The 56,347-nt window shown below is 70.9% G+C and carries 54 protein-coding genes (2 of these 54 running past the window's edge); 21 read left to right on the top strand and 33 right to left on the bottom strand.

The genetic code is table 11. The features are described from left to right. A protein-coding gene (locus Q0Z83_RS52905; RefSeq protein WP_317791146.1) for a hypothetical protein crosses the window boundary here: on the bottom strand, positions 1-634 show its 5' portion. It extends 617 nt beyond the left edge of the window; 634 of the gene's 1,251 nt are visible here — the first part of the coding sequence; its start codon is at positions 632-634; the stop codon falls past the left edge of the window. A 118-nt stretch (positions 635-752) separates the two neighbouring features. Here Q0Z83_RS52905 and Q0Z83_RS52900 point away from each other — a divergent pair, with 118 nt between their 5' ends. Then, positions 753-962: a hypothetical protein gene (locus Q0Z83_RS52900; RefSeq protein WP_317791145.1), complete on the top strand. Its 210-nt coding sequence runs from the start codon at positions 753-755 to the stop codon at positions 960-962. Positions 963-1,041: 79 nt separating this feature from the next. Here Q0Z83_RS52900 and Q0Z83_RS52895 read toward each other — a convergent pair whose 3' ends face one another. Continuing rightward, positions 1,042-1,437 (bottom strand): hypothetical protein, encoded by a 396-nt coding sequence (locus Q0Z83_RS52895; RefSeq protein WP_378079129.1) that lies wholly within the window; start codon positions 1,435-1,437, stop codon positions 1,042-1,044. On the opposite strand from Q0Z83_RS52895, the gene Q0Z83_RS56030 reads away from it, so the two are divergent. Next, positions 1,363-2,145 (top strand): DUF6401 family natural product biosynthesis protein, encoded by a 783-nt coding sequence (locus Q0Z83_RS56030; RefSeq protein ID WP_378079124.1) that lies wholly within the window; start codon positions 1,363-1,365, stop codon positions 2,143-2,145. The two genes, Q0Z83_RS52895 and Q0Z83_RS56030, sit on opposite strands and share 75 nt — an antisense overlap. 159 nt (positions 2,146-2,304) lie before the next feature. Here Q0Z83_RS56030 and Q0Z83_RS52885 read toward each other — a convergent pair whose 3' ends face one another. Both Q0Z83_RS52885 and Q0Z83_RS52880 read right to left on the bottom strand, forming a co-directional pair. Beyond that, on the bottom strand, positions 2,305-5,007 hold the full coding sequence (locus tag Q0Z83_RS52885; protein ID WP_317791143.1) for a mechanosensitive ion channel family protein: 2,703 nt from the start codon (positions 5,005-5,007) through the stop codon (positions 2,305-2,307). A gap of 125 nt (positions 5,008-5,132) precedes the next feature. Beyond that, positions 5,133-5,588, bottom strand: a complete 456-nt coding sequence (locus tag Q0Z83_RS52880; RefSeq protein ID WP_317791142.1) for a hypothetical protein — start codon at positions 5,586-5,588, stop codon at positions 5,133-5,135. Positions 5,589-5,779: 191 nt separating this feature from the next. Here Q0Z83_RS52880 and Q0Z83_RS52875 point away from each other — a divergent pair, with 191 nt between their 5' ends. The 6 genes from Q0Z83_RS52875 to Q0Z83_RS52850 all read left to right on the top strand — a co-directional run bounded on the left by Q0Z83_RS52875 (position 5,780) and on the right by Q0Z83_RS52850 (position 11,365). Further along, positions 5,780-7,939 carry an ATP-binding SpoIIE family protein phosphatase gene (locus Q0Z83_RS52875; protein ID WP_317791141.1) on the top strand — a complete coding sequence of 720 codons (2,160 nt, stop codon included), beginning with the start codon at positions 5,780-5,782 and terminating at the stop codon, positions 7,937-7,939. Next, the gene (locus Q0Z83_RS52870) at positions 7,936-9,195 is read left to right on the top strand and encodes a cation:proton antiporter (protein WP_317791140.1); all 1,260 of its coding nucleotides are present in this window, start codon (positions 7,936-7,938) and stop codon (positions 9,193-9,195) included. The genes Q0Z83_RS52875 and Q0Z83_RS52870 overlap by 4 nt, the downstream gene beginning before the upstream one ends. Positions 9,196-9,339: 144 nt before the next feature. Then, positions 9,340-10,056 (top strand): VOC family protein, encoded by a 717-nt coding sequence (locus tag Q0Z83_RS52865; protein WP_317791139.1) that lies wholly within the window; start codon positions 9,340-9,342, stop codon positions 10,054-10,056. A 150-nt stretch (positions 10,057-10,206) separates the two neighbouring features. Beyond that, the gene (locus Q0Z83_RS52860) at positions 10,207-10,410 is read left to right on the top strand and encodes a DUF3072 domain-containing protein (RefSeq protein WP_317791138.1); all 204 of its coding nucleotides are present in this window, start codon (positions 10,207-10,209) and stop codon (positions 10,408-10,410) included. A 99-nt stretch (positions 10,411-10,509) separates the two neighbouring features. Continuing rightward, complete coding sequence (locus tag Q0Z83_RS52855; protein WP_043525989.1) at positions 10,510-10,746, top strand: hypothetical protein; 237 nt, start codon at positions 10,510-10,512, stop codon at positions 10,744-10,746. Position 10,747: 1 nt separating this feature from the next. Beyond that, positions 10,748-11,365 (top strand): Clp protease N-terminal domain-containing protein, encoded by a 618-nt coding sequence (locus tag Q0Z83_RS52850; protein ID WP_317791137.1) that lies wholly within the window; start codon positions 10,748-10,750, stop codon positions 11,363-11,365. Here the strand turns inward: Q0Z83_RS52850 and Q0Z83_RS52845 are convergent. Then, positions 11,346-11,867: a GNAT family N-acetyltransferase gene (locus tag Q0Z83_RS52845; protein WP_317791136.1), complete on the bottom strand. Its 522-nt coding sequence runs from the start codon at positions 11,865-11,867 to the stop codon at positions 11,346-11,348. The two genes, Q0Z83_RS52850 and Q0Z83_RS52845, sit on opposite strands and share 20 nt — an antisense overlap. A gap of 32 nt (positions 11,868-11,899) precedes the next feature. Next, entirely contained in the window at positions 11,900-12,364 is a 465-nt protein-coding gene (locus Q0Z83_RS52840; protein WP_317791135.1) for a GNAT family N-acetyltransferase, read from the bottom strand. 62 nt (positions 12,365-12,426) lie between these two features. Here Q0Z83_RS52840 and Q0Z83_RS52835 point away from each other — a divergent pair, with 62 nt between their 5' ends. From Q0Z83_RS52835 to Q0Z83_RS52825, 3 genes are read left to right on the top strand one after another with little or no spacing between them, the layout of a single operon-like run. Beyond that, complete coding sequence (locus tag Q0Z83_RS52835; protein WP_317791134.1) at positions 12,427-12,867, top strand: MarR family winged helix-turn-helix transcriptional regulator; 441 nt, start codon at positions 12,427-12,429, stop codon at positions 12,865-12,867. A gap of 5 nt (positions 12,868-12,872) precedes the next feature. Further along, positions 12,873-13,823, top strand: a complete 951-nt coding sequence (locus Q0Z83_RS52830) for a pirin family protein (protein WP_317791133.1) — start codon at positions 12,873-12,875, stop codon at positions 13,821-13,823. Between the two features lie 14 nt (positions 13,824-13,837). Then, on the top strand, positions 13,838-15,034 hold the full coding sequence (locus tag Q0Z83_RS52825) for an aminopeptidase (protein ID WP_317791132.1): 1,197 nt from the start codon (positions 13,838-13,840) through the stop codon (positions 15,032-15,034). 4 nt (positions 15,035-15,038) lie between these two features. Here Q0Z83_RS52825 and Q0Z83_RS52820 read toward each other — a convergent pair whose 3' ends face one another. After that, positions 15,039-16,622: a phospholipase D family protein gene (locus tag Q0Z83_RS52820; protein WP_317791131.1), complete on the bottom strand. Its 1,584-nt coding sequence runs from the start codon at positions 16,620-16,622 to the stop codon at positions 15,039-15,041. Positions 16,623-16,732: 110 nt separating this feature from the next. Between Q0Z83_RS52820 and Q0Z83_RS52815 the strand changes: the two genes are divergently transcribed. Beyond that, on the top strand, positions 16,733-16,858 hold the full coding sequence (locus Q0Z83_RS52815; RefSeq protein WP_317791130.1) for a hypothetical protein: 126 nt from the start codon (positions 16,733-16,735) through the stop codon (positions 16,856-16,858). On the opposite strand, the gene Q0Z83_RS52810 is transcribed toward Q0Z83_RS52815, so the two are convergent. After that, a complete protein-coding gene (locus Q0Z83_RS52810) occupies positions 16,833-17,498 on the bottom strand; it encodes a class I SAM-dependent methyltransferase (protein WP_317791129.1) in 666 nt (221 codons plus the stop codon). The genes Q0Z83_RS52815 and Q0Z83_RS52810 overlap by 26 nt on opposite strands. 84 nt (positions 17,499-17,582) lie before the next feature. On the opposite strand from Q0Z83_RS52810, the gene Q0Z83_RS52805 reads away from it, so the two are divergent. Next, complete coding sequence (locus tag Q0Z83_RS52805; RefSeq protein ID WP_317791128.1) at positions 17,583-18,836, top strand: sensor histidine kinase; 1,254 nt, start codon at positions 17,583-17,585, stop codon at positions 18,834-18,836. Beyond that, complete coding sequence (locus tag Q0Z83_RS52800; protein WP_317791127.1) at positions 18,833-19,474, top strand: response regulator transcription factor; 642 nt, start codon at positions 18,833-18,835, stop codon at positions 19,472-19,474. The genes Q0Z83_RS52805 and Q0Z83_RS52800 overlap by 4 nt, the downstream gene beginning before the upstream one ends. On the opposite strand, the gene Q0Z83_RS52795 is transcribed toward Q0Z83_RS52800, so the two are convergent. The 4 genes from Q0Z83_RS52795 to allB are packed head-to-tail and all read right to left on the bottom strand — an operon-like array spanning position 19,460 to position 24,099. Next, the gene (locus Q0Z83_RS52795) at positions 19,460-20,638 is read right to left on the bottom strand and encodes a protein-L-isoaspartate O-methyltransferase family protein (protein ID WP_317791126.1); all 1,179 of its coding nucleotides are present in this window, start codon (positions 20,636-20,638) and stop codon (positions 19,460-19,462) included. The two genes, Q0Z83_RS52800 and Q0Z83_RS52795, sit on opposite strands and share 15 nt — an antisense overlap. Before the next feature lie 40 nt (positions 20,639-20,678). Continuing rightward, a complete protein-coding gene (locus Q0Z83_RS52790) occupies positions 20,679-21,821 on the bottom strand; it encodes a phosphotransferase family protein (RefSeq protein ID WP_317791125.1) in 1,143 nt (380 codons plus the stop codon). After that, the gene (gene alc, locus Q0Z83_RS52785) at positions 21,818-22,789 is read right to left on the bottom strand and encodes an allantoicase (protein ID WP_317791124.1); all 972 of its coding nucleotides are present in this window, start codon (positions 22,787-22,789) and stop codon (positions 21,818-21,820) included. Before alc ends, Q0Z83_RS52790 begins: the two co-directional genes overlap by 4 nt. Then, entirely contained in the window at positions 22,789-24,099 is a 1,311-nt protein-coding gene (gene allB, locus Q0Z83_RS52780) for an allantoinase AllB (protein ID WP_317791123.1), read from the bottom strand. Before allB ends, alc begins: the two co-directional genes overlap by 1 nt. A 333-nt stretch (positions 24,100-24,432) precedes the next feature. Here allB and Q0Z83_RS52775 point away from each other — a divergent pair, with 333 nt between their 5' ends. Continuing rightward, positions 24,433-24,867 carry a glutaredoxin family protein gene (locus Q0Z83_RS52775; RefSeq protein WP_317791122.1) on the top strand — a complete coding sequence of 145 codons (435 nt, stop codon included), beginning with the start codon at positions 24,433-24,435 and terminating at the stop codon, positions 24,865-24,867. 24 nt (positions 24,868-24,891) lie between these two features. Here Q0Z83_RS52775 and Q0Z83_RS52770 read toward each other — a convergent pair whose 3' ends face one another. Beyond that, the gene (locus tag Q0Z83_RS52770) at positions 24,892-25,014 is read right to left on the bottom strand and encodes a hypothetical protein (RefSeq protein ID WP_275416198.1); all 123 of its coding nucleotides are present in this window, start codon (positions 25,012-25,014) and stop codon (positions 24,892-24,894) included. A 272-nt stretch (positions 25,015-25,286) separates the two neighbouring features. Here Q0Z83_RS52770 and Q0Z83_RS52765 point away from each other — a divergent pair, with 272 nt between their 5' ends. Further along, positions 25,287-25,601, top strand: coding sequence for a hypothetical protein (locus Q0Z83_RS52765; protein ID WP_317791121.1), 315 nt, complete (start codon positions 25,287-25,289; stop codon positions 25,599-25,601). A gap of 98 nt (positions 25,602-25,699) precedes the next feature. Here Q0Z83_RS52765 and Q0Z83_RS52760 read toward each other — a convergent pair whose 3' ends face one another. The 7 genes from Q0Z83_RS52760 to uraD form a co-directional block, all read right to left on the bottom strand. Further along, positions 25,700-26,359 carry a hypothetical protein gene (locus Q0Z83_RS52760; protein WP_317791120.1) on the bottom strand — a complete coding sequence of 220 codons (660 nt, stop codon included), beginning with the start codon at positions 26,357-26,359 and terminating at the stop codon, positions 25,700-25,702. Positions 26,360-26,381: 22 nt separating this feature from the next. Continuing rightward, on the bottom strand, positions 26,382-27,518 hold the full coding sequence (locus Q0Z83_RS52755) for a DUF6986 family protein (protein ID WP_317791119.1): 1,137 nt from the start codon (positions 27,516-27,518) through the stop codon (positions 26,382-26,384). A 61-nt stretch (positions 27,519-27,579) separates the two neighbouring features. Further along, positions 27,580-29,127 carry a malate synthase A gene (gene aceB / locus Q0Z83_RS52750; RefSeq protein ID WP_317791118.1) on the bottom strand — a complete coding sequence of 516 codons (1,548 nt, stop codon included), beginning with the start codon at positions 29,125-29,127 and terminating at the stop codon, positions 27,580-27,582. Positions 29,128-29,203: 76 nt separating this feature from the next. Then, entirely contained in the window at positions 29,204-30,547 is a 1,344-nt protein-coding gene (locus Q0Z83_RS52745) for an 8-oxoguanine deaminase (protein WP_317791117.1), read from the bottom strand. Next, positions 30,544-31,395, bottom strand: coding sequence for a factor-independent urate hydroxylase (gene pucL / locus Q0Z83_RS52740; RefSeq protein WP_317791116.1), 852 nt, complete (start codon positions 31,393-31,395; stop codon positions 30,544-30,546). Before pucL ends, Q0Z83_RS52745 begins: the two co-directional genes overlap by 4 nt. A 14-nt stretch (positions 31,396-31,409) precedes the next feature. After that, entirely contained in the window at positions 31,410-31,769 is a 360-nt protein-coding gene (uraH, locus tag Q0Z83_RS52735; protein WP_317791115.1) for a hydroxyisourate hydrolase, read from the bottom strand. After that, entirely contained in the window at positions 31,759-32,265 is a 507-nt protein-coding gene (gene uraD, locus Q0Z83_RS52730; RefSeq protein ID WP_317791114.1) for a 2-oxo-4-hydroxy-4-carboxy-5-ureidoimidazoline decarboxylase, read from the bottom strand. The genes uraH and uraD overlap by 11 nt, the downstream gene beginning before the upstream one ends. A 339-nt stretch (positions 32,266-32,604) precedes the next feature. Between uraD and hrpB the strand changes: the two genes are divergently transcribed. After that, the gene (gene hrpB, locus Q0Z83_RS52725; protein ID WP_317791113.1) at positions 32,605-35,193 is read left to right on the top strand and encodes an ATP-dependent helicase HrpB; all 2,589 of its coding nucleotides are present in this window, start codon (positions 32,605-32,607) and stop codon (positions 35,191-35,193) included. Positions 35,194-35,203: 10 nt separating this feature from the next. Here the strand turns inward: hrpB and Q0Z83_RS52720 are convergent, their stop codons facing one another. From Q0Z83_RS52720 to yidD, 5 genes are all read right to left on the bottom strand, one after another. Continuing rightward, a complete protein-coding gene (locus Q0Z83_RS52720) occupies positions 35,204-37,933 on the bottom strand; it encodes a putative bifunctional diguanylate cyclase/phosphodiesterase (RefSeq protein ID WP_317791112.1) in 2,730 nt (909 codons plus the stop codon). A 48-nt stretch (positions 37,934-37,981) separates the two neighbouring features. Next, positions 37,982-38,704, bottom strand: a complete 723-nt coding sequence (locus tag Q0Z83_RS52715) for a PP2C family protein-serine/threonine phosphatase (protein ID WP_317791111.1) — start codon at positions 38,702-38,704, stop codon at positions 37,982-37,984. An 81-nt stretch (positions 38,705-38,785) separates the two neighbouring features. Next, positions 38,786-39,835, bottom strand: coding sequence for a hypothetical protein (locus Q0Z83_RS52710; protein WP_317791110.1), 1,050 nt, complete (start codon positions 39,833-39,835; stop codon positions 38,786-38,788). Next, on the bottom strand, positions 39,832-41,040 hold the full coding sequence (locus tag Q0Z83_RS52705) for a transporter substrate-binding domain-containing protein (RefSeq protein ID WP_317791109.1): 1,209 nt from the start codon (positions 41,038-41,040) through the stop codon (positions 39,832-39,834). The genes Q0Z83_RS52710 and Q0Z83_RS52705 overlap by 4 nt, the downstream gene beginning before the upstream one ends. Before the next feature lie 45 nt (positions 41,041-41,085). After that, positions 41,086-41,343: a membrane protein insertion efficiency factor YidD gene (gene yidD / locus Q0Z83_RS52700; RefSeq protein ID WP_317797368.1), complete on the bottom strand. Its 258-nt coding sequence runs from the start codon at positions 41,341-41,343 to the stop codon at positions 41,086-41,088. Here yidD and Q0Z83_RS52695 point away from each other — a divergent pair. Beyond that, complete coding sequence (locus Q0Z83_RS52695; RefSeq protein ID WP_317797413.1) at positions 41,270-41,467, top strand: hypothetical protein; 198 nt, start codon at positions 41,270-41,272, stop codon at positions 41,465-41,467. The two genes, yidD and Q0Z83_RS52695, sit on opposite strands and share 74 nt — an antisense overlap. A 17-nt stretch (positions 41,468-41,484) precedes the next feature. Here Q0Z83_RS52695 and treZ read toward each other — a convergent pair whose 3' ends face one another. From treZ to glgX, 3 genes are read right to left on the bottom strand one after another with little or no spacing between them, the layout of a single operon-like run. Further along, a complete protein-coding gene (gene treZ, locus Q0Z83_RS52690; RefSeq protein ID WP_317791108.1) occupies positions 41,485-43,215 on the bottom strand; it encodes a malto-oligosyltrehalose trehalohydrolase in 1,731 nt (576 codons plus the stop codon). Further along, a complete protein-coding gene (gene treY, locus Q0Z83_RS52685; protein WP_317791107.1) occupies positions 43,212-45,479 on the bottom strand; it encodes a malto-oligosyltrehalose synthase in 2,268 nt (755 codons plus the stop codon). Before treY ends, treZ begins: the two co-directional genes overlap by 4 nt. After that, entirely contained in the window at positions 45,479-47,590 is a 2,112-nt protein-coding gene (glgX, locus tag Q0Z83_RS52680) for a glycogen debranching protein GlgX (protein WP_317791106.1), read from the bottom strand. The genes treY and glgX overlap by 1 nt, the downstream gene beginning before the upstream one ends. 208 nt (positions 47,591-47,798) lie before the next feature. Between glgX and Q0Z83_RS52675 the strand changes: the two genes are divergently transcribed. Together Q0Z83_RS52675 and Q0Z83_RS52670 are read left to right on the top strand one after the other, a co-directional pair. Beyond that, positions 47,799-49,670, top strand: a complete 1,872-nt coding sequence (locus Q0Z83_RS52675) for an amylo-alpha-1,6-glucosidase (protein WP_317791105.1) — start codon at positions 47,799-47,801, stop codon at positions 49,668-49,670. 11 nt (positions 49,671-49,681) lie between these two features. After that, positions 49,682-50,944, top strand: a complete 1,263-nt coding sequence (locus tag Q0Z83_RS52670) for a glycosyltransferase family 4 protein (RefSeq protein ID WP_317797367.1) — start codon at positions 49,682-49,684, stop codon at positions 50,942-50,944. Between the two features lie 151 nt (positions 50,945-51,095). On the opposite strand, the gene Q0Z83_RS52665 is transcribed toward Q0Z83_RS52670, so the two are convergent. Genes Q0Z83_RS52665 through Q0Z83_RS52645 form a run of 5 tightly spaced genes read right to left on the bottom strand, consistent with a single transcriptional unit; the run spans position 51,096 to position 55,218 of the window. Next, positions 51,096-52,100, bottom strand: a complete 1,005-nt coding sequence (locus Q0Z83_RS52665; protein ID WP_317791104.1) for a ketopantoate reductase family protein — start codon at positions 52,098-52,100, stop codon at positions 51,096-51,098. Next, positions 52,097-52,360: a UBP-type zinc finger domain-containing protein gene (locus tag Q0Z83_RS52660; protein WP_317791103.1), complete on the bottom strand. Its 264-nt coding sequence runs from the start codon at positions 52,358-52,360 to the stop codon at positions 52,097-52,099. Before Q0Z83_RS52660 ends, Q0Z83_RS52665 begins: the two co-directional genes overlap by 4 nt. After that, the gene (locus Q0Z83_RS52655; RefSeq protein ID WP_317791102.1) at positions 52,357-53,931 is read right to left on the bottom strand and encodes a Na+/H+ antiporter; all 1,575 of its coding nucleotides are present in this window, start codon (positions 53,929-53,931) and stop codon (positions 52,357-52,359) included. Before Q0Z83_RS52655 ends, Q0Z83_RS52660 begins: the two co-directional genes overlap by 4 nt. Before the next feature lie 44 nt (positions 53,932-53,975). Continuing rightward, positions 53,976-54,581: a fibronectin type III domain-containing protein gene (locus Q0Z83_RS52650; RefSeq protein ID WP_317791101.1), complete on the bottom strand. Its 606-nt coding sequence runs from the start codon at positions 54,579-54,581 to the stop codon at positions 53,976-53,978. A 31-nt stretch (positions 54,582-54,612) separates the two neighbouring features. Further along, positions 54,613-55,218, bottom strand: a complete 606-nt coding sequence (locus Q0Z83_RS52645) for an EcsC family protein (RefSeq protein ID WP_317797366.1) — start codon at positions 55,216-55,218, stop codon at positions 54,613-54,615. 238 nt (positions 55,219-55,456) lie between these two features. On the opposite strand from Q0Z83_RS52645, the gene Q0Z83_RS52640 reads away from it, so the two are divergent. Continuing rightward, positions 55,457-56,347: the 5' portion of a proteasome assembly chaperone family protein gene (locus tag Q0Z83_RS52640; protein WP_317791100.1), read on the top strand. 15 nt of this gene lie beyond the right edge of the window; the window shows 891 of its 906 coding nt (coding positions 1-891); it begins with the start codon at positions 55,457-55,459; its stop codon lies beyond the right edge, outside the window.

Raw genomic sequence — 56,347 nt, 5'->3', positions numbered from 1 at the left:
GGTCCAGGGCCTGCCGGAAATCCGACTCCCGCAGCACGGTGCCCGCGGCGGTGCCGTTGTTGGCGAGCCACGGCGTCTCCACCGATCCGGCGCCCTGCGTGAGATGGATCCGCACCGGGGTGCCATACCGCACCGACACCACGGCCGTACCGATCCCGCCGGTGAAGACGACCGGTACCGTCCCGTCCGGCTCCGGCAGCCACACCTCGGCCAGCCCGGCGGCACCGACCTCGACCCGGCGCACCCGGCCGTCCCGCAGGTTGAGCTGCTGTTCTCCCGCCCCCGCCGGAAGGCGGATGTCCCATCGCACGTTCCGGTTCAGGACGATCCGCACCTCGTCCAGCCCGTCCCCGTCGGCCTCGTTCAAGCGCAGCGTGACCCGGCCGTCCCGGCGGCTCACGACCGGCACGACACCCGCGTCGGAGGCGGTGCTGATCCGGTAGAGCAGGCCCGGCAGGCGCGCGAAACGTACCCGTACCCGCGCCGCGGCATCACCCACAGTGAGCCACGCGGCGGTCCGGCCGTCCAGCGGCCCGGCGACCATCCGCTCGTCCGCCACCGGCGCGACAGCCGCCGGAGGCGGCGCGGTCGGCGCCGGCCAGACCATCGCGACGCCCCCCACAGCCAGCGCCACAACCCCGGAGGCGACGACAATTGAGCGACGGAGACGCAAGTCGGTGGGCACCATCGGACAACGGAGAATCGGCCGAACGGGTGACGGCGATCCGCCCATATCGCGCCAGACTTTCCGGGTGCGATCTGTCGGTTTCCTCTCTGAGCGTCAGCGCCGCCTCGCCTGGGTCGGCTTCCTCCTGGCCGCTTTCCAGGCACCCCTGGCAGCGAAGCTGGTCGATGACGCGTCCTGGTTCTTCGCCGTCGTGGTGGCCCTGGTGGTAGCCACCGTGATCATCGCGGACGACGTCGAGCGCCGCCGCCCGGAAACCGTCGACTACTCCGAGTAGCCTTCGGGTCCGCCGCACCTGGTGGCTTCTCCGATCCCGGCCGCGACTCGTGGCCGGGACGTCCGTGTATCCGTCGCCCTTACGTTGAGCCCGGCCGCGACTCGTGGCCGGGACGTCCGTGTGTGCGCCGCCGTTCCTTGAGCCCGGCCTCGTAGAGATGCCGCCGGCCACCGGCGAGCCGGGTCCGCGCCTCCCGCTCGATCTCCCGAAACTCGGCGTAGTACCCGTCGTCGAACTCCTCGACGACCTGGAACGTCCACCGCCCCGGAAGAACGTTGCGCCCGATCAGCTCCCGCTCGATCCGCTCGGCGGTCTCGGTATGCCCCGCCTGCATGAACAGCGAGACGGCCGCATCCAGCGAGAAGTCCGCCATGCCGACGAGCTGGTGCACGCTGTAGAGGTGCCCGCGCACCCGCTCGACGGTCTCCAGCGCCTCGCTGAGCTTCCCGAGCGCCTCGACGGTGACGTCGTCCAGCCCGTCCGGCGGCCGGTGCGCCGCATCCGGCCCGTCGCCGGATTCGGCATCGCCACCAGGTTCCACACCACCGCGAGGTTCCACACCGCCACCTGGTTCCAAAACGCCACCTGGTTCCACACCGCCACCTGGTTCCATGCCGCCGCGAGGTTCCACACCGCCACCAGGTTCCACGCCGCCGCGAGGTTCCACTCTGCCGCCGGATTCGGCACCGCCACCAGGTTCCACGCCGTCGCCACCCATGACCGCTCCTCCCGCTCCGACACCCCCTTTCCCGGCCTCAGCGAGTTCAACCGGTCTGCAACGGTGATGGACCCGTCGGTCACCCTGGGCTCCCTAACGTTTCTTCTCATGAATGGCCTGTTCAGCAACGCCGCCGCCCGCGCTGCTCAGCGCTCCGCCCACGCTTCGCTCGCCGACCTGACCGCCGCTGTCGGCGTGACCGGTCTCGCCGCCGCCCAGGCGAACCCCGGCCTGATGTCGGTGATCGACCAGCACGCCGCCGGTATCCGGGACAGCCTCAACGCCGACTCCCGCCCGCTGACCGCGATCCTGCTCGCGGCCTACGCCGAGGGTGTCCGCGACGCCGCGTTCCAGCACGGTTGGATCGCCCCCGAGGGCGAGATCGACTGGTCCGAGAACGACTGGGTGCTGCGCCGCCTCCTCGCGGTCTGCATGCTGGCCACCACGCTGCCGGCCGCGAACTGACCAAGAGGAGCCACCGCCGACCGCATCCCGCGGTAGCGGCCGCCCCACCCTGACCGCCCCGCCCTGACTGTCCCGGCCGGCTGATTCGGCCACCCCTGCGACCCGAATCATCTCCCGACCCTGAGGGCCGGCACCGGAAACCCCGGTGCCGGCCCTCCGTCACATTCGCTCCTCCCGCCGGGGACTCCCGGGCCGGGGCCTTTCCACAGTCGGATCGTCATCGGCGGCCACGGACCCGCCAACGCTGAGCGCATCAGTTCCGGCCCCGACCGCTCCCCCCTGTCCGACACCGGGAACAGTGGGTTCCTCAGCACCGACCCCGCCCGACCCTCCAACACCGGGAACAGTGGGTTCCTCAGCACCGACCCCGCCCGACCCTCCAACACCGGGAACGGTGGGTTCCTCGGCCCCGGCTCCCGCCGCACCGGGAACGGTTGGCTGATCGGCGCCGGTGCCCGCATCCTCCAGCGGCACGAGCCGAGTGCGGTCCTCATCGTCTCCGTCGATCACCACCGCCGAATCCGTTCCCGGCTCGTGGACGACGGTCGGTTCGTCGCCGACATCCGCCCCACGAGTGATGACCGATGTCGTCACCTCCTCCGAACCGCCCCGAGAACCCGCCGGCTCGCCACCGAGCGGAAGAGACGTCGTCGGCTCGTCCCCCTCGAGAGAGTCGGCCGGCACCTCACCACCAGGCGAAAGAAAGGTCGTCGGCTCGTCTGCGGTCACGGGTCCGCCCGCCGTCCCGCCGCCGGGCGAAAGAAAAGTCGTCGGCTCGTCTGTGTGGCCGGCTGCCGGTTCGGCGTTGGGCGGCGGGTCCGGAGCGGGCGACCGTGATGGCCGCACCCCGGGGGTGAGCAGCGTGGTTTCGGCGGTTCCGGTGCGCACGTAGACCGTGTCGTCCTCGTCGACGCGACCGGGATCGGTGGGTGGGTCGTCATAGCGGTCGAAACCCGGAATCATGTGCGGCCGATCGTCCACCGGCGCGACGATGACCTGCGTCTCGTCGCTGTCGTGCTCGCGGGTCCGGCGTTCCTCCTCGGCCCAGCGGGTCTCCCACGCCCAGTCGGCGGCCTCTTCCGGATATTCGGCACCGGCGACCGCAGCCCGATCCGACGCGGTCTCATGATCAAAAGGGGCGGTCCGACTCTCCGATCCGGCGGATTCAGCCGCTTCCGCTGGTTCAGCCGGCCGGTTCCCGGTTCCGGCCGGGGAACCACCGACGAACACCTGCGTGGGTGCCTCCTCGGAATCCGGCGACGACCACCCGGAATCCGATCGTTCTCCGGGCCCGGGCTGACGGTCGTCGTCCGGTGCGACCGGCGCGCCGTCTCCCGGAAGGCCACCCGAGGCCACCCCGGCCCCGACTGCACCGGCCGAACCCGCCCGCCGCTCCTCGGCAGCCCGCCGCACCTCAGCGGCCAGATCACCCTCACCGGCAAGGCGCGCTTCCGCCGCCCGCCGCCGATCCTCAGCAAGCCGCCCACCCACAGCCGACGACGACTCACCCGCACCTTGCCCACTCACGGCCGACGATTCACCCGCGCCCCGCCCGGCCGACGATGACTCATCGGCATCTCGCCCGCTCAGGGCCGATGGCGACTCATACCCGTCCTGCCCAGCCACAACCGGCGGCACCCCGGCACCGTGGTGCCCACCCACCACGGGCGGCACCTCAGTACCACCGGGCCCACCGAAACCCACCGGTGAGTCGGCACTGACCGCGCCCACAGCCGTTGCCGGCCCGATACCACTCGCGGCCGGCGACGGCTCATCCCCGCCGTGACCTTCTGCCACGGACGGCGACCCCTTACCGCCCGGCCCACCCGCAGCCGATCCGGCACCAGCCTCCCCCGCCGCACGGCCGGGCACTACAGGCTCGGCATCCGGCGACGAATCTCCGCTCCAGCCAGACCCAGAACCATGTGGTCGAGGTCTGGCTTTACCCCGAGATCCGGCGCCACCGGGCTCCCCCGCCCGGAAATCGCCCGCTGAACCCGAACCGACCGAACCCGAACCCGCCGAACCCGCCGAACCCGAACCGGACCAGCCCGACGCATCCGAACCCAAGCCCGCCGGGGCCGAACCAGACGGGGCCGAACCAGACGGAGCCGACTCGGCCGATGGGCCACCGGCCTGGGACTCCTCGGCCTGCCGGGACCGCTCCTCCGCATAGGCCCGAGCCTGCGAACGAATCACCGCCGACTCCGCCGCCGCACGGTCGAGCCATCCCTCCCAACGCTGCTGCATGGGCCGGATCAACCCGCCACCGACGCCCACGATGATCACGCCGGCGACGGTCGCGAGAATGGTGATCAGGAGTGGTCGGGTCACCGAGGTGGCGATGCCGATCTGGTCCAGCCCGGCGATCACCCCGAGGGTGACGATCACCGCCGCGGCCGCCTTGGCCAGCACCCGCGCGTAGGCCAGCCCACCGAGGACGGCGAGCACAAGATCGTGGGCGGCACGGGCGATGGCCGCGGTGACGACGACGATGACGATGGCGACGAGGACCTGCGGTAGCCAGGAGATGAGGGCGGTGATCAGATCACTGGCCGGGTTGGTCCCCCACACGCCGAACGCCGCCTGCAGCGCGAACAGAAACACCACAAAAAAGACAAGCCGCGCACAGACGTCCGTGACGCTCGGCGTTCCGGGTCTCAGTAGACGCCCGGCCGGACCGCTCTGCACGACCCGGTCGAACCCGGCCCGCCGCAGCGCCTTGGCGGTCAGGGTCCGGGCCAGACGGGCCAGCAGATAGCCGACCACCAGGATCAACAGCGAGACCAGGACGGTCGGCAGGTACAGCACCACGGACCGCCACATGTCGTTCAGGCTTCGGGTCAGCCCGTCTCCGGTCATCCGTCCTCCCTGACTCGGCGAGGCGGACCGTCGGCCACCGCCTCACCGCAGGAGTACCACGCCCCTCCGACATTCGGGCCCGCCCCTGCACAAAGCGGCATACCCCCGCATGCCGGCGGGACGGGCTAGGAAAGCCCGGCGACCAGGACGGCGAGGATTCCGGCGGCGGCGAGAACGGCGAGAAGAAGAGCGACGCGGTTCGCGGGCACGGCATGGCGACGCACTTCCGGTTCCGGGTTCTCCCAAACCTTCCGGGGGTACGCCGACCCGGGTCCCGCCTCGACCGCGGCCATCGTGATCGTCTCGGCCGAGGCCGACCAGGCCGCCAGCGCCGCATACCGCTGGTCCTGGACATCGGGTCCGGCGGGCGGCGCGGCCTGCCGACTGGGCAGCGGCCCCGCCACATGCGACGAGAAGGGCGAGGCACCGGAAGACGGACCATGCGCGGCCCCGAAGGACGGGCCCCGAGACGCGACATACGAGGAGGTCCGGGGCGTGTTCCCGAAGGTGGCACGCGGATGGCCGGCCGGCTGTCCGGGTCCGGCGGTGTCACGTGTCACACCGTGCAGCGGTTCGATCACGGCGGCGACTATAGGTCCGCGACCGTTCCACTGACCAAGTTCTCATCGCGTAGCCGCCGCTCACGCAGGGTGAGGGCAAGCGTGAATCGTCCTCAGCAGTAATCTCGAAGCCGTACCGGAGAACGGTCAATAACCGGACGGACGGCCGGTGGGGCATCGTACAAACGGACCACACGGGATAGGCTTTCCGCATGGTGGGGTCGGGAGGTTTCGGGGCGGGTGGTCGTCATCCGTCGCTGATCACCACGCTGCCCGTGCAGGCGGCCGGTGCGCAGCACACCGGCCTGGGCTGTTCCGCCCTGGTGCACGCTTTCGACTGGTCGGCCACCTCACTCGGCCCGATCACCGGGTGGGATCCGGCGGTCCGCGCCGCGGTCGAGTTGGCCCTCGCCTCCCCCGTTCCGATGCTGCTGACCGTCGGTGACGATGGTGTGGTCATCTACAACGACGCCTACGCCGAGGTCCTCGACGCGCTGCATCCGGCGGCGCTGGGCCGGCCGGCGGCCACGGCGTTCGGCGCCGCGTGGGAGCAGCCGGGTCTGGGTGACGTGATCCAGCAGGTGCACCGGACCGGCCGGTCGATCCTGGAGCCGGAGAGCCAGGTGCAGTTCGCGCCGGGTCGCACCGAGCCGGCCTTCTACACCCGGGGCCACTCGGTGATCCGCACCTCTCGGGGCGCGGTGGCCGGGGTGCTCACGGTGGCGGCCGAGACCACGCACGTGATCCACCGGCTGCAGAGCCTCGGCGAGCTGACCGCTCGACTGGCCGGCGCACTGACCATCGACGATGTCACGCGGGTCGTCCTGACGTACGCCATGGCATCTTTTGATCTTGATCATTGTGTCCTGGCCGTCGACGAAGGCCTGGCCTATCGCTATGTCCGCCGCATTCGCGGCGAGATGCTCGACGAGGTCGACGAGCGGCTGCCACCGGTCTGGCGGCGGATCAGTGCCGATCCGGCGGCGCCCGCGGTGGCGGCGGCGGAGACCGGGCGGGCCACGTTCGTCGCCGATGGTGAGCCGCTCGCGGCGGTCGCCTCGGACCGGCATGAGCGCCGGGTCCGGTCGCTGGCCGCCCTGCCGTTGCGGACGCCGTCGCTGCGGGGCGCGCTGACCGTCGGTTTCCGTCGGGCGCACGCCTGGCTGCCGGCCGAGCGGGCGCTGCTGACGGCCGCGGCCGAGCTGGTGGCGCAGGCGGCCGAGCGCGCCCGGCGGTTCGAGGCCCAACACGGTACGGCGCAGTTGCTGCAGCGCAGCATGCTTCCCGAGCACCTGCCCGAGCTGGACACGTTCCGGATCGCGGCACGTTACGACGTGGGTGTCGACGGCAACGCCGCCGGTGGCGACTTCTACGACGCGTTCCACCTGGTCGACGGTCGGCTGGCGATGGTTCTCGGTGACGTGGCCGGGCACGATGTGCGGGCCGCCGCGGTGATGGGCCAGGTTCGGGCCGCGCTGCGGGCGATGGCGCTGACCGATCCCTCGCCGCCGAGTGTGCTGGCCGGGCTGGACCGGCTGGTCGGCTCGTTGGGCGCGGAGTCGCGTAACGAGGAGATCTTCGTGACCGTGGTGTATGGGGTGCTCGACCCCACCGACGGTTCGATCACGCTGGCCAGTGCGGGTCATCCGCCGCCGGTGCTGCGCCGGGTCGGGCGGTCCGGTGAGCCGGCCACCGCCGAGCTGGTCAAGGTTCCGCCGGGCGCCCCGCTGGGTCTGGGCGGCCGCTGGCAGACCGGCGCGGTGCGACTGGAGCCGGGCGACACGATCCTGATGTTCAGCGACGGCGTGGTGGAGCGCCGTGACCGGCCGCTCAACGACGGGCTGGACGCGCTGGTCGCGGCGGCGGCCGCGTCGCCGAGCGGCGATCCGCGCAACATGTGCTCGCTGGCGACGGCCGCGGTGCCCGGCACCACCGACGACGACGTGGCGGTGCTGGCTGTGGAGCACGCGCTGGCGATGAGCCGGTCGGCGACGTTGCAGGTGGCCGCCGAGCCGACCAGCCCGAGCCGGGTGCGGCAGTGGATGACGACGCGGCTGCGTGAGTGGAGTGTGCCGGAGCCGGTGATCGGCGCGGCGATCCTGTGCACCAGCGAGCTGACCACGAATGCCCTGTTGCACGCCGGGACCCCGGCGCAGGTGCACATCGACCTGAATGCGGAGCGGCTCCTGGTGTCGGTGGCCGACACCGGCACCCGGGGCAGTGTGATCCGGGCGCACGCCGACACGCTGGCCAGCCGGGGCCGTGGTCTCGGGTTGATCGAGGAGCTCAGCGACTCGTGGGGCACCGACCCGACGGTGCGCGGATCGACGGTGTGGTTCGAGATGCTCTTGGCGGGTAAAGCGCGGGCATGATTTTCCCGGGCATACCGGTGTCCGATGTGCTGTTCGCCCTGTTCGGCCTGGGTGCCCTGCTTGCCGGGATCCTCCCCCGGGTGTTGGAGCGCCGGCCGCTGTCCATGCCGATGGCGTTCCTCGGGTTGGGCCTGCTGCTCTTCGGGTTGCCACTGGGCCTGCCGGAGGCCGATCCGCTGGCCCATCCGAAGCTGACCGAGCACCTCACCGAGGTGTGCGTGATCGTGGCGCTGATGGGTGCCGGGCTGAAGATCGACAGGCCGTTCGGGCGGCGCCGGTGGGCGTCGACGATCCGGCTGCTGGTGATCGCGATGCCGGTGACGATCGCGGCGGTGGCCCTGCTCGGCTGGTGGTGGGCCGGGTTGGTGCCGGCGTCGGCGTTGCTGCTGGGCGCGGCGATGGCGCCGACCGATCCGGTGCTGGCGGCGGATGTGCAGGTCGGCGAGCCGACCGACGAGGAGGATTCGGAGGACGAGGTACGGTTCGCGCTCACGTCCGAGGCGGGGCTGAACGACGGGCTGGCGTTCCCGTTCGTGTACGCGGCCATCGCGATCGCGGCGCACGGACTGGATCCGGCCGGCTGGCTCGGCGGGTGGGTGCTGACCGACGTCGTCTACAAGGGTGCGGTCGGGCTGGTCGGCGGCATCGTGATCGGGAAGCTTCTCGGCAGACTGTTCTTCCGGGTCGAACGGGACTCGTTGCGGCTGGCCCGGCATTCCGAGGGTTTTCAGGCCCTGGCGGCGACCTTTCTGGCGTACGGGCTGGTCGAGGTGGCCGGCGGCTACGGTTTCCTGGCCGTGTTCGTGGCGGCGCGGGCGATCCGGGCGGCCGAGCGGTCCCATGAGTACCACCAGGTGTTGCACGATTTCGCCGAGCAGATCGAGCGGCTGTTGACCGTACTCCTGCTGCTTCTTCTGGGTGGCGCCGTGGTCGGCGGCCTGCTGGCGCCGCTCACCCTGCCGGCCGCCCTGGCCGGTCTCGCGCTGATCTTCGTGGTCCGTCCGCTGGCCGCTTTCGCCGCTCTGCGAGGTGCCCCCGGGCGCCCGTCGGAACACTGGGTGATCGCCACGTTCGGTATCCGTGGTGTCGGCACGTTCTATTACCTAGCGTATGCAGTGACACATGCCGATTTCCCGAACGAACCGCTCCTCTGGGCGACCGCGGCATTCGTCGTCGTCGTGTCCGTAGTGCTGCACGGTGTAGCCGCAACACCGGTGATGCGTCACCTGGATCACACACATGCTTACCAAGAGTAGTTTAAAACTGCTCTAAACCAGACAATGAACCGGCTGGTGGTGACGAAGCGTTATCAGTGCCGTAGAGTACGAAGGTAACTGGGGATGTCCACCATGGAGCGGCTCATGCGGATCAGAGGCTATGCACCCTTGACACCTTGCTGGGTGGAACTGGCGAGTGCGGACCCCGCACGCGCGGCACAGTTCTACGGAGAGTTGTTTGGCTGGGAGTCGGCGGGTGATCGGTTCAAGCTCGGGGGGCGTGCTGTCGCCGGCCTCACCCGCAGTCAGTTCGACCGGCCGGACGGCTGGCTCACCCACCTGAGCACGCCCGACCTCGAGGAGACACTCGAGCAGGTCGCCCTGTCCGGCGGCCACTGCCTGAGCCACCCGACCGAGGCGCACGGCGGGCGACGCGCGATCGTCGCCGACCCGAACGGCGCCATCATCGGCCTGTGGCAGGCGCACGACTTCGCCGGCGCGCAGGCCGGCGGCGAACCGGGCACGATGTCGTGGCCGGAACTCATCACCGACGACCCGGACGGCGCGGCCCGCTTCTACGGCTCGGCGTTCGGTTGGCTGCTCAACCAGCAGTTCGGCTCCGGCGAGTGGCTGAACCAGGCCCACGACGCCGTCGCCGGTCTCGCCCCGGGTTACCGTGGCGCCTGGTGGCGGGCGGCCTTCCAGGTCGAGGACATCCAGGCCGCGGCCGACCACTGCGAGCGCCTCGGCGGCGCGGTGATCATGGAGCCGTCAGAGGCCGGGCTGACCGCCCTCGCCGAGCTGCGTGACCCGTTCGGCACCCGGTTCACGGTCGCCGCGCCGGTGCACCACCCGGTCGAGCTGACCGTCTCCCTCGGCACCCTGCCCGCCTGGGACTGATCAGGGCACGTTTCGCAGCACGTTCTCGGAAGAGGCCGACCCTTCGGGGCCGGCCTCTCCGCGTCTCCGACGGGTGATCTCCGGCATGAACGCGGGGCGCACGGGTAATGGCACAGGCGTTCGACTCACGCGACCGGGAAGGACGGCGTCATGACCGATCAGACGAACGCCGGCAATGCCATCAAGGACCCGCAGGACTGGACCACCGGCGACGAGCCGGCCACCGGTGCGCAGGAGTCCTACCTGCACACTCTCGCCACCGAGGCACACGAGGACGTACCCGAGGGGCTGACCAAGGCGGACGCGTCCCGCAAGATCGACGAACTGCAGGAGAAGACCGGCCGCGGCGCCTGATCCGCGTTCCGAAGAAGGGCTCTGTGGGGTCATCCCCCACAGAGCCCTTTCTCGTCAACTCACGTTGACACGACGAATCTGTCAACGTAAGTTGACGTCATGACCGAAGCTACCGATCTCGCCGCCGCCGCCGGCAGCACCGATCCGCGGGTCGGGCTCCGTGCGGTGGTGGCACTGCGCCGTCTCCTGGAGGGACTGGAGCGCCTACAGGTGGCGAACGCCCGGGCCAAAGGCTGGTCCTGGCAGGAGATCGCCGACGCGCTCGAAGTGACCCGCCAGGGCGTGCACAAGAAACACGCCCGGCTACTGCCGATGCCGGATCCACGGGAGGACTGAGATGTTCGAGCGATTCACCAAGGCCGCCCGCGAGACCGTGATCGGCGCCCAGGAGCGGGCCCGGCTGCTCGGCCACGAGACGATCGGCACCGAGCACACCCTGTTCTCGCTGGTCGCCGCCGAGAACGGCGCGGTGCGGGAGGCGTTCCGGGGAGCCGCGGGCGAGGTCGACGAGACCTACGTCCGAGAGGCGATCATCAGGCACGTCGGAGACCGGAGTGAGGCCGCCGAGATCGCCGACCGGGATGCCGAGGACGCCGCGGCCCTCAAGTCGATCGGCATCGACCTGGACGCGGTGCGGGCCGCCATCGAGGAGAACTTCGGGGCCGGGACACTGCGGCTGCCCCGACCCGCGCCGAAGAGGAAGGGCATCTTCGGGCGACTCACCCCGGCCGCGGCCGGGCACCGGCCGTTCTCGGCACGTAACAAGAAGGTCCTGGAGTTGTCGCTGCGCGAGGCGATCCGGCTCAAACACAACTTCATCGCGCCGGAGCACATCGCACTGGGCATCCTGCGTGAGGGTCAGGGCCTGGCGATGCTGATCCTGGCCGAGCGCGGCGTCGACTTCGACCTGGCCCGCGAGCGGCTCACCCAGTCGCTCAACACGCCGGCCGCGTAGACAGCGCGGCGTAGAGCAGGCGGTCCCGCCACTCGCCCCGGATGCGCAGGTAGTCCTTGAGGTGGCCCTCGTAGGTGAGGCCGGCCTTCTCCAGGACCCGGCGGGAGGCGGTGTTGGCCGGGTCGCAGGTGGCGGCCACCCGGTGCAGGCCGACCCGATCGAAGGCGTAGGCCAGCACCGCGGTCGCCGCCTCGGTGGCGAAACCCCGACCCCAGGCGGAGCGGGCCAGGGTGTAACCGAACTCGCCGCGCGCGTGGGTGCGACCGGTGACGCGGAGTTCGACGGCGCCGATCAGGTGCCCCTCGTGCTCGATGGCGAACGGCTGCACGCCGTCGGCCGGGGCGGCCGCCTCGGCCACGAACGCCTCCGACTCGGCCGGGGTGTTCGGGCCCCAGTCCATGTAGCGGGTCACCTCGGGGTCGCTCGCGTAGGCGTGGACGGCCTGGACGTCTCCGGAGGTGAACGGGCGCAGACGGAGACGAACGGTGGTCAATTCGGTCACCGCGTCACGGTAGTGCGGGTGGCCGTACCGAATCAAAGACGAAGGCGCATCGCGGGGTCGGACGTGCGGGTGAACCCCAGCGACGTGTAGAGCGGCTCGCCGTCCGGCGAGGCCTTCAGGTCCGCGACGCGGACGCCCTGGTCGCGGAACCAGTCCAGGAGCGCCGTCACGCAGGCGCGGGAATATCCACGGCGGCGGGCGCCGGGGTCGGTGACCACGTTGAAGACGTAGCCGACCCGACCGTCGGGGCTGTACAGGTTGCCCAGATGCTCGTCGATGACTCCCACCGCGCAGGCGGCGAGCCCCGGGCCGTCCGCATCCTCGACGACGAAGGCCGCGAGCGTCGGCTCGGGTGCGGCGAGGCGGCGCAGCAGGGAGGCGCGGGCCGGTTCGCGCCAGTCGTCGTTCCAGGCGCGGCCCGGGAAGGTCCGCAGCAGGATCGCGCGGAGGCGGACGAGTTCGTCGACGTCGGCGGGGGTGGCACGGCGAATCTTCACGTGATCACCCTAACCTTATTTCAGATTTGAAGTTTCAGATTTGAAGGAGTACGGTTCGTGTCATGGCCGAACCGCTCACCGCGACGCAGCTGGCGCACTGGCGCACCTTCATCGAGAGCTCGTGGGCGCTGCACACCCGCCTCGAGGACGAGTTGCGCGCCGCCACCGGCCTGAGCATGAACGACTATCACGTGCTCGTCGCCCTGGCCGACGCGCCGGGCCGGCGGATCCGGATGGGTGAGCTGGCCAGCCGCCTGGTGCTGTCGCCGAGCCGGGTCACGTACCAGATCAACTCCATGATCAAGCGGGGCCTGGTGCGCAAGGAGAGCTGCCCCGACGACGGGCGCGGCCAGGAGGCCGTCCTCACCGACGAGGGCCTGACCATGCTGCGCGACGCCGCCCCCGCGCATCTGAAGACCGTCCGCGAGAGCTTCATCGATCATCTCGACGACGAGGAGCTGGCCGTGATCGGCCGGGTCTTCGCCAAGATCAGGAAGGTGTGAGACCCATGCCCGCCATCACCGTCGACGACGTCCTCGTCCTGCCCCGCCTGCCCCGCCTCGACCCGGTCACCACCGAGTTCCGCGCGGTCCGGCGGCTGACCAGCGCACCTCAGGGCTACGAGGGCGAGGGGTTCCCGGTCCGACGGGCCTTCGCCGGCGTGCCGATGTCCGAGTTGGACCCCTTCATCCACCTCGACCAGATGGGTGAGGTCGACTACGCGCCGGGCGAGCCGAAGGGCACTCCCTGGCACCCCCACCGTGGGTTCGAGACGGTCACCTACATGATCGACGGGATCATGGACCACCAGGATTCGCTCGGCGGCGGCGGCTCGATCTCGAACAGTGACACGCAGTGGATGACGGCCGGCTCCGGGATCCTGCACATCGAGGCACCACCGGAGCACCTGGTGGTCAGCGGCGGTCTCTTCCACGGCCTCCAGCTCTGGGTCAACCTGCCGCGGGCGGCCAAGATGATCGACCCCAAATACCAGGACATCCGGGGTACGAAGGCCGCGCTCCTGACCACGCCGGACGGCGGCGGGCTGATCCGGGTGATCGCCGGTGAGATCGCCGGGCACCGCGGGCCGGGGTCGACCTTCACACCGATCAACCTGACGCACATCACCCTTCAGCCCGGCGCACGTCTCGACCTGCCCTGGCAGACCGACTACAACGCGCTGGTCTACACCCTCTCGGGGGAGGGCTGGGTGGGCACCGACATGCGGCCGGTCCGGCTCGGGCAGCTCGCCACCTACGGGCCCGGCGAGGCGATCCGGGTCGAGGCGAAGACCGAGCTCGACCTGTTCGTGATGGGTGGACGGCCGATCCGCGAACCGGTCGCCCATTACGGGCCGTTCGTGATGAACACCCGGGCCGAGCTCAAGCAGGCCTTCGAGGACTACCAGAAAGGTCGGCTCGGGGTCGTCCCGGCGGCGCGCGTACCGCACACCGACTGATTACGCTGAGCGGTATGGACCGCATCGAGCGATTCGCCGACGTCGTGGTCCGGGCCGGTGTCAACGTCCAGCCCGGGCAGGGAGTCATTCTTCGTACGGACACCGCGCATCTGGAGATCGCCCGGGCCGTCGTCGCCGCCGCGTATGCGGCCGGGGCGGCCTGGGTCGAACCGATCTGGTCGGACGGCCCGATGCGCCGGGCCGCCGTCGATCACGCCAGCCTGGAGTCGCTCTCGGCCAGCCGGGGCTGGGCGCTGCAGCGCATCCGCGAGTGGGCCGAGCAGGGGGTCGCGTCGATCGCCCTGCACGGCGACGCGGACCCGCACCTGCTCGACGGCGCCGACCCGGTGCGCGCCGCCGCCTTCCCGGCCGAGGAGGTGCGGGTGATGCGCGAGCAGATGATGGGCAAGCTCCGCTGGACCATCGTCGGTTCGCCCAACCCGGGCTGGGCGAACCAGGTGTTCGGCGAGCCGGACACCGAGCGGCTGTGGGAGGCGGTGTCGACGGCGATGCGCCTGGACGCCCCGGACCCGGCCGCCGCCTGGCAGGAGCGGGCGGCGACGCTCGCCGATCGCGGGTCCCGGCTGGACGCGCTGGAGCTGACCTCGGTGCGCTATGTCGGGGACGGCACCGATCTGACCGTCGGCCTGATCCCGGGCTGCCGGTGGACGGGTGGCGGGCTGGTCGACGCGACCGGGGTGCCGTACATGCCGAACATCCCCACCGAGGAGGTCTTCACCAGCCCCGACCGGCATTCCGCGGAGGGGGTGATCCGGGTGACGAAACCGCTGGTGCTGAACGGGAGCCTGGTCCTCGGCCTGCGGGCGGAGTTCTCCGGCGGGCGGATCGTGTCGGTCTCCGCCGACTCCGGCGCCGACGTCGTCCGGGCCCAACTGGAGACCGATCCGGGCGCCCGGTCGCTGGGCGAGGTGTCCCTCGTCGACTCGGACAGCCGGATCGCCCGGACCGGGATCGTCTTTCACAACACGCTCTTCGACGAGAACGCCGGCTGTCACGTGGCCTGGGGGTCGAGCTTCCCGTTCGCCGTGCCGGGCGGCACCTCGATGACCGTCGCCCAGCGCGAGGAACTGGGGCTGAACACGTCGGCCGTGCACACCGACGTGGTGATCGGCGGCGAGGGCATCACCGTCACCGGTACCGGGCCCAAGGGCACCGTGGAGATCATCCGCAACGACGAGTGGGTACTCTGACCCGTCACCAGCGAGCGTGCCGGCGGTCCCGCCACGGCCGGCCGTCCGGGTCATAGACCAGGCGGTACGCGGGGAGCGCCCACAGCCGCTGATGCCACGGCAGGCGCTCCGTCTCGTGCGGGACCAACCGGCCGGGCGGACGGGGGCCGACCCGGCCGCCGTCCCGCCAGTCCCGCAGCCGGTCCGCGGCCGCGGTCATCGCCTCGACCGCACCGTCCGGGTCGAGCAGGTCCGCGTCGTCACCGTCGGCCCGGTCCAGGTGCTCGCGCATCAGGGCCAGCCGCAGGTCACGGGGGAACGTCCGGGCGCCGTCGCCGAGCCCGGCCGGATCCCGGGGCTCCCGCTCGTCCCGGGTCTCGTCGAGGACCGCGCAGGACAGCTCACTGTCGTGCGTCCACGAACGACGGTTGAAGTTGTCACTGCCGACACTGCACCAGATGTCGTCGATCACGCAGACCTTCGCATGCACGTAGATCGGCGTGCCCGCGTGATTCTCCAGGTCGAAGACGTGCACCCGGTCGGGGTCGACCTGTCGGCACAGCTCGATCGCCTGCTCCCGGCCGACCAGGTTGGGTGGCAGCGCGAAACCGCCGTCCACGTCCGGATGGCGCGGCACCACGGCGATCAGGTGCAGCTCCGGCTCGTCGCGCATCTCCTCGGCGAACAGCTGGGCCACCTCCTTCGACCAGAGGTACTGGTCCTCCAGGTAGATCAGGCGGCGGGCCCGCTTGATGGCCTTGGTGTAGCCGCGGGCCACACTGCGCTCACCGAGCTTCGCGAAACCATAGGGCGGCCGCATCGCCGGGTAGGTCCGCAGCACCTGCACGGTGTGCGGGCCGCACGCCGGCGGGTCCGGCGGCTGCTCCGGCAGCGGGTCGGGGCTCATGTCCTCGCGCCGCAGCCGGTCGGTGATCGTGGCGATCGGGCCGTCCTGGTCGAGCGGCACCCGGTCGCACCACCGCTCACGGAACGACTGGTCGAGGGTGCCGACGACCGGGCCGCGCAGGGCGAGCTGGAGATCATGCCAGGGCGGATTCGGGCCGTACGGCGACGCCATCTGCACCGCCTGCGGGTCGCCGTGATGCCGGGCGTCGTCGCGGCGGCTGTGGCACAGGTCAATGCCGCCGGCGAACGCGATGTCCAGCTCGGGCCGGCCCGGATGACGCAGCACCACGAGTTTCTGATGGTGCGAGCCGCCGCGCCGGACCCGCTGGTCGAGCAGCACCTCACCACCGGCCGCCTCGATGTCGTCGCTGAGATTCCGGTTCTCCTCCTCGCTGTACGCCAGCTTGTCCAGATGTGAGCGCCAGAGCAGGCCCTTCACGATCACCCCGCGGGCGGCGGCCGCGGCGAACAACTCGGCCACGGTCGGCCCGTCGTCGCTGGTGCGCTCGTCCGGGTCGCCGCGCCAGTCGGTGAAGAACAGGTGGTCACCGGCTTTCAGCTGACCGATCTCGGTCACCAGCCGATCGAAGTAACTTTGCCCGTGAATAAGTGGCTCGACCGTGTTTCCGGTGTTCCATATGGGTATGGAGGTGTCCGGGTTGCCGCGTTCGGCAGCGGAGAGAAGCCATTCCTGCGGCGGCACTGCAGCCCCTTCGAGGTCGACGACGCCCTCACGGTAAGCCTCCCGCCGACCGTCCGCATCCGGAGCCACGGAGACGGGCGGTGACCCCCGACCCCCGGAGGACAGGACACATGAGCAGTGAGCCGCTGACCACCACACCCATCGCCGAGGCCACCGACACCGCCGAGAAAGGGCTGCTCATCGCGGTCCTGCTACTGGTCCTACTGGGTACTACCGCAATGCTGATGATGTCCTGACCGCGAACATCGTCGGGACCGGCGAACCGCCCTCGACGAAACCCTCGAACCGCAGGCCCGCCTCCAGGAACGCGGTCAGCAGCGCGGGCAGGGGCCAGTGGCTGGCCCCGACCTTGTCCCGGACCCCATTGGCGGTCCACGAATCCTTCGTCCAGTGTCCGTCCAGGTAACCGGGCCGGATCACCACCGCCGCCGAGTCACTCCGGTCGGCGAACCCACCACAGAACGCCGGATGCACACCGATGTGCACGAACCGCCCGCCGGGGCGCAGAACCCGGCTGACCTCGCGCAGCACGGCCGGGTACGCGGGCATGTCGGTGTGCGCCATCACGGTGATCGCGGCGTCGACCGACCCGGCCCGCAACGGCAGCCGGGTCGCGTCGGCGCGAGCGATCGGCAACCGGCCCGACGCGTGCCGCAGCATCCCGGCCGAGAGGTCGACGCCGACCGGGCTCCAGCCGAGATCCCGCACCTGCGCGGCGTGCACACCGGTGCCGCAGCCGATCTCCAGACAGCGCCCCGGGCCGGGGCCGAGCTGCTCGGTGATGGCCCGTCTGATCCCCAGCGGATCACCGGGCAGGCTGCCCGGCAGAAACTCGGTCTCATACCAGTCCGCGATCTCGTCGTATGCCGCTCTCATCGGTCGAAGGTATACCCAGCACTACCCCGGAGGGTGTCCCTGGACGGCTGGGCCGGGCCGGGTGCCGCCGGCTACCTTGAACCGGTGCTGATCGATGCCCTGAAGGACCGCCGCTACCTGCGTTCGGCCTGGCCATGGCGGTCACTGCTGCACCTGGCGGTGACCGCGGTGATCGCCGCGCCGGTCGCGTTCGGATTCTGGATCCTCGCGCTGCCCTGGCTGGTCGCCGGGCAGGATGTCACCGAGGGCCGCGAGCCGAGACCGGCCGTGGTCGTGCTGATGCTTCTGTCGGCGTTCCTGTTCGCCGTCGCCGGACCGGCCGTGGCCCTGCCGCTGGCCGCGCTGGAGCGTCGCCGGCTGCGGCTGCCCGCCCCGCACCGGCCGCTGGTCTCCGGGCCGGTCGCCTGGTTCCTGGCCCGCCTCCGGGAGGAGTCGACGTGGCGGGCGGTCGCCTACGCGGTTCTGCTCGCCCTGGCCGCTCCCCTGTTGTGGCTCGGCGCCGGGCTGCTCGTCGTGCTGGAGGTGGTCCTGCTGCTCAGCCCCTGGCTGGCCGAGTGGCAGCTCGGTGACCTGGTGATCCGCGGCGGGCCCGGGTCGGTCCCGTTCATGCTGCTCGGCATCGCCTTGCTTCCGGTCCTCCTCTACCTCGCGGGCGCGGTGGCCGCCCTGCACGCCGCGCCGGCCCGGCGCCTGCTCGGCACCACCGACGTGCTGCGTGACCAGCTGACCGAGGTGTCGCTGTCCCGGGCCCGGCTGGCCGACGCGTTCGACGCCGAGCGCCGCCGGATCGAGCGTGACCTGCACGACGGCGCCCAGCACCGGCTCACCAGCCTCACCCTGCAGATCGGCATGGCCCGGCTCGATCTGCCGGGCGACTCGCCCGCCGCCGAGCCGCTGGGCCGGGCCCACGAGCAGGCCAAGGAGCTGATGGTGGTGCTGCGCGACCTGGTGCACGGCATCCGCCCGCAGACCCTGGCCGACCTGGGGCTCCCGGCCGCGCTGTGGGAGCTGGCGGCGAATTCGCCGGTGCCGGCGGCGGTGGACACCGGCGACATCGTCGACAGGCTGCCGGAGCGGGTCGAGACCACCGCCTACTTCGTGGCCGCCGAGGCGCTGACCAATGTCGCGAAACACGCACACGCCACCTCGGTGCAGATGCGGCTGGGCCGGGCCGGGGAGGTGATCGTGCTGGAGGTTCTCGACGACGGGCGGGGCGGCGCCGATCCGGCCCACGGTTCGGGGCTCACCGGGCTCGCCGATCGGGTGGCCGCGGCCGGTGGCAAGCTGTTGCTCGCCAGCCCGGCCGGTGGGCCGACACTGCTGCGGGTCGAGCTGTGACCCGGGTTGTCCTTGCCGAGGACGGGGTGTTGCTCCGTGAGGGGCTGGTCGGGGTGCTGGTCCGGTTCGGTTTCGAGGTGGTCGCGGCCGTCGGTGACGCCGCCGAGCTGACGGCCGCGGTCGACGAGCACGATCCCGAGCTGGTGATCACCGACATCAAGATGCCGCCGTCCTTTCAGGACGAGGGTCTCCGCGCCGCGGTTCGGCTTCGGCGGTCCCGCCCCGGCCTGCCCGTCGTCGTGCTCAGTCAGTATGTGCAGCAGGAGTATGCGGCCGACCTGATCGCCACCGGTGACGGCGTCGGTTACCTGCTCAAGGACCGGGTCGCCGAGATCACCGAGTTCGTGGCCGCGCTGCGTACCGTGGTCGCCGGCGGCACCGTCGTCGACCCGGATGTGGTTCGTCGTCTGATCAGCCGCCCCCAGGATCCGCTGGCCGGGCTCTCCGGCCGGGAGCGGGAGGTGCTGGCGCTGATCGCCGAGGGCCGGTCCAACTCGGCGATCGCGGCCGGTCTGTTCATCAGCGAGCCGGCGGTCGGCAAGCACGTCGGCAACATCCTGTCCAAGCTGGGCCTCCCACCGACCGACGACACCAACCGGCGAGTGCTCGCGGTCCTGGCCTTCCTACGAGCCAGATGAGGGGCCGCCCGGCGGGCCCGACGCGAGGCCGCCCGGCGGGCCCGACACTAGGTCGTCCGGTGAGCCGCCCGGTGAGAGGCCGTCCGGTGGGGTGAGGGTCCAGCGAGCCGGGGACCAGATCGGGCTGGCCGGGTCGCCGGTCAGGGTGAAACCGATCCGCCAGGCCGTCATCGGCGGGCGGTTCAGCGACCACCAGCGGTCCGACAGGGCCGTGCCGACGGCAGCGCACCGCTCCGACTCCGGCCCTGAGGCGAGGATGGCCCCGTCGGCGAGCACCACCGCACCGGCCGCGCCGCTGTCGTCGAGGACCGCGAGGTAACTCTGTTCGCGGCCGGGGATGGAGGCGTGACTGACCCGGTGATGCCAGGCCGCGGCCGCGAACCACAGACCGCGGTAGGCCGGGGCGTCCAGCGGTGGTTTCCAGCGGGCGGGCGACACCTCGTCCAGATCCTCCAGCCCGGTCGCGACAGGCGGATGACTGTGCGGATGTCTGGCGCTGAGCGGGCCGGCGGCGCTCATGAAGCCGGCCGAGCACACCACGGTCGCGGTCAGCGGGCCGGTGCGGATGTCCAGGACCGGGTGGATGCCGCCGTGCGCGACCGGGACGATCAGTCGGCCGCCGGGTTCCAACCGGTCCAGCCAGTGCGGGGAGATTCCGGCGACACCCACGGTCACGATGATGCGGTCGTAACGCTCGAACGGGCCTCCGGTGTAGCCGTCGGCGGCTTCCACCCGTACCCCCGCGATGCCGGCCCGGGCCAACGCGGACCTGGCCCGGGCCGCGACGTCGTCCTGAACGTCCACCGTGGTCACCACGGCGCCGAGCGAAGCGAGAAGCGCCGCGTTGTAACCGGTGCCCGCGCCGATCTCGAGGATCCGCATCCCGGGCCGCACATCCAGCGCCTCGATCATGGCGGCCATCAGCGACGGCTGGCTGGACGAGCTGACCGGCACGTCCCCGGCCAGCTTGGTGACCAGCACATCGTCGCTGTAGACGGTGGGCAGGTAGTCGGGGTCGGCGGGCACGATCCGCCGCCCGTCCCGGCGGTGGAACCCGTCGGCCACGAAGATCTCGCGTGGCACCGTCGCGAACGCCTCGGCCAGCGCGGGCGACAGGTCACCGCCGCGGATCAGCTCCAGGTAGCGCCGACGGACGTCCTCCATGACTGACACGGTACGGAAAACAGCGCCGCCACGGTGAGCCTCATGAATTCCCGGCCTGCTCGGTGGCCAGGTCGACGGCGGTCTGCAGGCAGCGCCTGACGTCGTCGGAGTGGTAGGGCCACTCGGACGGCTCGATCTTCGCCAGGAACGTGTCGTAGACGACCGCCTGACGCAGTGATTCGACAGGTTGCAGCAGCTCGGCGGCCCGCAGCGCGTCACCGCCGGGCCACTGCGCCGCCCACGCGGCCAGCACTTCGGGTTCGCCGGGCAGACGCACCGCGTCGAAGGCCGGATTGCCGATCGCCGCGTCGCCCCAATCCACGATGGTGAACGAGTCGCCGTCGCTGATCACGTTGCCCATGTGCAGGTCACAGTGGACGAGTGTGTCCGGAAGGCCGCACTCGTCCACGGCGGCGAGTCGGGCCGGAAGATCGTCGAGCAGCGCCGCCAGTCCGGACATCTCGGAGACATACGGTTTGGCGATGTCGAAGATCCGGGCCAGCGTGATCTCCGGGACCCCGGCCGCTCGCAGCTCCGGCAGCCGGCCGGCGAAGTGCTCCTGCACCGGCTTCAGGGCGGCCAGGACCTCCGCGCGGAACGACGGCGGGGCGCCGTACCGGTCCTCGCCCGGCACGTGCGCGATCAGGGCCCGGCCCTCGTCACCGGCGGCCAGCAGGTGTGGCACCAGATCCGGCGCGACCTCGCCGATCAGCCGGAGCACCGCCGCCTCGTGCGCGAAGAACGGCGGCACCTGCTTCAGCCAGGCCGCCGGCACACCGTCCGGTCCGTCGAACCGCCAGATCGCCGACAGGTTCCAGGTGCGCTGCTGTCTGGCGGTCAGGCCGGACAGGCCGACCCGGTCCAGAGCACCGGCGGCCCAGGCCAGTGACGCCGCCGCGCCCGCCGGTTCGGCATACGCCGCACGCAACGGGTGGGGCGCCAGGTCCACGCCGGCCGGCAGCAGCCCGGCCGGCCGGTCCGGGGTCATCGCCAGGTAGGTGACGTGCCCGCCGGGCGGCGCCTGATCACCGTGCAGCAATCGCAGCACGGTGACGTCGATGCCGGCCCCGGCCACCACATCGGACACCTCCTGCCACCACTGCACCCCGACGGTGAACGGCGGCAATCGCCCGAGAAGCTCGCCCGCCGGATCGACGAGCACAAGAGAGACGGTACGGCTCACCGGCCGAGTCTCGCACGTAGGTGATTCCGGTCGGCACGCCCCAGCAGGCGCAGCCGGGCCATCCCGCCGTCGGGGAAGACGTCCAGCCGTACCTGAGTCACCTCGGGCGCCTTGACCAGCGGGAACCGGTGTGGGGTGTCCGGTCGCAGCGCCACCCGGGGCAGCAGCTCGTGGGCGAACCCGTCATGGTCGAACCCGGTCAGCGTGGCCCAGCCGGGCGCGTTGCCCTTGAAGTGGCTGGTGTCCAGATCGGCGAAGCGCAGCACGGCCGGGGCGGCCAGCCGCACCAGCACCCAGTCGTTGCCGTCGTCCCGGCGCCGGGACGTCTCCCAGCCGTCGCCCATGTTGCGGGCCAGTCCGGGCATCAGCATCCGTTGCGGGTTGCCGTAGAACATGTTGCTGCAGTCGACGACGGTCGCGCCGTACTGCGCGGCGGCCACGTCGAACACCTTCGGCAGCAGCGCCGGATCGGGCACCACCTCACCGTGCACACGCAGTCGGGCCACCCCACCGTCCGGGAAGATGTTGAGCCGCACGTGCGTGAACCGGCGGCGGTCCTCGACCGGGTACAGGTTGCGGCCGTCACCCTTCAGCGGCGACTTCGGCAGGATCTCCACCCAGTCCGCGTCGGCCAACTCGTCCGGGCCGGGATATCCGGGCAGCTCGACGGCTTCGACCGAGGCGTGCGGCGGGAAGTTGCCGGTGAAGAACGCGGTGTCGATGTCGACGCCGTGCACGACACCCGGCGCGCCCAGTCTGATGATCGCGAAGTCGTGACCCGGCGACCGTCGGCGACGCGTCTCCCACCCGTCGTAGACCTGTCCCTTGTGGTCGAACGTCTTCGGCGCGTGACCCGGTGTGTCCGGCAGCACCAGGTGATCGGCGGCGGCGAAGAACTCGTCGTTGGCGTGCACGACACCACCGCCGAACGCCCGGGACGCGAGGTCGGGCAGCGCGCTGAAATCCATCAGATCTCCCTTGCCAGGAACTCTCCGCCGGCGTTGTCGCCGGTCACCACGTTTCCGCGCAGCCAGGTGGTGCGGACCACACCCCGCAAAACCTTTCCGTGGTACGGCGTGACCGGATTCCGGTGGTGCAGTGCGTGCGCGTCCACGACGAAGGTCTCGTCCGGCTCGAACGCCACCAGATCCGCGTCGGCGCCGACCGTGATGCGGCCCTTGTTTCGCAATCCCACCAGATCGGCGGGGCGGCGCGCCATCCACTTCACCACGTCCGCGAGGGTATGCCCACGCTCGGCGGCCGCGGTCCAGATCACCGGAAGACCCAGCTGCACCGACGCGATCCCGCCCCACGCGGCCGCGAAGTCACCGGTGTCCTGCCGTTTCAGGTCGGGCGTGCATGGCGAGTGGTCGCTCACCACACATGTGATCAGGCCGTCGGCCAGGGCCTCCCACAGTTTGTCGGCGTTCGCCGTGTCACGGATCGGCGGGCAGCACTTGAACTCGGTGGCGCCGTCCGGGATCTCGGCCGCGTCCAGGGTCAGGTAGTGCGGGCAGGTCTCGGCGGTCACCCGTACCCCCTCGGCTCTGGCCCGGGCGATCAGCGGGAGCGCGGAAGCGGCGGAGAGATGCAGGATGTGGGCGCGGTGGCCCGCGGCGCGGGCCACCGCGATGGCGGTGCCGACCGCGGCGTGTTCGGCGTCCTGCGGGCGGGAGTTCAAGAATTCGGTGTACGCCGGGGAGCTCGCCGCCTCGCGCAGGTGGTTCGGGTCCTCGGCGTGGATCACGAACAGCGCGTCGACCGCGTTCATCGCCTCGGCGAGTTGCGTGGCGTCGACCGGCGGAAACTCGGGCACCCCGGAGTCGGCGAGGAAGGATTTGAAGCCGAAGACCCCGTCGGCGTGCAGTCCGGGCAGGTCGGTGGCGTTGCCGGGGATCGCGCCGCCCCAGAAGCCGACGTCGACGTGGCACTGACCGGCCGCGGCCGCCTGCTTGATCTTCAGCGCCGCGGTGTTCACGGTCGGCGGCAGGCTGTTGAGTGGCATGTCGATGATCGTGGTGACGCCGCCGGCCGCGGCCGCCCGAGTCGCCGTGGCGAACCCCTCCCACTCGGTCCGGCCCGGCTCGTTGACGTGCACATGCGTGTCCACCAGGCCCGGGAGCAGCGCGGTGTCCCCTAAGTCGACATCCACCCCGGCAGTCACCACGGCGTCGTAGTCCACAACCGCCGCGATCCGGCCGTCCGCCACCACGACCGCCGCCGCCCGCTCGCCGTCGGGTGTCACCACACGCCGCGAACGCACCACAAGATCAGCCATAGGGCGACCTTATCGGCGCTTTGTTTCACCTGCCGCCCGGTCACCAGAGCCTTTGTTACACCGCTTTGTCCCAGCGCCCGCTTCGCCCGCTTCCACCGGGCCGTCCCAGCGCCGACTCCGCCCTTTCCGCCGGGCCGTCCGACCGCCGGCTTCGCCCTCCTCCGCCGGGCCGTCCGACCGCCGGCTTCGCCTCTCTTTCATCTGGCTGTCCCACCGCTCGCTCCGCCCGGATCCGCGTTCCGGCCGCCTTCCGGCTGTCGGGTGTCTCACCCCGTGCTCACCAGGGCCGTCGGGGATGCCGTTACCGGCGGTAGCGGAGTACCGTGCCGCTCCATGGTGCGACGATGGAGTGTGGCGGCCCTGGCCGCCCTCTGCGGTGTGCTGATCGCCGCGGCCCGGTTCGGTGACGGCGCGCCCGGCACCGCCGCTCTGCTGCTGGCCGGGTTCCTGGTGCTCGCCTTCGTGTTGTCGCCGCTCGCCTTCCCCCGCTCGCCCGCCGCCTCGTCGACCGGGACCGATGACCGGCCGATCGTCTACTGGCGGCCGGGCTGCGTCTTCTGCCTACGGCTGCGGGCCCGCCTCGGCGCCGACGCGGACCGGCTCCGCTGGGTCGACATCTGGCAGGACCCGTCCGCGGCCGCCGCGGTCCGGGAGATCACCGGCGGCGACGAAACGGTGCCGACCGTGGTGATCGGCGGCCGGGGCCACGTGAACCCCGACCCGTCCTGGCTACGCGACCAGATCCTCCCGGCCACGCCGCAGGCCTGACCCCGACGGTCCGTCCGGGCGGGCTCAGGCCTGTACCAGTTGCCCGTCGGTCCAGCGCAGGAACCTGTCGAACAACTCCGCCGGTGGGCCCGGTGGTAGTTCGGTCATGGCCCGGTCCAGATGGCCCCACATGTACATGGTCAGCATGACCCGGTCGGCACCGTCCGACAGGGACACTCGCGCCGGTGCGCACGGCCACGGGTCGCCGCATGCCCGGCACTCCCACGACGGCCGTTCACAGACATGCTCTGCATCACTCTTAGTAATCGCCTTGCCCACTGAACGACACTCCCTCGCGTTGCGCGCGGCCCCACCTCGTATTACTCCCCACAAGCGGAAAAGGTTCGATCCACAGCGGATTTGCCAGTACCGATAGGGTCTGACTCACCCGACACGGACCATCACGGAAGGCAACCGTCGTGACGAACGAGCAGCCCGCGATGAACACCGGACCGAACATCCTCCTGCGCGGCACCGCCGTCGCGATCCTGGCCGTCGCCGTCCTCGTCTTCGTCGCGCTGGCGATCATCGACCCGGCCTCGTTGATCAGCCTCGCCCCGGAGTGGTTCGGCGCGCCGGGCACCTCCTCGATCCTCGCCGGCATCGGCCTGGCCGGTCTGATGGCGGGTCTGCTCGTCAAGGCCGTCCGCGAAGGCAACCGCGGCCACGAGGAACTCGCGACCTGGCTGACCCTGGCGGCGCTCCTGATCGTCCCGATCTTCTCGATGGTCTGAAACCGACCCGGGCTCCTCGACGGCCCGAAACCGACTCGGACTTCTCGACGGTCTGAACCCGCACCGAACTTCTCGACGGTTTGAAACCGACCGGCGGATCACCCGGCGATCGGCTCGAAACCGTTCTCCGCGGCGGGCCCCAGATCGTGGATCTCACCCGCGCCGCTGACCGTGAAAACGTGATTCCGCCGGGTCCGCGCCGCGAATTCGGCCCACTGCTCGCTCCCCCATTCACCGGGACACCGCGGATCGATTTGCGCATGATCGGGCCAGGCCACCATCCGGACCACGTGAACGACGTTGTCGCGTACCTCGATCCGCCACCGATCGTCCTCCTCGTCACCCTCCGCCCCGATCACCCCGTTGAGCACGTGATCGCAGGTGAAGTGGTCGAACACCGCCGGCCGGAACCACTTCTCCGGCGTCCCGCCGCGGATCTCGGCCCCCGGCGCCAGAAAGGTCTCCACCAGATACGCGAGCCAGATCTCCGCGCGGTGGAACTTCTCCTCACCGTTCCAGATCAGTGCGTCACCACCGGCGGTCGGCACCCATGGGCACCAGAACCCGGGATGCTCCGGCCCGGGTTCGTTCCCGGAATACGTCGCACCGGGCGCCAATCCGTTCCCGTTCACCGCATACGGACCGTCCGTCCGCGATTCGTGCCGGGTCTCGGCGAACCGGTCGAGGTATTCCACCTCATGTGGATTCAGCGGGGGGACAATCGCCACCTGCCCGGTGAAACCGGTGTTGTAGCCCATCGCCGTTCCTCCACTGATCGACTCAGGCCAGGGCGGTCAACTGCTCCCGTGGGAACCCGGCGTCGGTCAGGGCGCCGCAGTCCAGCCCGCGCAGCAGATATCCGGCGAGCGCACGGGCGGTGGCCGGCTCGTCGGCGATGCCACTGTCCTGCCGGTCCAGGTAGCGCCGCAGACGGGTGACGGCCGTGTCCCGGCCGTCCCGGAAGAACTCGTAGGTCGCCGCATATCTGGTCGGCAACTGTGCCGGATGCAGATCCCAGCCCTGGTAGAAGCCTCGTTCCAGGGAGCGGCGGACCAGTCGCCGATGCAGTTGCCAGGCGGCGTGCACGTCGGCGGTGTCACCGACCGGGAGGACGTTGGTGGACCCGTCGGACAGGCGCACCCCGGTCTGGGCGGCGGCGGCCTGCATCACCGCCTTCGCGTAGTCGGCGGCCGGGTGCTCCATCGACTGGTAGGCCGCGGCCACACCGGCGGCGGCGCTGTAGTCGTAGGTTCCGTAGTGCAGCCCCGTGCACCGGCCGGCCGCCGCGGTGATCAGCCGCGCGACGGCAGCGGTCCCGTCGGCGGCAAGCACGGCCGACGGCAGTTCGACCTGAATCTCGAAGGTGAGGACGCCGGCGCTCAGGCCGTACGACCGCTCGAGTTTCTCGCAGAGGGTGACCATGGCGGAGACCTGGTCGGAACCGCTGACCTTGGGCAGCGTGATGGTGAAAAGGTCCTGGTAGTTGTCGAGGAAGAGGTCGAGGGTGCGCAGCGAGCGGCGCCGGGTGGCGGGCTCCAGGGACTTGATCCGGAGGCCGAGGAACGGTGGCCGTGGGCCGTCGGCGAGGATCGCGGCGGCCTTGCGGACGGCCGCGTCCTCCTGGTCGTCGTCGCGGACACCGTAGCCGTCCTCGAAGTCGACGCGCAGGTCCTCGATCGGCTCGGCGGCGAGTTTGGCGCGGACCGCCGGGTCGGGCCAGGGGAAGTCGTGTCGGTCCATCGTGGCCAGTGCGACACCGCCCCAGTCACGGAAGTCGTCCAGCCGGTCGGCCGGTACATACACCGTGTGAACCGGCTGCCGACCTGGACGTTCGCCCGGGTAGCGGGCCTTGAGAAAGGCGTCGTGCGCGGCGAGGCTCGCGTCGATCTCGTGGTAGTCGTCCTCGTGGAGACGCACGGGCGGCCCTTCCTCACTGCCGGATGCGGCCGGACGGTCAGGCCCGGCCGCATCGGTGTGATCAGTCGATGGAGTCGTAGGCGGCGCTGGTCAGGAAATCGGCGAAGTCGTCGGCCAGGGCGACCCGCTCGAACAGCTTGCGGGCGTCGTCGTAGCGGCCCGCGGTCCAGGCCTCGTCGCCGACGGTCTCGCGGATCTTCGCGAGCTCCTCGTCCTCGATCTGCCCGACCAGCTCGGCGGTGATCGGCGTGCCGTCCTCGAGCTTCACTCCGTTGTGGATCCACTGCCAGACCTGTGACCTGGAGATCTCCGCGGTGGCGGCGTCCTCCATCAGGTTGTGGATCGCGACCGCGCCGTTGCCGCGCAGCCACGCCTCCAGATACTGCAGGGCCACGTTGACATTGTTGTGCAGGCCCGCCCGGGTGACGGCGCCGCCACCACCGGCCACGTCGAGAAGGTCGGTGGCGTCGACGGCGACCTCGGGCCGCTTCTTGTCGAGCTGATTGGGCCGGTCGCCGAGCACCCGGTCGAAGATCTCCTTGCACACCGGCACCAGGTCGGGGTGAGCCACCCAGGATCCGTCGAAGCCGTCGCCCGCCTCGCGCTCCTTGTCCTCGCGGACCTTGGTCAGCGCGACCTTGTTGACCTCCTGGTCACGCCGGCTCGGGATGAACGCGGCCATGCCGCCCATCGCGAACGCGCCCCGCTTGTGGCAGGTGGAGACCAGCAGCTCGGTGTAGGCCCGCATGAACGGCGCGGTCATCGTGACGGCCGCCCGGTCCGGAAGGATCATGCTCGGGTTGTCCCGGAAGTACTTGATGATGCTGAACAGGTAGTCCCACCGGCCGGCGTTGAGCCCGGAGATGTGCGGCCGGAGCGCGTGCAGGATCTCCTCCATCTCGAACGCGGCCGGGATGGTCTCGATCAGCACGGTGGCCCGGATGGTGCCGACCGGGATGCCCAGTGCCTCCTGCGCGTAGGTGAAGACGTCGTTCCAGAGGGCGGCCTCTTTGTGCGACTCCATCTTGGGCAGGTAGAAGTACGGCCCGCTGCCCCGCTCCAGCAACTCCTTGGCGTTGTGGAAGAAGTAGAGCCCGAAGTCGACCAGCGCGCCGACGGCCGGCTCACCGTCCACCGGCAGGTGCCGCTCGTCGAGGTGCCAGCCGCGCGGGCGCATCACGATCGTCGGGTACGGCCCGCCGTTCAGCTCGTACGTCTTCTTCTCGGTCTCCAGGGTGATCGTCCGCCGGATCGCGTCGAACAGGTTCTGCTGCCCGTCGACGACGTTCGACCAGTGCGGGGTGTTCGCGTCCTCGAGGTCGGCCAGCCACACCTTCGCGCCCGAGTTCAGCGCGTTGATCGTCATCTTCCGCTCGGTCGGCCCGGTGATCTCCACTCGCCGGTCCTGCAGGTCGACGGGCGCGGGCGGGGCGGACCACTCCGCGGCGCGGATGTCCGCGGTCTCGGCCAGGAAGCCCAGCGTGGCTCCGGCCGCGATCTCCGCGCGGCGCGAGGCACGCGCCTGGAGGAGCTCGTTACGGCGAGGCCGGAATCGCCGGTTCAGGTCGGCGACGAACGCCACGGCCTCGTCGGACAGGATCTCGGTCATCGTTGACGATTCCTCTCAGTGTGGTTACTCCCCCGTACCGTAATCGAGCATTATTCATGGTCCTTCCCCGCGACCGTCAGGAGGTCGCCATCAGCCTGCGGTGCGCCCGCCGTGCCTCAGCCGTCAACGTGTCGGCATCGGCGTTCACCAACTCACCGCGCTCGACGATCGGGCGGCCACCGACCAGCGCCAGATCGACCCGTGCCGGTGGGCCGAAGACCAGCGCCGCGACCTTGTCGTCGATGCCCTCGTGCCCCAGACCGTCCAGCCGCCACATCACCAGGTCGGCCAGCTTGCCCGGCTCCAGCGAACCGATGTCGGCCTGCCGGCCCAGACACTGCGCCCCGCCGATGGTGCCCAGTCGCAACGCCTCCCGCGCGTCGAACGACTTCGGGCCCTGCCGCTGCCGTGCCGTGTAGAGCGCCTGCCGCAACTCGGCGCCCAGGTGCGACACCTCCTGCGACGCCGCGCCGTCCACCCCGAGGCCCACCGGCACGCCGTGGTCGAGCAGCTCACGCACCCGGGCCGCACCGGTGCCGAGCCGCGCGTTCGAGCTCGGGCAGTGCGCGACACCGGTCCTGGTGGCGCCCAGTTTCGCGATCGCCGCGTCGTCCAGGTGCACACCGTGGGCCAGCCACACGTCGTCGCCTAGCCAGCCGACGCGCTCCGCGTACTCCACCGGGGTGCAGCCGAACTGCTTGAGGCAGAACTCCTCCTCGTCGTCGGTCTCGGCGAGATGGGTGTGCAGCCGCACCCCCTTGCGCCGGGCCAGGACCGCCGCCTCCTCCATCAGGCGGGTGGTCACCGAGAACGGCGAGCAGGGCGCCACCGCGATCCGTAGCATCGAATCCGGCGACGGGTCGTGCCAGCGGTCGATCGCCGCCTCGGTGGCCGCGAGCGCCTCGTCGGTGTCCTCGACCACGTGATCCGGCGGCAAGCCACCGTCCTTGCGACTCAGATCCATCGAACCGCGGGTCGGGTGGAACCGCACCCCGATCGCCCGGGCCGCCTCGATCTCGGCGGCCAGCACGTCACCGCCGTCTCGGGGGAACACGTAGTGGTGGTCCATGCTCGTGGTGCAGCCGGACAGGGCCAGCCAGCCCAGCCCGGCCCCGGCCGCCGCGCCCACGATCCCGGCGTCCAGCCGGCCCCAGATCGGGTAGAGCGTGGTGAGCCAGCCGAACAGCGTCTCATCCAGTGCCAGGCCACGGGTCGCCCACTGGTAGAGGTGGTGATGAGTGTTCACCAGGCCCGGTGTGACCAGGCAGCCGGTACCGTCGCGCCGCTCGCCGGCCAGCTCGGAGCGGCCCGGCCCGACCGCGACGATCCGGCCGTCGTCACCGACCACGACATGGCCGTCGGTGTACTCGGTGCCGGCCGCGTCGACCGTCGCGACGTGCGCGTTCTCGATGATGATCACAGCCACCACTCCGCGGTCGCGGCGGGCGCGTCGTCGCGGGACACACTGCCCTCGATCAATCCGTACGGCCGGTCACCGGCGATGAACACCTCACCCGGGTTGTCCAGGCCGAACGGGGACAGGTCGGCCAGGTAGTGGTGCTTGTTCGGCAGCGCCAGCCGCACCTCGGCGATCTCCGGCCGGTCCTCGATCACCCGCGCGCCCATCGCGTAGAGCGTCTGCTGCAGCGAGTAGCTGTAGGTGCCGACGAATGCCTTCACCAGCGCGTCCATCGCCCCGGCGTGCGAGGCCGCCCAGTCGGTGTCGTCGCCGGTGTGCCGCCAACGGGCGTCCACAGCCGTCGCCAGGATCCGGTCGGTCGCCGGTTTCAGAGTCGTGTAGCCGTCCTCGACGAAACCGTGGAACTCCGAATCCGTCGAATTCAGCAGCACCAGACCGGTCACCCCGGAGACCACCTGCACGGTCTCCGACGACACGTGCACCACGGTGGTACGCACGTGGTCGCCCCGTTTCCGGAACGAGTGCGGGCCCAGCCGGTCCCACACGAATGACTCGACCGACACCTTCGCGGCGTGCACCTGTGGCTGGGAGCTCACGAAGTGCCGCGCCAGGAGCAGGGCGAACGTCTCCGGCTCACCGACACCGTGCTCCTTGGCGAACGCGTACACCGTGTTCTTCATCGTGTCGGTCGGCAGGACACCCGAGTTGTCGCCGGTCAGGTGCGTCGCGGTCAGGTCGCCGGAGAGCGCCACACTGACGTTGAAATCCACCAGGCCGTGTGAGTCGCCGTCCCGGTGCACCCGCACCAGACGGGTCTCCGCCTTGCCGTAGCGGTTCGGTCCGAGCACGATCCCCAACGGTGTCAGCTCCCTCGGTAGGTGGTGTAGCCGTACCGGCTGAGCAGCAACGGCACGTGATAGTGGCGATTCGGGTCATGGACGTGGAAAGCGACGGTGATCTCCGGAAAGAAGCAGTCACCACCCAGATAGGGCTCCACGTAGAAGAACAGGCGATAGCCGCCGGCCTGCCACGCGTGCAACGGCACCTCGTAACGCAGGCGGCCGTCGTCGTCGGTGCGGCCCTCGGAGATGGTGCTCCAGCCGTCCGAGTCGCGGCGTTCCAGCCGCACGTAGACGTCCGTCGCCGGGTCGCCGGTCACCGTGTCCAGGATGTGCGTCGAAATGCGGGCGTGGAAGGCCGCGGTGACACCGTCAGAGGGCATCGAGCACCCGCTCCAGCCGGAGCCGCGCGATCTTGCGCAGCTCATCCGTCACGATCGCCTGCTCGGTGGCCTCGTCGTTGCCGAGCCGCTCCCGGGCCGCGGCCAGGATCTCGGCCTGCGAACGGCCGCTCGCGAAGATCAGGAAGACATGACCGAACCGCTCCTCATACGCCCGGTTCGCCGCGATCAGCTCGGCCCTCGTGGTGTCGTCGGCGGTCTGCGCGGCCGCCGACTGCTCGGCCCGCGACCAGGCGGCCTCCTTGGAGTCACCGGCGGCCCGCTCGCCGATCCGCGGATGCGCGGACAGACCCTCCAGCACATCCGGCCAGCTCAGCTCACGGCTCGCGGTGTCGGCCGCGGCGAGAATGCCGGCACGGTCGGCGAACGGCCTCTTGGCGGCGACGGCCGTGCCCCAGGCGGGCGCCGCGCAGCAGGCGAGCAACTCGGCCTCCAGACGCTCCGCGGGCAGAGCATTGAAGGACTCCAGCGCACCCATCGGTCACCCCCTCGTCGATGTCGATCAGTCAAGCAGCCCGGAGCCGAGACACGCTCGGACGGACCGAAGAATTAACAAGCGCCACCCTGCCACGAAAGCGGGCCGGAAATCTCGCCGTCCGGCCAGGGCTGTGGACAACGCCGCCAGCAGCGCAAACCGGCGTATCCGGGGCCGCCCTGTGGACAACCGCCGGAAATGCACCGCGACCTCGCCGTTATCAGCCGGTGATCTTGCTGTTTCCGACGGCCGCGTCATCCACAGAAGCACGAACGGCGATCGCCCCTGCCGCCAGTGTGGACAACCGCGAAGGTCCCCGGCGGGATGGGCCAGACTGGGCGCGTGCTCATCCCCGCCGGCTCCCTGCCCGATCTCCCGGTCCGTCCCGTGCTGCCCGAGGTGGCCGCCACGCTGGACGACGCCGGGGCCGCCGTCCTGGTCGCACCGCCCGGCACCGGCAAGACCACGCTGGTGCCGCTCGCGTTGGCGACGCCGGGCGGCCGGGTGATCGTGGCCGAGCCGCGCCGGGTCGCGGCGCGGGCCGCCGCCCGCCGGATGGCCACGCTGCTCGGCGAGCAGGCCGGGCAGCGGGTCGGCTTCGCGGTGCGCGGCGAGCGGCAGGTCTCCCGCGACACCGTCGTCGAGGTCGTCACGACAGGTCTGCTGGTCCGCCGGTTGCAGGCCGACCCGGAGCTGGCCGGCGTCACCACCGTGATCCTGGACGAGTGCCACGAGCGCCACCTCGACTCCGACCTGGCTCTGGCCTTCCTCGTGGAGGTGCGGGCCGCGTTGCGTCCCGACCTGCGGGTTCTCGCCACCTCGGCGACCGCCGACGCCGAGCGGCTGGCGGCGGTTCTCGGCGAGTCCGGGCGGCCCGCCCCGATCGTCGTCGCCCACGCCCGTAACCACCCGGTCGAGGTGATCTGGGCGCCGCCGGCCGGGCCGATCACGCCGCCGCACGGGCTCCGGGTCGACCCGCGTCTCCTCGACCATGTGGCCGCCACGACCCGGCGGGCCCTTGCCGAGGGTGACGGTGACGTGCTGGTCTTCCTGCCCGGTGCCGGTGAGATCACCACCGTCGCCGGGCGCCTCGCCGGTCTGGATGCCGAGGTCGTGTCCCTGCACGGTCGGCTGACCGGTGCCGCGCAGGATGCGGCGCTACGTGCCGGCCCGCGTCGCCGGGTCGTGCTGGCCACCGCCGTCGCCGAGAGCAGCCTGACGGTTCCGGGGGTTCGAGCGGTGGTCGACGCCGGGCTCAGCCGGGTGCCGCGGATGGATCACGCCCGCGGTCTGGGCGCCCTGGCCACAGTCGCGGTGTCGCGGTCGTCCGCGGAGCAGCGTGCCGGGCGGGCCGGCCGGGAGGCGCCCGGCCGGGTCTACCGCTGCTGGCCGGCGGCGCTGCACGATCGACTGCCCGCTCAGCCCGAGCCGGAGATCGCCGCCGCCGACCTGACCGGGTTCGCGCTGGATCTGGCGCTGTGGGGGCACCCCGGTGGGGACGGCCTGGCCCTGCCTGATCCGCCGCCGGCCGGTGCGCTGCGGGCCGCTGTCGCCACCCTGCACGACCTGGGCGCCGTCGACACCGAGGGCCGGGTCACCGCGCGTGGCCGAGACCTGGCCGCGGCCGGCCTCCATCCCCGGCTGGGCCGCGCCCTGATCGACGGCGCCACCGTCCTCGGAGCGGACCGTGCGGCCGAGATGGTGGCCGTCCTCGACGACGACCGCACGACCACCGGCGACGTGGTCTCGGTTCTGCGGGCCGGGCGCAACGATCCCGCCCGGCGCGCCGAGGTCCGCCGTCTGACCCGGGCGCTGGACCGCTCACCCACCGGCCGCGCCGCACCCGACGGCACCTCACCGTCCTCCGAGGCAGCCGCTGACCGACCATCCGTGGCCCCAGGAGCAGCCTCAACCCGGTCATCATCGCCAAGACGACCGTCACCGGCGGCGCGGCTCAACGACGACCTCGCGGCCGGACTGATCGTCGGACTGGCCTATCCGGAGCGGGTAGCGCGCGTGCGGGAGCCGGGCAGCCGGTCCTACCTGATGGCCGGCGGCACCGCGGCCGAGCTACCCGTGGGAAGCCCGCTGACCGGGACGCCGTGGCTGGCCGTGGCCGGGGCGGACCGTGCGGCTGGGGCACGGGTGGCCCGGATCCGCAGCGCCGCACCCCTGGACGAGGACACCGCCCTGGAGGTGGCCGCGCCGATGGCCACCGAGTCCGCCGAGATCGGGTGGATCGACGGCGACGTGGTGGCCCGGCGGGTCCGCAGGCTCGGAGCGATCACCCTGGTCTCCACCCGCATCGCCGATCCCGATCCGGCGCAGCTACGGGCGGCGCTGGTCGCCGGCCTGCGGCAGGAGGGGCTCGACCTGCTGACGTGGAGCCGCAACGCCGAGGACCTGCGCAGACGGCTCGCCTTCGCGCATGCGGCACTCGGCGACCCCTGGCCGGACATGTCCGACGAGGCGCTGCTGGCGAACCCGGAGGACTGGCTCGACCTCGGCACGGCACGGCGGCGGTCCGACCTGGCGAGAGCCGACGTCGCCGGTGGGCTGCGGCGCCTGGTGCCCTGGTCGGTGGCGGGCCGGCTGGACGATGTGGCGCCGGAGCGACTACCGGTGCCGAGCGGGTCCCAGGTACGGGTCGACTACCGCGATCCGGCGGCGCCGGTGCTGGCGGTGAAGGTGCAGGAGGCGTTCGGCTGGAAGGAGGCACCACGCCTGGCCGACGGGCGGGTTCCGGTGCTGCTGCACCTGCTGTCCCCGGCGGGGCGGCCGGTCGCCGTCACCGCCGACCTCGGCTCGTTCTGGGTTCAGGGCTATCCACAGGTACGCGCGGAGATGCGCGGCCGATACCCCCGGCACCCATGGCCGGAGGATCCGACCACCGCCGAACCGACGCGGCGGGCCAACCCACGCTCCCGCTGACGGAAGGCGTTCACGACACGGCCGGGCCCGGGAGGCGGGAGAGAGGGGCCGGGGCACCGTAGAGGTAGCCCTGTCCCTGCGGGCAACCCAGCGCGGCCATCGCACCGGCCCGTTCCTCGGTCTCCAGGCCCTCGGCCACCACGGTGATGCCGAGTTCGGCGCAGATGGCCAGCACCGAACGGCACAGGGCTCCGGCCCGGTCCGGGGAGGTGTCGACGTCGGTCAGGGTGGAGTCGAGCTTGACGATGTCGACCGGGATGGCGTGCAACTGGGCCAGGGCGTTGTAGCCGCTGCCGAAGTCGTCGAGGGCCACCCGTACGCCGAGGGCGCGGAGCCGTTCGACGAGGGAGGCGGCGCAGGGCAGATCGGGGATGCGGAGGGTCTCGGTGATCTCGATGATCAGGCGGGCCGGGTCGAGGCGGTGCCGGGTCAAGGCGGCGCGGACGGCGTCCTCCAGACCCTGGCCGGCGAGACGTCCAGCGGAGACGTTGACGTGTACGTCGATGGGGCGGCCGTAGATCTCGGCCAGACGGGCGGCGTCGGCGCAGGCACGGTCGAGCACGAAGTCGTCGATCGCGGCGACCAGGCCGGTTCGCTCGGCCATCGTGACGAAGACGTCGGGGTGGACCGGGCCGGCCACCGGGTCGGTCCACCGGGCCAGCGCCTCGACCGAGACGGTCGCGCCGTCGCTGAGCCGGACGATCGGCTGGTAGTGCACGTCGAAGCCGGCCGCCGCGGGACTTCCGCCGGACAACGCGCCGGCCAGAAGCTGTGGCAGGTCGGCGTGCGGGCCGGAGTCCTTGGGGCCGGTGTAGCGGATCAGTTCGCCCTTGCCACGACGTTTCACCGCGTACATGGCGGCGTCGGCGCGGCGCAGCAGCAGGTCGGCGGTGAGCTTGTCACCCGGTTCGGCGGTGACCAGGCCGATGCTGACGCCGACACCGACCGAGCGGCCGTCGATGATGTACGGCTCGCGGAGGGTCGCCAGCACCCGCTGCCCGATGGCCTCGGCTTCAGCCTCCCAGGCGGCCTCGTCACCGGGGAAAGGCGACCCGGAGCCCGGCACGGAAGAGACCGCGGAAGAACCCGGGGAGGAACCGGGGGAAGCGGCCGCCGAAGCAGACGCCACGGTGGCGGACAAAGACGCCGAAGGATCCACAGAACCGACAGAAGACACGACGGAGGACGAGGCCGGGGAGGACAAGGTGGCGGAAGACGAGGCCGCGGAAGACGAGGCCGGGGAGGACAAGGTGGCGGAGGACGAGGGAGCGGAAGACGAACCGGAGGAAGACGAGGCGACGGACGAGGAGACAGAGGCGGGCGCGGCGGAGGCGTCCCAAGAAGGCGACACCGTGGCCCCACCCGCGAAGGCCGCCTCGGAGACCCGTACCCCCGCTGCCGAGAGGACATAACGCCGCTGCCGCAACATGCCATCGCCCCGGCGTCGCCAAGGCGCCCGGCGCCGGGGCGCCGGAACCGCGACCCCACCCTGATCGAGCACGATGGCGAACTCGTCCCCACCGAGGCGGGCGACCAGATCCCCGGCCCGCACCCCGGCCCGCATCCGCTCGCCGATGGCCTGCAGGACACGGTCGCCGATGGCATGCCCGAACGTGTCGTTGATCAGCTTGAAGTCGTCGAGGTCGGCGAAGAGCACGGCGACGGGCGTGCCGCGTTTCTGGTGGGCGTCGATGGCGAGGACGAGCCGTTCCCGGAAGAGCGCGCGGTTGGCCAGCCCGGTCAGCGGATCGTGATAGGCCTGGTGGTGCAGGCGGCGCTGGGCGGTGGCGACCCGGTCGAAGAGGACCGTGTTGTCGACGATGGTGATCATCTGGCGGGTGACGACCAGGGCGAGACCGAGCCAGCCCAGGTACGCCTCGAACGGGCTGAGCGACCCCTCGGCGACGGTACGCACGACGAGCACCACCCCGGTGACGACGACCGGCCCGTATGGCAGCAGGAGCCGGAACCAGTCGCGCTCGAGCACTTCGGGGTCGGGCTGCGGAGCCGGCACCCGGTTGGGGCTGAGCGCCGCCATCGCGATGAACGCCGGCCCGAGCAGGTGACCGAGCCCTTCCAGCCAGGTGGGCCCGCCGTCGAGGAGCCGGACGGTGTCGGCGACGCCGAAGGCGAGCAGCGCCGATCCGACGAGCCGCAGTGGCCGCCGCCCGGCCGGGGAGTCGGGCCGGGTGGTGAGCAGCAGCACCACCATGGTGAACAGGACCAGGTCCGCGATCAGGTAGATCAGGTAGACGACGTCGAGGCCTCGGAGGGCGGGCGACCCGGGCAGCACCGACCAGAAGAGGGCCAGCACCGACCCGGTGATCAGCAGACTGTCGATGATCAGGGCGAACTGGTCACGCAGCGGCGAGCTGGGCACCGGCCGGGGCCTGGTGTGCACGGCGCCGAGCAGCCCGACCAGCATGCAGGCCGGCAGCACGAACAACCCGGCCCAGGTGAGCGCGTGCGGAGGGCGGTCGGCGCCGGCCAGGTCCTGGACGACCCACCAGACCCGGTTGAGGGACCAGACGACCAGTCCTCCGGCGGCGAGCAGCCGCCAACGACGCGGGACGCCGGCCCGGTCGCGGCCGACGGTCAGGCAGACAGTGGCCGCGACGAGTCCGGCGACCAGTTGCGCCGTGTCGGTGTAGAGGCGGGGCGTGCCGAGGACGAGTTCGCCGAAGGCGACCACACCCAGCGTGAGCGCCAGCGTGCCGAGCAGTCGCGCCGTCGTGATCACCACCAGAGTCCGGGCCGCGAGACGTCGCGGCCGGAGTAAAATACCCGCTCAGTCCCCCGCGGTCACGTCGGCGACGATCACCGTGATGTTGTCGGGTCCGCCACCGCGTAGGGCGAGATCGATGAGCCTCTCCGCGCAGGACTTCGGATCCGCGATGGTGCGCAGCTCTTCCTCGAGGACCGGGTCGGGCACGACGCCGGTCAGCCCGTCACTGCAGAGCAGCCAGCGGTCACCCAGTTGTGGCTCGACGATGACGTAGGCCGGGGTGACCGGCTCGCCCTGGAGCACCCGGGTGACGACGGCCCGCCGTGGGTGTGCAGCCGCCTCCTCCGGCTTGATCAGGCCCTGGTCGACGAGCATCTGGACGTACGTGTCGTCCTTGGTGAGCTGGTTGAGCCGGCCGTCGCGCAGCAGATAGGCCCGGGAGTCACCGACGTGGGCCATGGCCGCGCGCTCACCGTTGAACAGCACCGCCGTCAGCGTGGTGCCCATGCCCGCCAGCGTGGGGTCGAGGGCCACCTGCTCGGCGATCCGGCCGTTGGCGACTTCGAGCGCCCGGTGCAGGGCGTCCATCTGGTGCTCGGTGGAGATCGGCGTGTCGAGCGAGACCATGGCTTCGATGGCGATCCGGCTGGCCAGATCGCCGGCGGCCATGCCGCCCATGCCGTCGGCGACGACGAGAAGCGAGTCACCGGCGAAGTGACCGTCCTCGTTGTTGCTCCGAACGTGTCCTTGGTCGGTGACGGCCGCCCACCGGAGGTGCAAGGTCATGGCGTGCAGCCTGCCAGGTCGACGCCAGCCTGTCTGCACGTGGTGGGCGGCATGTCGCACATGTCGTTGCTGAAATTACACTCATCCACCGCCTGAACCCCGATTCAGGGGCCGGCCGAGGCATCGGGGATCGATTTCGGTGACCGGCCGTGTCGGTGCGATCCATTCCAGTGCCGGGGCCTCGATCGGCCAGCCGCGGACCGTGATGCCGCTGCCCGGATCGTCGGAGGCCTGCGGGCAGAGCGTCTTCGACCGGACCTCGCCGTTGGGGATGAAGGTGACCTGGCCGGTGGCCTCCAGCATCGTGGTGGAGGTGTCGTCGACGGCGATGAGCTGGCCCCGGACCACCCGCATCGGCTCGCCCTCGGTCTCCACCTCGATGGCGCTGTCCGGCAGGACCGGGGCGCGCAGGAAGACCACGCCGACCATGAACGGTATGGCGAAGGCGACCGCCACGGCGGGCCAATGGGTGGCGATCCGGGCCCAGCGTTCCGGAACGGGCCCGGTGAGGACCGGACCGAAGAGCGGAGGAGCAAGCAGGAGTACGGCCGTCGTGTACTCCCCAGCGCGGAGCGAGGCGACCACTCCGGGCCAGACGAAGATCCACACGGTGATCGCGACGAGCACCGGCACGCCGAGCGTGAGCCAGCGCATCAGCCACGGTTCACCGTGCTCACCCTGCACCGCGGTCAGCCCGAGGATCGCCACCACCAGCATCATCAGCAACGGCAGCATGCGCAGTTGCCACGTGAAAGCGGCGATGCCGACGGCGATCACGACGACCCAGCCGGGCATCCGGAACGCGGCCACGGACAGGAACGACGTCGCGGTCTGGCCCGGTGAGCTGACCAGCGAGATGCCGCCGAGCACTCGGACCAGCAGGATGGCGGCGGGCACCGTCCAGCTCAGCGTGATGAACAGGGCGCCGATCATGCCGAGCGGGTTGATGTACTGCACGAGCAGCAGCATCGTGGGCAGGTCCTGCCGGCTCAGATACCACAGCCGCAGGACGAGCAGCAGCAGCGGGAACCCGGGCAGCACGGCGAGCAGCCAGTTCAGCTCGGCGCGGTAGCCGGGGCGGACCGGGACGCGCCCCTTGGTGACCCGTCCGGTCTTGATGTCGGTGGTCATCCCAGCGGATCCTCCCACGGCATCCAGCCGATCTCCGGCCGTTGCGCCGGCGGCTGCTGCCCGACCGCGATCGGGGTGTCCTCGATCTGGGGCTGCAGGTTCTGCTCGAAGGCCTTCTCCCAGCGGTCGTCCTCGGGATCGGTGTAGGAGCGGTACAGGGTGAGGTTGACGAGCTTTTCCAGGGCCGGGTTCTCGCCCACGTTGACGCCCCACCGCTCGTTCGATTCCAGACCCAGGTCCCAGTGCGCGTACTTGTCGGAGAATCTGTGCTTCCAGCCGGCCAGGATGGCGGCGTCGGTGCTGATCGCCTCGACCTGGTTCTGGTCGAGCGCCTTGAAGCACTCCCCGACCCGGTTCTTCTGGGTGACGATCGCCCCGACGTCGTCCAACGCGCTCGCGCTGGTCGACGTCGACAGGGTGCAGACCCGCTGGTCCTTGAGGTCCTTGAGGGCGACCACCGGGGCGTGCCCGGTGAGGGTGATCACCGACTGCTCGGTGTAGAGGTAGGGCTCGGAGAAATGGACCCCGGCCTTCTTCCGCTCGTCGGTGATGCTGTAGCTGGCGATCACCAGCTGGACCGGCACGCGTTTGCCGTCGACCGGATCGGCGGCCTGCATCCGGGCCCGGTCCTCGCTCTCCAGGCCGTAGAAACGCACGTCGTCCCGGCGGAAGCCCAGGTCGGCGGCGATCATGTACGCGATGTCGATGTCGAACCCGGACCAGGTCTTCCCGTCGTAGTAGGCCACCCCGTACTGGTCGTCCTTGACGCCGATGGCCAGGGTCGTCCACGTGTCGACACCTGACTGGGCGCGCAGCTCGGCGACCGACGGCGGCCCGCCGACCAGCAGACGACCCAGCGAGACCAGCAGGGTCAGGACGATGAGCACCCCGAGCCCGGCCAGCCGCCACACCTTGAACTGGTTGTCCCGTCGGGTGATCGCCGCGCGCTCGGCCTCCTCGGCCCGGGCCCGCTCCAGCGCCGCCTGCGCGGCGAGGTCCCGGGAGGCGAGCTCCTCGACCGTCATCTCCTCGACCGGAACGGTCGGGACCGGCGGCGGTTCCGGCGGGGCGGCGGCGGTCACGAACCGGCGCAGTGCGGCCAACTGCTTGGGCGGCAGCTGCTGCAAGGTCCGCAGGAGCCAGCTGTCGTCCGGCGGAGGCTGGCGTGGTGCGGCGCCGTCGCCGCCGTTCTCGGTGTCAGCCATCGACCCGTCCCTTCGTCCCCAGACGAGTCATCGTGCCCGACATCCTCAGGGAACGGGATCCCCGGTACCGAAGGGGACACCCGGACGGCATCGGGCGAGACGCGCGGCGGTCAGCCGCAGCCCGGTCCGAAGACCATGCCGATCGATCGCCTGGAGCGCATACGCGCTGCAGGTGGGCGTGTAGCGGCACCGGGTGGGCAGCCGGGGCGAGACTTTCCGATAGCCGCGGATGGCGGTGGTCACCGCCCGTTCGGCCCGGGAGCTTCCAGGGGTACGGCTGAGCGCGGCGAACAACCGCACCATCATGCTCAGCGAGAAGCAGTCACATCCGGGTATGTCGCAGTCGCAGTTCGGCGTGCAGGCGTCGAACCACGAATGCGCAGAGTCCTTCTTTTTCTTCTTCTTGCGCACGCTCACGATCACATGATGGCGGAAGGGTGCACCTCAGCGGACCGAGACTACGGCGGCGCTCTCCGGTGGCAGCACGAGCCGGTCGCGTTCGACGACGACACCGGGCGCGGTGGCCAACAGCACCGACCGGGGCAGCGCCCGCACACTGACCGTCTGCGGCACGGCGGCCAGGTTGGCGGCGACCACACTGGGCCCGCGCCGGATGACCACGTGCTGGTCGCCGTGCCACACCTCGACCTGGTGCAACCACGGGTCGGTGAGGCCCGGTGTGCTCCGGCGCAGGGCGATCAGCTTGCGGTACAGGTCGAGGATCTCGGCGTGCCCGGGTTTGCCCAGCTCGGACCAGTCGAGCTTGGACCGCTCGAAGGTGGCCGGGTCCTGCGGGTCGGGCACGTCGGCCTCGGCCCAGCCGTGACTGGCGAATTCGCGTCGTCGCCCGTTCTGCACGGCGGCGGCCAGGTCGGGCTCGGGATGCGAGGTGAAGTACTGCCAGGGGCTGCTGGCCGCCCACTCCTCGCCCATGAACAGCATCGGCGTGAACGGGGAGGTCAGCAGCAGGGTGGCGGCCACCTTGAGCAGGCCCGGCGAGAGGGTGGCGGTGAGCCGGTCGCCGACCGCCCGGTTGCCGATCTGGTCATGGTTCTGCAGGAACGCGACGAACCGGTGGCCGGGGGTGCGCTGCCGGTCGACCGGACGGCCGTGCCGACGGCCCCGGAACGACGACCAGGTCCCGGCGTGGAAGAACGCCCCCTCCAGGACGGTACGCAGGCAGTCCAGCGACCCGAAGTCCCCGTAGTAGCCCTGGCGTTCCCCGGTGAGCAGGGTGTGCAGGGCGTGGTGGACGTCGTCGTCCCACTGGGCGTGCAGCCCGTACCCCCCGGCCTCTCGCGGGGTGATGAGTTTCGCGTCGTTGAGGTCGCTCTCGGCGATCAGCGACAGCGGACGGCGCAGCTCGGTGGAGAGCGTCTCCACCTCGACCGCCATCTGTTCGAGCAGGTGGACGGCGCCCTCGTCGTGCAGCGCGTGCACGGCGTCCAGCCGCAGCCCGTCGACGTGGTAGTCGCGCAGCCACATCAGCACACTGTCGACGATGTAGCGGCGCACCTCGTCCGAGCCGGGCCCGTCCAGGTTGATCGAGTCGCCCCAGGCGTTGCTCTTGTTGCCGAGGTAGGGGGCGAACATCGGCGCGTACGCCCCGGACGGCCCGAAGTGGTTGTAGACCACGTCGAGCACCACCCCGAGGCCCTTGGCGTGGGCCGCGTCGACGAACCGTTTGAGCCCGTCCGGGCCGCCGTACGCCTCGTGCGGCGCGAACCAGCAGACCCCGTCGTAACCCCAGTTGTAGGTGCCGTTGAACGCGTTGACCGGCAGCAGCTCGACCAGGTCGACACCGAGGTCGACGAGGTGGTCGAGCCGTTCGATCGCGGCGTCGAAGGTGCCCTCCGAGGTGAACGTGCCGACGTGCAGCTCGTAGAGGACCGAGCCGGGAAGCTGCCGGCCGGTCCAACCGTGGTCGGTCCAGGCGAAGGCCGAGTGGTCGTACACCCGGCTCGGGCCGTGCACCCCCGCCGGCTGCCATGCCGACCGCGGATCGGGCAGCGGGCTGTCGGCGCCGGGCAGTAGGAAGGCGTAGTCGCTGCCGGGCTCGGCGGCCGGCACGTCGAGGTGCCACCAACCGCCCTCGCCGGGCTCCATCTCGCGATCCTGATCGGCGATCCGAAGACGAACGGGCTTTTCCGGCGCCCACACCGAGAAGAGAGTCATTCTTTCACCAGCAGAGCGACGGGATAGGTGTGCAGCAACTCGGCCACGGCGAGGCGATTGCCACCGTAGCCGGTGTTCGTGAACACTTCCGTCCAACTATGTCCGTCCAGTGACAGCGTGGTGTCTCCCCAGCCGCCGTGCCGTGACAATCCGACCGGGAGCCGGGTGGCGACCGCCACCACGCCGCCCCGGTCGAAGGCCAGCACGTGCTCCGGAACCCGTCCGTCGGCGAAGACCGGGCGGTAACCGGTGAAGAGTTCCGGCCGCTGTCGGCGCAGCCGCAGGATCCGGCTGGTGATCAGCAGTTTCGCCGCGCCCGTCTCGTCGACGGGTGGCAGCCAACCGTCGTCGATGCGGCCGAGCAGCTCACGGCGGGCGGCGAAGTCGACCGGACGCCGGTTGTCCGGATCCACCAGCGAGTGGTCCCACAGTTCGGTGCCCTGGTAGACGTCCGGAACGCCGGGCATGGTGAGCTGCACCAGCTTCTGGCCGAGCGAGTTCGACCAGCCGGGCGGGGCGATCGACGTGGCGAAGTCGGCGACCTCCCGATGCAGCGCCGGATCGTCGAAGATCCGGTCGACCATCTGCCGCAGGGCGGTCTCGAAACCCTCATCCGGACTCAGCCAGTTCGTTCCGGTTCCGGCTTCCCGGGCGGCCTTCACGGCGTACGCCTGAAGTCGCTCTCGGGAGATCGGCCATGCGCCGACCGTGACCTGCCAGAGGAGATGGGCCAGCGCCGGATCCGGGAGCGGAGCGAACCGGACCCATCGGCGCACCACCTCGGTCCAGTCGCCGGGCACCTCGGAGAGGACCGCCAGCCTCGCGCGGACGTCCTCGCCGCGTTTGGTGTCGTGGGTGGCCAGCGACGTCATGGTGTCCGGCCACTCGGCGTGCCGCTGCTCGGCGTAGTGGTGGAACTCGTCGATCGTGACGCCGAACTTCGCCGGGTCGTTGCCCACCTCGTTGCGGGCCACGAACCGGGTCCACCGGTAGAACGCGTTGTCCTCCACGCCCTTGGCCATCACCGCACCGGTGAACTGCTGGAACCGGACCGCCAACTCGTCGGCCGGGTTGCGCAGCCGGGCGGTCAGCTGGTCGAGCACGGCGATCATCTGCGGGCGGCGGCGGCCCGCCTCGGACCGGGCGGTCGCCAGGTCCCGGCTACCGGCGGGCAGGTAGGAGCGGTACACCGGGAAACACGCGGCGAGTTCGGCGAGCGCCTTGGGTGCGGCCTCGATCTCGGGTACGAGCGCCGCGAGCCGGGCCAGCTCGGCGGCCAGCACGTTCGTCGCCACGTGCAGTTTGGCGTCGTGCACCAGGTCCTGCCAGGAGACCGTGGCGCCGGTCAGGTGGTGGGCGAGGGTGTCGAAGAACGCCTCCGTGGCCGGGTCGACGAAGACGCCGTTGACCTCGGCCATCGCGTCGTACCCGGTGGTGCCGGCGACCGGCCAGGCGGGCATGCGTTCGCCCGGTTCGAGGATCTTCTCGACCACGATCCAGGCGTCCGGGGCGGCGTCCCGGAGCCGGTTGAAGTATTCGGCCGGGTTGCGCAGCCCGTCCGGGTGGTCGACCCGGATGCCCTGGGCCAGGCCTTCGTTGTACCAGCGCAGGATCTCGGCGTGGGTGGCGGCGAAGACGTCGGGGTCCTCGACGCGCAGCCCGGCCAGGTCGGTGATGGCGAAGAACCGCCGGTAGTTGATCTCGCGGTCGCCGCGGGTCCAGTTGACCAGCTCGTAGTGTTGGCGGTCGTGCACCTCGCGGGGTGTCCCGTCGCCGGTGCCGTCGGCGATCGGGTAGCGCTTGTCGAAGTAGCGCAGTTCGCCGTCCTCGATCCGCAGATCGTCCAGGGCGTCCTCGCTGTCGGCCAGCACGGGGAGCAGGATCCTCCCGCGCGTCCAGTCGATGTCATAGTGGCCGGAGAAGTCCGAATCCCGGCCGTTCTTCAGCACGTCCCACCAGGTGGGGTTGGTGTGCGGGACGCCGACCCCGGCGTGGTTGGGCACGATGTCCACGACCAGGCCCAGATTGGCGGCCTTGAGTGCTCCGGCGAGCGCCGCCAGCCCGTCCGGCCCACCCAGCGCCGGGCTGACCCGCGAATGGTCCACCACGTCGTAACCGTGCTGCGAATCCGGCGCGGCGGTGAGCAGCGGGGCCGAGTAGAGGTGACTCACCCCGAGATCAGCCAGGTAGTCGGCTATCTCGGCGGCGCTGGTGAGCGGGAAATCCGGGCGGACCTGGACTCGGTAGGTGCTGCTGGGGCTCATCAGACCGTCCTGTCGAGCACGATGAGGGACCGGTCCGGCACCCAGATCTTGTGTCCGGCCTCCACGACGGACGGGCGATCCGGGGTCGGTTCGGCGGTTTCGATGACTCTCTCCCACTTCTCCCCGTATTCCGCGGGAGGGGTGGTGAACTCGAGCGGCGCGTCGTGCGCGTTGAAGAACAGCAGGAACGAGCTGTCCACATGGCGCTGGCCGTACTGTCCGCGCTCCCGGATGCCCTCGCCGTTGACGAAGAGCGCGACCGCCCGGCCGAAGTCGTTGCCCCAGTCGTCACCGGCCATCTGCCGACCGTCCGGGGTGAACCACTCCAGGTCGGGCAGCGGGTCACCGCCGCCACGGGCGGTCACCGGCAGCCCGGTGAAGAACCGGCGGCGCTGGAACACCTGGTGCCGGTGCCGGAACGCGACCAGCTTGCGGGAGAACTCCAGCAGCCGCTCGTCGGCGTTCTCCCAGTCGATCCAGGCCAGCTCGTTGTCCTGACAGTAGGCGTTGTTGTTGCCCTGCTGGGTGCGGCCCAGCTCGTCACCGTGCGAGATCATCGGCACGCCCTGGCTGAGCATCAGCGTCGCCAGGAAGTTGCGCCGCTGCCGGGCCCGCAGCGCGAGCACCCCGGGGTCGGTGGCCGGTCCCTCGATGCCGCAGTTCCAGGACCGGTTGTGGCTCTCGCCGTCCCGGTTCTCCTCACCGTTGGCGTCGTTGTGCTTGTCGTTGTACGACACCAGGTCGTTGAGCGTGAACCCGTCGTGCGCGGTCACGAAGTTGATCGAGTGGAAGGGTTTGCGGCCGTCATCCTGGTAGAGGTCGGCCGAGCCGGTGATCCGGGAGGCGAACTCGGCCAGCGTGGCCGGCTCGCCACGCCAGAAGTCGCGGACCGTGTCCCGGTACTTGCCGTTCCACTCGGTCCAGTTCGGCGGGAAGTTGCCCACCTGGTAGCCACCCGGCCCGACGTCCCACGGCTCGGCGATCAGCTTCACCTGGCCGACGATCGGGTCCTGCTGCACCACCTCGAAGAACGTGGACAGCCGGTCCACGTCGTAGAACTCCCGGGCCAGCGTGGACGCCAGGTCGAAGCGGAAACCGTCGACGTGCATCTCGGTCACCCAGTACCGCAGCGAGTCCATGATCAGTTGGAGGCTCTGCGGGCTGCGCACGTTCAGGCTGTTACCGGTACCCGTGTAATCCATGTAGAACTGCGGCTGATCGTCGACCAGCCGGTAGTAGGTCCGGTTGTCGATGCCCTTCAGCGACAGCGTCGGCCCCAGATGGTTGCCCTCGGCGGTGTGGTTGTAGACGACGTCGAGGATGACCTCCATGCCAGCCGCGTGCAGCGCCTTGACCATGCCCCGGAACTCCTGGGTCTGCTGGCCGAGCGAACCCATCGCCGAATAACCGTGGTACGGCGCGAAGAACCCGAGCGTGTTGTAGCCCCAGTAGTTGTTCAGGCCCAGGTCGTGCAGCCGGTTGTCGTGCACGAACTGGTGCACCGGCATCAGCTCGACAGCCGTCACGCCGAGGCTCTTCAGGTGCTCGATGATCGCCGGGTGGCCGATCGCCGAGTAGGTGCCGCGCATGTCCCGCGGGATCTCCGGGTGCCGCTGGGTCAGGCCCTTGACGTGTGTCTCGTAGATCACCGAGTGGTGGTACGGGATGTCCGGGCGGCGGTCGTTGCCCCAGTCGAAGTACGGGTTCACCACCACGCCCTTGGGCATGTACGGCCCCGAGTCCAGCTCCGACATCTGATCCGGGTTGTCGAAGTCGTAGGCGTACAGCGACGGATGCCAGTCGATGTCCGAGTCGACCGCCCGCGCGTACGGGTCGAGCAGCAGTTTGTGCGGATTGCACCGAAGGCCCCGATGTGGCTCGTAGGGGCCGTAGACGCGGTATCCGTACCGCTGCCCCGGCTCCACCCCCGGCAGATAGGCGTGCCACACGAACGCGTCCTGCTCGTGCAACAACACCTTCCGTTCGTTGCCGGACGGGTCGAAGAGGCACAACTCGACCGCTTCGGCCACCTCGGAGAAGATCGCGAAGTTCGTGCCCGTCCCGTCGTAGGTGGCACCCAGTGGGTACCGATGACCAGGCCAGACCTGCATATCCGTGCTCCTACCCTCAGCCGCCGGAGTGATCGGGGCCGGCGAGGGTCTGCTATGCCCGTCCGTGGGACCGGCTAACCCTGCGCGGCCGCGTCTGCGGCCATTCTCGCGGACTTCACTGCTAACGTCGGCCCGACTGTCCGGTTAGCCGCTGATATCTCCCCGTCCGGGGGTTTGGCGCGTATCAAATAGAGGCGTTTGAGGGACCGTGGCGCGGAATGATCAGTTCACGTTCGGGCCGCACGTGTGCGGCTCCCTCTCCGCCGAGGCGGGCACCGGCCGCGAGTGGCTGGTCACCGACGGCCTCGGCGGATACGCCTCAGGCACGATAAGTGGCCTGCGCACCCGCCGCGAACACGCGCTGCTGACCGTCTCCGGCCACGTCGCGCTCGCCTCGCTGGACCTCACCGTCACACTGCCGTCCGGCGCCAAGATCCCGCTGTACACGCACACCTGGGCGGCCGGGCCGGTCGAGCCGGCCGGCCACCGGTACCTGGCAATGTTCACCCTGGACCAGGGCCTGCCGCGCTGGCAGTGGCGGATCGGCGACATCGTCATCGAACGTGAGCTGGCCATGCGCCACGGCCATCCGTCGGTCGCCGTCGTGCACCGCGTGCTCAGCGCGCCGGGTCCGGTCGGCCTCGCCGTCGCCGCGATGTGCACCTGGCGGACCGCGCACACCAGCCGCCGCGCCGACGGCCCCGGCCTCCTCGTGGAACCCGTCGCCGGCGGAGTCATCCTCGACCGCGCGTACCGACTGCACGGCCCCGGCTGGCAGCCCGCCGGATCGTGGCACCTCGGGGTTCGTACCGGCCCGTCCGACGACGACGTCGAGGATCTCTGGCACGCCGGGACCTTCTTCCGCCAGGCCGGGCCGGGCGGTGCGTGCGAGATCTCGGCCTGGGCCGGCCCGCTTGGCGAGACCCCGCCACCACCGCCCGCGGTCATCGCCGCGGAGCGCGAGCGCGCTCACCGGCTGGTCACCCTCGCCAAGACGGAGGGGTACGCGGAAACGCTCGTACTCGCCGCGGACAGGTTCATCGTCGAGTCCCCGGACGGGCCGGACGTGATCGCCGGATATCCGGGGCAGGGCCGCTGGCTGGGCGACACGATGACCGCCTATGAGGGGCTGTTCCTGGACACCGGCCGCCTCGACGAGGGCCGCGAACTGCTGATCGCCCGCACCCGCGCGGCCGCCCGCGACCTGCGCACCCCGGACGCGCCGTGGCTGCGCCACGATGCCCTGGACGGCCCGTTGTGGCTGGTCCACGCGGTCGACAGACATGTCACCAGAACCGGTGACAGCGCGCTGGCGGCCAAACTGGCCGCGCCGCTCGGCCGGGTACTGCGCCACCACCTCGGCGGATCCGGGCCGCTCAGCATCGACCCGGCCGACGGCCTGGTCCGGCTGGCCTCCCCCGGCCCGGACACCCCACGGATCGGCAAACCGGTCGACCTGAACGCGCTCTGGGTGAACGCGCTGGCCGCCATGTGCGACCTGCTCGGCGAGGCCGGCCACGACGACGGCGAGCCGCGGGCCCGGCACGCCCGGGCCCAGGAGTCGTTCGTCGCCCGGTTCCCGGCCCCCGAGGGCTGGCTGTACGACGTGATCGAGGGACCGGCGGCGGCCTACCCGCTCGGGGCGGGCGCCCACCACGACGATCCGTCACTGCGTCCGCATCAGCTACTCGCCTGGTCGCTGCCGCACGCCCCGATGCGCGGCCGTCAGCCGAACGCCGTCCGGGCCGTCGGCGAGTCCCTGCTCACCCCGCTCGGCCCACGGACCCTGGCCCCCGGCGAGTACGGCTACCAGCCCTGCCGACCCGCCGACCCGGACATGGCCCACCATCAGGGCCCGGTGTGGACGTGGTTGATCGGCCCCTACGCCGACGCGTGCGCCGCCACCGGCCGCCCGGTCGACGGCCTGCTCGACGCCCTCGACGCCCACCTGTCCGAAGCCGGCCTCGGCTCCCTCGGCGAAACCGCCGACGGCGACGCCCCGCACCGGGCCTCCGGCATCCCGTTCTCCGCCCGCTCGGTAGCCGAGGCCCTACGAGTCAAACAGAGGTACCTCCCGTGAGCCGGATCCTGATGCTGTCGTGGGAGTACCCGCCGTTGCTGGTCGGTGGGCTCGGCCGGCACGTGCACGCGCTCGCCACCACCCTGGTCCGGGCCGGCCACGAGGTCACCGTCGTCACCCGGTACGCCCCGGGCGCGCTGCTCGAGGAGTACACCGAGGGCGTCCGGGTGGTCCGCGCCCCCGACGATCCGCCGAGTTTCGACGTCACCGGCGGCAACCTGCTGGCCTGGGCGGTCGCCTTCAACCACACGCTCACCCGGGCCGCCCTGCGCGCCGCCCGGACCGGCGGCTTCGACGTGGTGCACGCCCACGACTGGCTGGTCGCCCACACCGCGGTCACCCTGCGCGAACACCTCGACGTACCGCTGGTGGCCACCGTCCACGCCACCGAATCCGGCCGCCACCAGGGCTATCTCCCGAACCCCCACAACCGCACGATCGACGACATCGAGCGATGGCTCGCCACCGAGGCGGTACGGGTGATCGTCTGCTCGACCTACATGAAACGCGAGATCACCCGCCTGTTCGACGTCCCCGGCGACCGGGTGGACGTGGTCCACAACGGGGTGGACGCCCTACGCTGGCGGGCCCGCCCCCGCGCGGTCGCCGCCGCCCGCGCCCGCTACGCCGGTGACGGCCCGCTGATCAGCTACGCCGGCCGGCTGGTCTACGAGAAGGGCGTACAGCACCTGATCGAAGCCGTGCCCGCCCTACGTTCCCGTTTCCCCGGCCTGCGCGTGGTGATCGCCGGCGACGGCCCCTACCGCCCGGACCTGGAAGACCTCGCCACCGGTACGCCCGAGGTGAGCTTCACCGGTTTCCTCGGCGGCCACGAGCTGACCGCCCTGATGGGCGCGTCGGACTGCTATGTGGTGCCGAGCATCTACGAGCCGTTCGGCATGGTCGCGCTGGAGGCGGCCGCGGCGGGAACCCCGGTCGCGGCGGCCGGCACCGGCGGCCTCGAAGAGATCATCGAACACGGCGTGACCGGGGTGAAGTTCGCCTCCGGCGACCCGTCAGCGCTGGCCGAGGCGACCGGCTGGGTGCTTGGCGACCGCGACTACGCCCGCTCCCTGGCCCTACGAGCCCGCGAACGGGTCCGCGCCGACTTCAACTGGCCCGCCATCGCCGACCGGACCGCTGCCGTCTACGCCCAGGCCCAGGCCATCGACGCCGACCGGGTGGCCCGCGAAGCCGAACACCTGCTGGCCCAGCTCCCCACCGACCCCCGGCCGGCGCTCAGAGCTGTCCCAGGGGCATCCGAACAGCTCTGAGCGCCGGCCCGACAAGACCAAAACCGGCCGGCCCTCAGAGCTGTCGCGAGAGCATTCCGACAGATCTGCCGTTGCCCGGTGGGCGCGTTTCGGTCCGGTGTGTCGCCTGGTTCGCGCGTCGGCACGAATGGGTTCGCGTGGCCGTACCAGATCAGAGGTTTGCCGAATAGACCGCCAACCCGGTGTGGGCCGCGGCCAGCAACGGCACGCTGACCTGGTGTTTCGTCGCCTCGGCGACCATGTCTCCGAGGATCGCGCCGGCTTCGACCGGGAGGCCCTGGGTGAGGTCGCGGTACATCGACGAGGTGGTCGGTTCGGTGGTCACGATGGTGGCTTCGAGCATCGCCGCCGCCTTGCCGCGGATCGGGTGGCCCGCCGCTGCGGCGACCGCGGACGTCTCGGCGGCGAGCGCGTGCAGGAACTCGCTGCCACCGGGCGCCTTGTTGATCGCCCCGATCGAGCCGCGCAGCAGGGTGGTCGCCGCTCCGAGCGTGGCGAGAAGGACCCATTTGTCCCAGAGTTCCTGGACGATCGTGGCCGAAACCCGCGCATCGAAACCGGCGCCGGACAATGCCTCGGAAATCACCGAAAGGCGCTCGTCGACGCCATCACCCGCAGCGAAGACGCCGCCGGAGGAAACGTCGTCGAACGAGACGCCGACGGAGGAAGCGCCCGCGGGCAGGACTTCGGCGGAGGCCGATGAATCGTCGGTGAGCGGGCCGAAGGACAACCGGTGCAGGCCGCTCATCTGGAGCACGTCGCCATCCGGGTCGAGCATCGCGTGGATCATGCAGACGCCGCCCCAGGCCCGATCAGCGCCGAAGCGACGGACCAGCGACTCGATGTGCCGGATGCCGTTGAGCAGCGGGATCACGACGGTTCGCGGGCCGACGGCAGGCGTCAGATCGGTGAGCGCGGTCTCCAGCGAGTAACTCTTGACCGCGAGGAGCACCAGGTCGTAGTGGCCGTCGACCTCGGTGATCGTGCGTGGCCGGAGCTGGATCTCGCCGTCCGGGCTCTTGATCCGCAGGCCGCGCTCGGCCAGCCGGGCCGCCCGGGCGGGCCGAACCAGGAAGGTCACGTCCCGCCCGGCCTGGGCGAGGCGGCCGCCGAAGTAGCCGCCGGTCGCGCCCGCGCCGACCACCAGGATCCTCATCCGAGCTGCTCGTCCTCGTAGCACCAGCGCCACGACTCACCCGGCTCGAACGAGCGCATCACCGGGTGCCCCTCGGCGGCGTGGTGCGCGGACATGTGCCGGGCCGGCGACGAGTCACAGCAGGCCACCAGCCCGCAGGACAGGCACAGGCGCAGGTGCACCCAGTTGTGGTTGCCGACCGCGTGGCACTGCGGGCAGCCCTCCTCGTAGGCGCTCAGCGGGGCCGGCTCGGTCGTCTCCTTGAGATGCTGACAGGTCAATCGTCACTCCGTTGCAGCTGGGATTCTTCCAGGTCTAGCTCGCGCTGGGCGCGGACCAGAACCTCCTCGGGGATCCGCCCCTCATTGCGGGCGATCTTGAAGACGTGCCGTTCGGCTCTGATCATCTCGCGGCGCAGGCGACCATACGCCGCCGACGGGGTTTCCCGGTCCTGGCTGCCGAGCCGTTCCCAGGCGTTGTTGCCCCGGCTCTCGATCAGCCCACGCAGCCTGTCGACCACGTTAGTCGGCGCGCCGTCGGCGTGCTCCTCCAGCGCCTCCAGGGCGGCCCGCCCGGCGGCGTGCTGCACCCCGGCCTCGGCCAGCGCGTCCTGGGCGCTGTTGTCCTCGCGCACGCCGAGCCGGCGGGCCAGCCACGGCAGGGTGGTGCCCTGCACCATCAGGGTCAGCACGATCACCGCGAAGGCCACGAAGATCAGCAGCTCGCGAGGGTAGTCGGGCACGTCGTCGACGCCGGGCGGCGGCAGGGTCTGCGCGGCCGCCAGCGTCACCACGCCGCGCATGCCCGCCCAGGCGATCACGGTCGGCACGGTGACCGGTGGTCGTGGCTCGCGGTTACGGATCCGTGGCACGAGTCGGGCCAGGTAGGTCGCCGGATACATCCACAGGAAGCGGATCAGCAGCAGCGCCCCGAACACCACCGCGGTGACCTGCACGGTGGTGGCGACGCTGGTCTCGATGGTGCTGATCACGGTCCGCAATTGGAGACCGACCAGGAGGAAGACCACGCCCTCCAGCAGGAAGTTGATCAGGCGCCAGACCGCGTCCATCTGTAGGCGTGAGGTCGGCGACAGCAGGTAGGGGATGCGGTGCCCGAGGTAGAGGCCGGCGATCACCACGGCGACCACGCTGGACGTGTGCAGTTTCTCCGCGATGATCACCACCACGAACGGGGTGAGCAGCGCCATCGCGTCGTCCAGCAGCGGATCCTCGATCTTGCGGTGCAGCCAAGCCACACCCATCGCGAACGCCAGGCCGATCAGCAGACCGCCACCGGCGGTGAGCGTCACCCGCATGGTGATGTCCCAGAAGCCGACCGCCACGCCGCCGAGCGCGCCGACCGCCACCCGGACCATGACCAGCGCGGTCGCGTCGTTGAGCAGGCTCTCGCCTTCGAGGATGGTCACCACCCGGCGGGGCAGGCCCACCCGGCGGGCGATCGCGGTCGCGGAGACCGCGTCCGGCGGGGCGACGATCGCGCCCAGCGCGACGCACGCGGCCAGCGGCACGGCCGGCAGCAGCAGATGCACGAGGAAGCCCACCACCATCGCGGTGAGCACCACGAGCCCCACCGCGAGCAGCAGGATGGGCCGTAACGCGAGCCGGAACGCGGGCACCGAGGTCTGTAACGCCGCCACGTAGAGCAGCGGTGGCAGGATCCCGATCAGCACCAGCTCGTGGTCGAGATGCGCCTCCGGGAACCCGGGCACGAAGGACAGCCCCAGCCCGGCGACGAGCAGCACCAGCGGCGCGACGAACCCCAGCCGGCGGGCGAGGGCTGCGCCGACGACGGCGATCGCCACCAGAACGACAGTGTCGACGATCGTCTCCATGCGGGGAAGCTTAGAGACTCCCCCTGACGAGTCCCCAGGAGTCCCTACGTGGTGCTGACCACGCCGGATCGGGCGATCGTCTGGGTGTAGACGCCCTCCAGGCTGAAGTTGTCCCGCTTCAGGACCACATCGACCACGAAGGTGTACGGCGTCTTCGGGTCCAGCCCGGTCACGGTGGCACTGACGTCGCCGCACGTGGTCGGCGCGCTGCGGGTCCAGCCGACCTCCTTCTGCGCGCCGGTGACCAGGTCCTGGTTGATCGCGGTCACCCGATAGTCGACGATGTTCGCCCCGCCCGGGTGATACCAGGTGACCACCGCGCTGGTGCTCGCCGGTGTCACGGCCAGTCCGTCGATCTTCTTGATCCGCTGCATCGGCGTGCAGGTGCTGCTCGGCGTCCCGCTCGGCCACGGGCTGATGGTGGGCAGCGGCGGCAGCGTCGTCGACGGGGTCGGTGACGCCTTGCCGACCGGGTCCGTGGGTGACGGCGTGGGCGTGCCGCCGTCGACCACGATCCAGTTGCGGCCACCGGCGGCGGCCGTCTCCTCCTCGCCCGGCCGGGTCGACGACGAGGACGAGGAGCAGCCCGCGAGCAGCAGCGGCAGGACGACGGCGGTCAGGGCGACGGCGGACTTCCGATATCCCAGCACGTCAGGTGGTTCGGGTCGGAGCAGCGGAACCTTAGGTGTTGCGGTAATGCTCCCGGGCGCGTTTCGCCAGATCCTTGGTGGCCGCCGAGTTGACCCAGGTGCCGAGGATGATGCCGGCGCCCGGGACCATCTTGGCGAACAGGCGCTTCGCGGCCCGTACCCCGGCCATCTGGGCCAGTTTCACGCCGAGTTTCACCAGCACGCCGGCCATCGGGCGGCCGGAGTCACCGGTGAAGATCCGGCTGGCGCGTTCCCGCCCGGCGGCGACGCCGAGCGCCGTCCGCGCGGTCTCCGCGACCTTGTGCACCTTCTGCAGGACGAGCAGGTCGGTGGCGCGCTCCGGGGCGGCCGGGTCGGCCCCGTACGCGGCCGCCACGTGCAGCACCAGACGGGACTGGGTCCAGGCGAGGACACCGACGTCGAGGACCGCGCCGGGCAGACCCGCCGCGCCGGACACCGCCCCGGAGACCCGGGCCAGCGTGGTGAAGTGCCGGATCGCCAGGTTGGCGAGCCCGTCGGCGTCGAGGTCGGGACGTTCCTGGCGGAGCCGGGCGTGCCAGGCGGCGGCCTCCGGGCCGAGCCGGCGCACCGCGTCGAGGGCGAGATGTTCCGGTGCGTACTGCGGGTCGGCCTTCATCCGGGCCCACAGCGTGCTGGAGGGGGCGAGGGACTCTGCGGACTGCTGTTGATTCAAAGATCACTCCGGGGGGACGGGGAAGTGGATCTGTATCCCATTGTGCGCGGTGCGCGCACGTCGCCGCCGCCGCGCTCCGGTGCGTAATGATGGAAGCGTGCCGGAATGAACGCCGGCAGCCGGCTGTTACCGCCGGAACAGGCCCGCGTCAGCGGGCGTCGCTCTCACGGAGGTTCACAGCGTGCTCGACCCCCACGGGCTCTACGAGGTGACCGGCGAACTGCCGGCTCTGGACGGCCCGGTGCTCATCCAGGCGCTCACCGGTTTCGTCGACGCGGGCACCGCGATCCAGCTGGCCAGGGAAAATCTGCTGGAGCACCTGGAGAGCGAGATCGTCGCCACGTTCGACCTGGACCAGCTGCTCGACTACCGTTCCCGGCGCCCGCCGATGATCTTCGTGGCCGACCATTTCGAGAGCTACGAGGAGCCGAGTCTCGCCCTGCACCTGGTCAAGGACCAGTTGGGCGCTCCGTTCCTGCTGCTCGCGGGTCCCGAGCCGGACCTGCAATGGGAGCGGTTCATCGCCGCGGTGACCGGCCTGATCGACCGTCTCGGCGTCAGTGTCACCGTCGGCCTCAACGCGATCCCGATGGCCGTGCCGCACACCCGCCCGGTCGGGGTCACCGCACACGCCACCGACAAGCGTCTGCTCGGTGAGCACGAGTCGTGGCTGCAGCGGGTCCAGGTGCCGGCCAGCGTCGGCAACCTGCTGGAGTTCCGGCTCGGCCAGTCCGGGCGGGACGCACTGGGTTACGCGGCGCACGTGCCGCACTACCTGGCGCAGACCGGTTACCCGGCGGCCGCCGAGGTGCTGCTCGACTCGGTGTCGGAGAGCACCGGCCTGGCCCTGCCGACCGGTGGCCTGCGCGATGCGGCCAAGGCGGTCCGCGACGAGGTGGACAAGCAGGTCGCCGATGACGAGCAGGCGGGCCGGCTGGTCACCTCCCTGGAAGCGCAGTACGACGCGTTCCTGCGCGGCCGTCAGGGCAACCTGCTCGCCGACTCGGACACCCCGCTGCCCACCGCCGAGGAGCTCGGCGCCGAGCTGGAGCGGTTCCTGGCCGAGCAGAGC

The organism is Actinoplanes sichuanensis, from assembly GCF_033097365.1.
GTDB classification, from domain to species: domain Bacteria; phylum Actinomycetota; class Actinomycetes; order Mycobacteriales; family Micromonosporaceae; genus Actinoplanes; species Actinoplanes sichuanensis.
Note: the sequence above shows the minus strand (reverse complement) of the source record. Positions and strands in the feature narration are given on the sequence as shown.

Bases quoted from the DNA above. Each gene is read 5' to 3' on its own strand.
- treZ (WP_317791108.1), bottom strand. From the start codon at position 43,215: ATGACTCTCTTCTCGGTGTGGGCGCCGGAAAAGCCCGTTCGTCTTCGG.
- Q0Z83_RS52795 (WP_317791126.1), bottom strand. From the start codon at position 20,638: ATGGAGGACGTCCGTCGGCGCTACCTGGAGCTGATCCGCGGCGGTGAC.
- glgX (WP_317791106.1), bottom strand. From the start codon at position 47,590: ATGCAGGTCTGGCCTGGTCATCGGTACCCACTGGGTGCCACCTACGAC.
- Q0Z83_RS52705 (WP_317791109.1), bottom strand. From the start codon at position 41,040: ATGGCTGACACCGAGAACGGCGGCGACGGCGCCGCACCACGCCAGCCT.
- Q0Z83_RS52850 (WP_317791137.1), top strand. From the start codon at position 10,748: ATGTTCGAGCGATTCACCAAGGCCGCCCGCGAGACCGTGATCGGCGCC.
- Q0Z83_RS52885 (WP_317791143.1), bottom strand. From the start codon at position 5,007: ATGACCGGAGACGGGCTGACCCGAAGCCTGAACGACATGTGGCGGTCC.
- allB (WP_317791123.1), bottom strand. From the start codon at position 24,099: ATGGCTGATCTTGTGGTGCGTTCGCGGCGTGTGGTGACACCCGACGGC.
- aceB (WP_317791118.1), bottom strand. From the start codon at position 29,127: ATGACCGAGATCCTGTCCGACGAGGCCGTGGCGTTCGTCGCCGACCTG.
- Q0Z83_RS52835 (WP_317791134.1), top strand. From the start codon at position 12,427: ATGGCCGAACCGCTCACCGCGACGCAGCTGGCGCACTGGCGCACCTTC.
- Q0Z83_RS52695 (WP_317797413.1), top strand. From the start codon at position 41,270: ATGGCGGTGGTCACCGCCCGTTCGGCCCGGGAGCTTCCAGGGGTACGG.
- Q0Z83_RS52710 (WP_317791110.1), bottom strand. From the start codon at position 39,835: ATGACCACCGACATCAAGACCGGACGGGTCACCAAGGGGCGCGTCCCG.
- Q0Z83_RS52655 (WP_317791102.1), bottom strand. From the start codon at position 53,931: ATGGAGACGATCGTCGACACTGTCGTTCTGGTGGCGATCGCCGTCGTC.
- uraD (WP_317791114.1), bottom strand. From the start codon at position 32,265: ATGGGTGCGCTGGAGTCCTTCAATGCTCTGCCCGCGGAGCGTCTGGAG.
- Q0Z83_RS52825 (WP_317791132.1), top strand. From the start codon at position 13,838: ATGGACCGCATCGAGCGATTCGCCGACGTCGTGGTCCGGGCCGGTGTC.
- treY (WP_317791107.1), bottom strand. From the start codon at position 45,479: ATGAGCCCCAGCAGCACCTACCGAGTCCAGGTCCGCCCGGATTTCCCG.
- Q0Z83_RS52770 (WP_275416198.1), bottom strand. From the start codon at position 25,014: ATGCTGACCATGTACATGTGGGGCCATCTGGACCGGGCCATGACCGAA.
- Q0Z83_RS52815 (WP_317791130.1), top strand. From the start codon at position 16,733: ATGAGCAGTGAGCCGCTGACCACCACACCCATCGCCGAGGCCACCGAC.
- Q0Z83_RS52775 (WP_317791122.1), top strand. From the start codon at position 24,433: ATGGTGCGACGATGGAGTGTGGCGGCCCTGGCCGCCCTCTGCGGTGTG.
- Q0Z83_RS52870 (WP_317791140.1), top strand. From the start codon at position 7,936: ATGATTTTCCCGGGCATACCGGTGTCCGATGTGCTGTTCGCCCTGTTC.
- Q0Z83_RS52830 (WP_317791133.1), top strand. From the start codon at position 12,873: ATGCCCGCCATCACCGTCGACGACGTCCTCGTCCTGCCCCGCCTGCCC.
- Q0Z83_RS52860 (WP_317791138.1), top strand. From the start codon at position 10,207: ATGACCGATCAGACGAACGCCGGCAATGCCATCAAGGACCCGCAGGAC.
- Q0Z83_RS52670 (WP_317797367.1), top strand. From the start codon at position 49,682: ATGCTGTCGTGGGAGTACCCGCCGTTGCTGGTCGGTGGGCTCGGCCGG.
- Q0Z83_RS52665 (WP_317791104.1), bottom strand. From the start codon at position 52,100: ATGAGGATCCTGGTGGTCGGCGCGGGCGCGACCGGCGGCTACTTCGGC.
- Q0Z83_RS52875 (WP_317791141.1), top strand. From the start codon at position 5,780: ATGGTGGGGTCGGGAGGTTTCGGGGCGGGTGGTCGTCATCCGTCGCTG.
- uraH (WP_317791115.1), bottom strand. From the start codon at position 31,769: ATGCCCTCTGACGGTGTCACCGCGGCCTTCCACGCCCGCATTTCGACG.
- alc (WP_317791124.1), bottom strand. From the start codon at position 22,789: ATGGATTTCAGCGCGCTGCCCGACCTCGCGTCCCGGGCGTTCGGCGGT.
- yidD (WP_317797368.1), bottom strand. From the start codon at position 41,343: ATGGTGCGGTTGTTCGCCGCGCTCAGCCGTACCCCTGGAAGCTCCCGG.
- Q0Z83_RS52810 (WP_317791129.1), bottom strand. From the start codon at position 17,498: ATGAGAGCGGCATACGACGAGATCGCGGACTGGTATGAGACCGAGTTT.
- Q0Z83_RS52760 (WP_317791120.1), bottom strand. From the start codon at position 26,359: ATGGGCTACAACACCGGTTTCACCGGGCAGGTGGCGATTGTCCCCCCG.
- Q0Z83_RS52645 (WP_317797366.1), bottom strand. From the start codon at position 55,218: ATGAAGGCCGACCCGCAGTACGCACCGGAACATCTCGCCCTCGACGCG.
- Q0Z83_RS52855 (WP_043525989.1), top strand. From the start codon at position 10,510: ATGACCGAAGCTACCGATCTCGCCGCCGCCGCCGGCAGCACCGATCCG.
- Q0Z83_RS52715 (WP_317791111.1), bottom strand. From the start codon at position 38,704: ATGACCTTGCACCTCCGGTGGGCGGCCGTCACCGACCAAGGACACGTT.